We start from the raw sequence: 53,965 nt of genomic DNA on the forward strand, positions 1-53,965 counted from the left end.
GATTTGATCTTAGCGGCGCAAGCCCCGGGCGACAGTGCCCTAAGTCATGACACCGGGGCGCGCCCCTTGCCATCGCACGGCGCCGTGGGCACCATGGGTGTCTTGCCGCAACGCACGGCGCCCAGGAGACACACCATGACCCATACCGCCGCCGCCCCGCTCGCCACCAGCGATCGCAAGATCGACCGCCTGCTCGCCCACTACGAGGAGAGCCACCGTCATCCGACCAACGAGCTGATCCACTTCGTGGCGATCCCCGCGATCATGCTGAGCATCGTCGGGCTGCTGTTCGCGATCCATCCGTGGGTGGCCTACGCCTTCGTGGCGGCCAGCCTCGTGTACTACGCCCTGCTGCGCTCGCCGGCCTTCCTCGTCACCATGCTGGCGCTCACGGTGCTGGCGCTGGTGGCGGTGCATGCGATGGGCACCGCGGTGCTGCCGGTGTCGGCGGCGATCTTCGTGGTGGCGTGGATCTTCCAGTTCGTCGGCCACAAGATGGAAGGCAAGAAGCCTTCGTTCTTCGAAGACATCCAGTACCTCTGGGTCGGTCCGCTGTTCGTGCTGTCGAAGTTGTTCGTGAAACTCGGCATCCGCTGGTAGCTGGCGGCCGCGCAGCGTCCGTGCGCGAGGGTTCATTCAAGGCGATACGAGCGGCTCGGCCTCATAGGCCCGATGCAGCAAGTCCACGAAAGCCGGCGCTGGCGGCAACCTCACCTCGCCGATGCGATGCACCGCCACGCCCGGTGTCCAGGAGTTCATGACCACCGCGCCAGCCAGCGCGGGCAGATCGGCCACCCGCAGCGCCTGACTGCGCTGCGGAACGCCGAGGCGATCGAGCTGCCGGCGCACGATGCCCATCGTGGTGCCGACCAGGATGTCGGCCTCGGGCCACACCACCGCCTCGCCGTCCCAGAAGGCCAGGCTCCAGATCGACGCCTCGCCGAGCCGGCCGTGCCGGTCGAGAAAGGCCGCGTCGTCGAAGCCCTGGGCGGCGGCCTGGCGCAGCAGTTGGGTCTTGGCGCCCTCGCCAACGTGCTTCATGGACGGCAGGAAGCGCTCATGTTCGATCGCGGCCAGGGTCAGCGGACCCGCAGGGCCATTGGCGGGCGGGCCGGTGCGGATCAGCACGTCAGGCTCCGCGTCGGCCACGACGAACTCGCCGGCCGGGGAGTAGACGGTGGCCGTCAGCGACAGGTCCCCCTGGCCGGCCGTGAGCGCGCTCCGCAGGTGAGCGCGCACTGCGTCGTCGGGCAGTGCCCGGCCGAACAGGGTCTGCGAGGCGAAGCGCAGCCGCGCCAGATGGAGATCGAGACCCCGCACCTGGCCACCGCGCACCTGCATGGCCGTGAAATGGGCGTGGCCGGCGAAGGCGAGCGACGCCAGGGTCTCGGCGGTGGCAGGCTGGCCGTTGCGCTGCACGACGAAGGAAGAAACGAAAGGGGCGCTGGCGGACATGATTTCGTTGCTCCTGGAAACGGGTCGTTGCGGGAAGATCATCAAGTTCCTGAACTATCCCGCGTTGACTTCATTAAAAGAAATGAATAGTTTTTGGAAAATCATCAAAAATCATTTGAAGATCAATGCATCCCAAACTGCTGCCCGGCACCCGAGCCCTGCGCACCTTCGAGGCCGCCGGTCGGCACCTGAACTTCACGCGGGCTGCTGAAGAAGTGGGCCTGACGCCAGCGGCCGTGAGCCACCAGATCAAGGAGATCGAGGACCAGCTGGGCGTGGTGCTGTTCACGCGCACCAGCCGCAGCATCCGCCTCACGCCGGCCGGCGCCGTGTGGTTCGAGGCCACCGCCGACGCGCTCGACACCCTGCGCCGCGCCGCCGGCCGCGCCCGGCGCATGGCGCGCGGGGCGGCGACGCTGCGCCTGTCGACCAGCGCCCGCTTCGCGACCAACTGGCTGCTGCCCCGGCTGCCGCAGTTCAGGGCCGCGAATCCGGGACTGGAGCTGGGCTTCGACATTTCCGACGCGCTGCGGGATTTCGACGCCGACGACATCGACGTGGCGATCCGGTTCGGCACCGGGCGCGACGCGGGTACCCGCTCGCAGCGCCTGTTCGACACCCTGATCGTGCCGGTCTGCAGTCCGAAACTGCTCGCCAGCGGCCCCCGGCCGGCAACGCCGCGCGACCTGCTCCAGCACACGCTGTGCTACGTCGACTGGAAAACCGAGGGCATGGTCTGGCCGAACTGGCCGATGTGGATGGCCGCGGCAGGCATCGAAGACTTCGACGACAGCCGCTGCATCGGATTCGCCGATTCGAGCGACGTGGTACGCGCCGTGACCGAAAGCGGCATGGTCGGCCTGGCCGACCTGGACATGATCGCCGCCGACCTCGCCCAAGGCCGGCTGGTGCGGCTGTTCGACATCGGCGTGCCCATGACGGCAGGCTACGCCTACCACCTGGTCTACCCCGAGGGCAGCGCCCAGGACCCGCGCATCCAGGCGTTCCAGGGCTGGCTGCTCGGTCAGGCGGCACAGGCCCGGGAAGCGCCCGGAACTTGAAAAATGCCAAACGGCATACAAATATCCAACAAATCGCGACAAAAGCTATCGCAACGATAGAAACCCAAGGGAACCCTTGGCTTAGCACTCCCTCTAACCGAGTGCTAATATGGCCAACACAAAGGAGTTTCCCCTGATGACAACGCTGTCTGGAGTCTCTGCCAACCAGCTGGCCGTCGCCAATCCATGGTCGATGGTTCCCCCGCTGGGCAACCTGGATGCCTACATTTCGGCCGCCAACCGCCTGCCGCTGCTCACGCTCGAGGAAGAGCAGGGCTTCGCACGCAAGTTGCGCGACCAGAACGATCTCGAAGCCGCCGGTGCGCTCGTCCTGTCGCACCTGCGCCTCGTCGTTTCCATTTCCCGCCAGTACCTGGGCTACGGGCTGCCGCACGGCGACCTGATCCAGGAAGGCAACGTCGGCCTCATGAAGGCCGTGAAGCGTTTCGACCCCGACCAGGGCGTGCGGCTGGTGAGCTACGCCATGCACTGGATCAAGGCCGAGATCCACGAGTACATCCTGAAGAACTGGCGCATGGTCAAGGTCGCGACGACCAAGGCCCAGCGCAAGCTGTTCTTCAACCTGCGGTCCATGAAGCAGGGTTTCAAGGCCGACTCGGCCGCGGCCGACAACGGCACGCACCGCGAAACGCTGAGTCCCGACGAGGTCTCGCAGATGGCCACGCGCCTGAACGTGAAGCCCGAGGAAGTGCTCGAGATGGAAACCCGCCTGTCGGGCGGCGACGTGCTGCTCGATCCGGGTCCGTCCGATGACGGCGACGAAGGCTTCGGCCCGATCGCCTACCTGGCCGACGCCACGCAGGAACCGACCGCACTGCTCGAATCGCAGCAGCGCGACCGCCTGTCGAGCGACGGCATCGCCACCGCCCTTGAGGCGCTGGACGACCGCAGCCGCCGCATCGTCGAAGAGCGCTGGCTCAAGGTGAACGACGACGGCTCGGGCGGTATGACGCTGCACGACCTGGCCGCGGTGTACGGCGTGAGCGCCGAGCGCATCCGCCAGATCGAAGTGGCCGCGATGAAGAAGATGAAGAAGGCGCTGGCCGAATACGCGTAAGCGCAGCCACCGCCCTCCCCTCGAAAAGAAGCCCGGTCATGCCGGGCTTTTTTTCATTCAGGGGGTCGATTTGGCCAGCGTACGCAGCGCCCGCTTCGCGATGTAGCGGGTCTCGGCAACCGGCGATTCGGCCACCCAGCGCGTGCACAGCGTCTCGACCCATTCGGGCTGTGTCTTGCTTGCGTCGTTGAGCCAGTTGGCCACCGAGTTCTGCACATAGCGATGGCCGTCGGCGCGCAGCGGCTCCAGCAGCGGCAGCGCGAGCCAGGGCTCGGTTTTCAGCGCCTCGATCTGCGCGCACCACACACCGCGCGGGCGCGTCAGCTCGCTGGCGAAGCGACGCACGTTCGGGTCGGCATCGGACACCCAGGGCTGCAGCAGCGCCAGCGCTTCGTCGAGCGAGCCGATGACGCTGTCGCGCACCGCCATCCACGCGAACTCGCGCACGCCGAAGTGCGGGTCGGCCGCGAAGCGGCGCACGGCGTCGAGCTGGTCGGCGAGCGGCAGGCCCGACAGCGTGATCCACTGCACCGCCCAGCAACGCGCGACGTCGCTGGCGTGCGTGGCCAGCCGGTGCGCCACGGCATCGCGCTCGGCGTGTTCCGCCGTCATGTCGTACAGCGCCCGCGCGATGTGGCTGTGGCGCTGCATGGGCTTGAAGGCCGCCAGCATGGCGAGGGTGTCGTCGAGCCGTTCGTGCGCCGCGTCGAGGCCGACATGGCCCGCCACGCTGCGCGCAAGCAGCGGCAGCTCGAGCGCGAGGAATTCGTTGAGATTGACCGTCTCGATCAGCCCGCCGTTCAGCGCGCCCAGCACCTCCGGCGGAATGAGCGCGATGCGGAACGCGCCCTTGCGCGACTTCAGGTGCTCCACCGATGCCATGGCCCGGACGCCCGGTTCAGGAGGCGAGCAGCGTCTTCAGGTCCGACACCATGGCCGGCACGCCCGCGCCGTAGCGCGCGTACAGCCGCAGCCGGCCCTGCGGGTCGTAGATGTAGCTGGCGGCCGAGTGGTCCATGGCATAGCTGGTCGGCGTCTTGCCCTCGACCTTCTTGTAATAGACCTTGAAGTCCTTCGCGATGGCGGCCAGCTGCTCGGGCGTGGGGATGAGCGCCACGAAGCTCGGGTCGAACGCGCCCATGTAGGCCTTGAGCACTTCGGGCGTGTCGCGCGCCGGGTCGACCGTGACGAACAGCACCTGCAGCTTGCTGCCGTCGGCGCCGAGCTGCTGCTTGACCTGCGCCATCTCGGTCATGGTGGTCGGGCAGACGTCGGGGCACTGCACGTAACCGAAGAACAGCACGACCGCCTTGCCCTTGAAGTCGGCCAGCGTGCGCACCTTGCCGTCCGCGTCGGTGAGCGAGAAATCCTTGGCATAGTCGGCGCCCGTGATGTCGACCGCCTGGAAGCTCTGCTTGGCCTGCTCGCTGCAGGCCGACAGACCCAGCCCCAGCGTGGCCGAGGCGGCCACCCAGCCAGCCGTGGCGGCGATCGATTTCAGGGCATTGCGCTTGTTCATGGGCAGGCAGTCCGGTCAGCGGAGGTAATGGTCGACAAGCAGTGCCGCGAACAGCACGCTCAGGTGGATGAGCGAAAACCGGAAGGTCTTGCGCGCCAACGTGTCGGAGTAGTTGCGCCACAGCGCGAAGGCATAGCCGGTGAAGCCGATGCTCACGCCGATGGCGACCACGAGGTAGAGCCAGCCGCTCATGCCGTAGATGAAGGGCATCAGGCAGGCCGCGAACAGGATGAAGGTGTACAGCAGCACCTGCAGTCGCGTGAACTCGTTGCCATGGGTCACGGGCAGCATCGGCAGGCCGGCCTTGCGGTAGTCCTCGACGCGGTACAGCGCCAGCGCCCAGAAGTGCGGCGGCGTCCACAGGAAGATGATGAGGAACAGGATCAGCGCCTCGGGACCGACGTCACCCGTCATGGCAGCCCAGCCCAGCACCGGCGGCATGGCGCCCGAGGCGCCGCCGATCACGATGTTCTGTGGCGTCAGGGGCTTCAGGATGACGGTGTAGATCACCGCGTAGCCGACAAAGGTGGCGAAGGTGAGCCACATGGTGAGCGGGTTGACCGTGAACCACAGCAGCGCCGAACCGGCGGCGCACAGCAGCGTGGAAAAGCCCAGCGCCTGCCAGTCGCTCAGTTCACCGCGCGCCGTGGGGCGCCAGGCGGTGCGTTTCATCTTGGCGTCGATGCCCTTCTCGACCAAGCAGTTGAACGCCGCGGCCGCGCCGGCCACCAGCCAGATGCCCAGGCAGGCCAGCACGCCGCGCTGCACGTCGGCCCACGACGGCAAGCCGGGCACGGCGAGCACCATGCCGATCAGCGCGCAGAACACGATCAGCTGCACCACGCGCGGCTTGGTGAGCGCGTAGAACTGGCGCAGCACGCTGACGGTGCTGGCTTGCTGAACAGGGATCGGGGTGCTCACGCGGTGGCTTTCTTCGGGTTGGGGGTGCCGCGCGCATTGTCGACGGCGCGCGAAATCGGCGCAGCGGCGGCGCTTTCGCGGCGGCTCTCGCACAGCGCCCAGGTCAGGACCACCGCCAGCGCCGCGGCGCCACCGGTGTGGAGCACGGCGGCGGCCAGCGGCCAGCCGAGCAGCACGTTGCCCAGGCCGGTGGCCAGTTGCAACAGTGCCAGCCCGAGGAGCCAGCGGGCCTGCGGACGCAGTGCCTCGAGGCGGCGCAGGCGCCAGGCCAGCAGGCCGAGCGCGACGAACACGACATACGCCATGAGGCGGTGTGCGTAGTGGATGGCGGTGAGCGCGGAAAAATCGAGCGGCTGGCCTTCGCCGGTCACACCGAGGTGACGCCAGATCTCGAAGCCCTGCACGAAGTTCATCGGCGGCCACCAGCTGTCCTGGCAGGTCGGGAACTGCGTGCATGCCAGCACCGCGTAGTTGGTGCTGACCCAGCCGCCGAGCGCGATCTGCAGCACCAGCAGCACCGCCGTGACGATCAGCCCGTTGCGCAAGGCGGGCGACACGGCCGTGGGCAGGCGCTGCGCCGCCACCTGCCGGTAGCGCACGGCCTGGATGCACAGCAGCGCGAGCAGCACGATGGCGCCCATGAGGTGCATCGTGACGATGGCCGGGAACAGCTTCCAGGTGACGGTCATGGCGCCGAACGCGCCCTGCAGGCAGACCCAGACCAACGTGGCCGCGGGCCACCAGGCGCTGAGCACGACGTGATGATGGGCGCTGTCGGTCGGCGGCGCAGGCTGGCGCCGCTGGCGGCGGCGCACGATCCAGGTGGCGCCCGCGAGCGTGAGGATCAGCACCCCGACGCCGGTCGCGAGGTAGCGGTGGACCATTTCGATCCAGGCCTTGCTGTGCGTCACCGGGCCGGTCGGCTGGGCTGCCTGCGCCATCGCGATCTCGTGGCGCGCGCCGGCCGGGCTGGCGTTGCCGTAGCAGCCGGGCCAGTCGGGACAGCCCAGGCCCGAATCGGTGAGCCGCGTGAAGGCGCCGAACAGCGTGAGGTCGAAGGTGAGGAAGAGCGTGAGCACGGTCAGCGCATGCAGCCGCCGCGCGGGGCCGGAGCCGGCATTGCGGCGCCACACCCAGACCAACGGGCCGAGCGCGAGCAGCACGCCGGCGCCCATCATCCAGACGATCGGCGTGAGGTCGTAGAGGGAGCTCGTGTCCATGGGGCAGTCGTTCGGGCGGGGCTCAGCGGCCCGCTTCGTCCCAAGAGGACGAGGCGCGCAGCAGGCGATCGATGTCGCGCTTGGCGCGGCTCGCGCCGGCGGCGTCCATGCGGGCCGGGAAACGCATCATCCAGTTGCCCATCGGATCGACCACGTAGAGGTGCTCGGGCAGCGTGTGCCCTTGCACGGGCGCAAGCCAGCGGGCCAGTTGCTCGGCCGGCACGCGCAGCACGGTCGCGCCGTGCAGGCCGTTGGTCAGGCGCTCGGGCACGGGCGCCGCGTCGCTCACGAGCCAGACGCGGTCCAAGCGGTCTTTCTCGCGGCCCAGGCTCTCTCGCAGCTGGCGCTGAAGATACAGCTGCTGCTCGCACAGCGCATCGCAGGCCGCGTCGGCCACTGCCACCAGCAGCCACTGGCCTTTGAGCGTGGTCAGCTCGACCGGTGCGCCGTTGCGGTCGGTTGCGGTCAGGCGGGGCATCTCACGTTGCGGATCGATCAGCTCGCCGTACACGCTGCGGCCCTCGGGGCGGATCACGTAGTAGGTGAAGTAGGAGGCAATCACGGGCGCCGCGCACATCAGCAGCACGGCGATCATCTTCCAGCGCCCATGGACGGTGCGGCGGTTCTCGGCCTCCTCGAGCGCCTGGCCCGGCGACGGCATCGAGTGCACGGTCAGGCCCAGCGGCTCGTCAGAGGCCGCGGCCATCGCGTGCGCGGCGCCGCGCGCGCCGGAAGGGGGAGATGAATTGGAACCAGACATAGAGGATGACAACGAGGGCCGACAGGCCGAACCACTGGAATGCGTAACCGTAGTGCCTCTCCAGCCCCAACGCCGGGGCCGGCCAGTCGCGCTGCAGGCCCTCGGACGCCGGCCCGCTCTGCTGCAGCGACACGTCGGTGCGCAGCGGCAGCTGGGTCTCGGCACGGAATGCCTCCAGGTCGAGATTTTGCCGGATGGGGGAAGACCCCTGAATGCCCGGTGCCGGGGCGATGCCTGATGCCACCGGGGCCGAGGCCGCGCCTGAGGCCGTCTGGGCCGGCACGGCAGCCGATGCAGCAGGCGCCGGCGCGGCCTTCGACCCCAGCTCGAACAGATGGCTCGGCGGCGGCTCGATCAGCGCCGTGAGTTCGACGATGCCGGCCGGCGTCTCGACCGCGCCCAGCTGCGTGCGGTCGACGAAATTGCGCTGCACCCAGCCACGCTGGACCATCACGGTCTGCTCGCTGCCCTCGAGCGCGAACGGCGTCAGCACATAGAAGCCCGGCGTGCCGTGCATCTGGCGGTTATCCAGGTAGACGGTCTGCGCCGTGAGCCACAAGCCGCGCAGGTGCACCGGGCGGTGCAACTCGCCGACCGCTTCGCCCAGCGCCAGGAACTCGGCCTGCGACAGCGGCGCTTTCTGCTTCTGCGCGTCGATGCGGGCCTGTAGCGCTTCTTTCTGCGCAGCGCGCGACAGCTGCCAACGGCCCAGCGAGACGGTGGCCGCCAGCGCCAGCACAGCCGCCAGCGTGACGACCAAGAAACGACCCCGACCTGCGCGGCGGCGCGGTGCGGCTGAGGGAGAAAGGGGCTCGGGGGTCACTGGAGCGGACGGGGCGTGCGGCCGATAATGCGGATCATGAAATACTTCGTCGCCCTGATCTTTCTGGGCATCTTCGCGAGCCTCGGCTTCGCGCTCTACTTCATGCTGAAAGACGGTCGCGACGGCCGGGCGAAGCGCGGAGGCATGGCCCGCGCGCTGACCTTTCGGATCGGCCTGTCGGTGTTTTTGTTCCTCTGCATGCTGCTGGCCTGGAAGCTCGGCTACATCCAGCCCACCGGACTCCCACTCGGGAAGTAGCAGATGGTGCTCGTTCCACGAGAACCATGAAAAAGGCGCCTTACGGCGCCTTTTTTCTGGAATGCCGTGAGTGTCTTCGCTCAAAGCCAATAGACCAGCACGTACAGGCCCAGCCAGACCACGTCCACGAAGTGCCAGTACCAGGCGGCGCCTTCGAAACCGAAGTGACGTTCGGCCGTGAAGTGGCCCTTCTGCAGGCGCAGCGTGATGAACAGCAGCATCAGCATGCCGATGAACACGTGCAGGCCGTGGAAGCCGGTCAGCATGAAGAAGGTCGAACCGTAGGTGCCCGAGCTGAGCTTGAGGTTCAGTTCGGTGTACAGGTGGAAGTACTCGTAGCCCTGCACGCCCAGGAAGATCACACCCAGCAGCACGGTGAGCCACATGAAGCGGATGCACTGTGCGCGGTGGTCGGCACGCAGCGCGTGATGGGCGATGGTCAGCGTCACGCCCGAGCTCAACAGCAGCGCGGTGTTGATGGTCGGCAGCCAGAACGGGCCGACGGTCTGGAAGGGCTCGACGATGCCGGCCGGCGAACCGGTGGCACCGGCCGCGACGCTGGGCCACACGGCCTTGAAGTCGGGCCATAGCATGGCGTTGTCCAGGCTGCCGAGTGCCGGCAGTGCGTGGGTGCGTGCCCACCACAGCGCCGTGAAGAACGCACCGAAGAACATCACTTCCGAGAAGATGAACCAGCTCATGCTCCAGCGGTACGAGAGGTCGATCTTGTGGCCGTACTGGCCGCTCTCGCTCTCGCCGACGGCGGCACGGAACCAGACGAAGAGCGTGCCGAGCCAGATCAGCATGCCCAGCAGCAGGGACCACGCGCCCCACTGGTGACCGTTGATCCATTGCGCCGCACCGAGGATCACGAAGAACAAGCCGATCGCGGACACGACCGGATAGGACGACGGTCCGGGCACGAAGTAGTAGGGCGTGGTGCCGTGGGTGGTTGAACTCATATCAGCTCCTGGCTTTCTTTCTTCTCTCGATTCAATGATTCTGGAGATCGTGGTTTTTATCTTCGGCTCAGCAAGCACCGCTCAGGCGGACGCGACCACATGCCGCACCAGCAGCACCAGCCCGACCACGAAGACGATCACCGCGGCAAACGCCACCGCGATGACGTGCAGCGGATTGAGCTTGCCCAAGTCTTCCTTGTAGGCGCTGTTGCGACGCACCCCGAAGAACGACCAGCCCACCGCCTTCATCGTGTCCCACAGCGTGGGTTTGCGGCGCGGGGCTTCGGGTGGTGGCGAGCTCACGAGCGCGGCTCATTGGCGACATTCGAAACGGCGGCCACCGGGGCCGGTGGCGTCTTGCCGCCCACCTCGAAGAAGGTGTACGACAGCGTGATGGTCTTGACGTCCTTCGAGATCTTCGGATCGATCACGAAGGCGACCGGCCACTGCTTCTTCTCGCCCGCATCGAGCGTGTACTGGTTGAAGCAGAAGCATTCGAGCTTGTTGAAGTGTGCCGCGGCCTGCTGTGGCGCATAGCTCGGGATGGCCTGCGCGGCCATGCGGCGGTTCTGCGTGTTCTGGAACTCATACATCACCGTGTTCAGCTGACCCGGATGCACTTCGATGAAGCGCTCGGCCGGCTTGAAGTCCCAGAGACCGCCGCGCACGTTGGAGTCGAACTCGACCTTGATCGTGCGGGTCATGTCGACCTGCGTGTTGTCGGGCACGCGCACGTTCTTGGCGCCGCTGGCACCGCCCGGCACCTGGAGCTCGGAGAGTGCGAGGATGTTGATGCCGGTCATTTCGCAGATCGCGCGGTACATCGGCACCAGCGCATAGCCGAAGGCGAACATGCCGCAGGTCACGACGGCCAGCTTGCCGACCATGCGGACGTTGGCGCGGCGGATGCGTTGGCCGAGGCTCATGCTGTTGCTTTCGTTCGGGGGTGCGATGCGACGCGGTCAGCGCCCGCTGAACCAGACCATGCGGACGATGAAGCCGATGAAGAAGATCACCGCGATGGAGGCCAGCGTGAGCCCCATGCGTCGGTTGTTCTTGCGTTGTTCGGGCGTCATCGTGGCCATGGGGTCGCTGCGGTGTGGACGGATGTCGTGGCTCGCGCGGGTGATCAGCCGATCACCTTGGTGGCGGTCACGTCGAGCTTGGGCGGGTTCTCGAAGGTATGGAACGGTGCCGGCGACGGCACTTCCCACTCGAGGCCTTCGGCCGCTTCCCAGGGCTTCTGTGCCGCTGCTTCACCCTTGCCGCGCATCGAAGGCAGCACGATGAACAGGAAGAAGTACACCTGGGCGAAGCCGAAGAAGAACGCACCCACCGAAGCGATGGCGTTGAAGTCGGCGAACTGCATGGGGTAGTCGGCGTAGCGACGTGGCATGCCGGCCAGACCCAGGAAGTGCATCGGGAAGAAGGTGACGTTGAACGAGATCAGCGACCACCAGAAGTGGACCTTGCCGCGCGTTTCGTTGTACATCACGCCGGTCCACTTGGGCGCCCAGTAGTAGAAGCCCGAGAACATGGCGAACAGCGAGCCGGCCACCAGCACGTAGTGGAAGTGGGCCACCACGTAGTACGTATCCTGCAGCTGCGTGTCGATCGGCGCCACGGCCAGGATCAGGCCGGTGAAGCCGCCCATCGTGAACACGAAGATGAAGCCGACCGCGAACAGCATGGGCGTCTCGAAGGTCATCGAGCCCTGCCACATCGTGGCGATCCAATTGAAGATCTTCACGGCCGTGGGCACCGCGATCAGCATGGTCGCGTACATGAAGAACAGCTGGCCCGTGAGCGGCATGCCGGTCGTGAACATGTGGTGGGCCCACACGATGAACGACAGGATGGCGATCGACGAGGTGGCGTACACCATCGAGGCGTAGCCGAAGAGCTTCTTGCGCGCGAAGGCGGGCACGACCTGGCTGATGATGCCGAAGGCCGGCAAGATCATGATGTAGACCTCGGGGTGGCCGAAGAACCAGAAGATGTGCTGGTACATCACCGGGTCACCGCCGCCGGCGGGATTGAAGAAGCTGGTGCCGAAGTGGCGGTCGGTCAGCGTCATGGTGATGGCGCCGGCGAGCACGGGCATCACGGCGATCAGCAGGTAGGCGGTGATGAGCCAGGTCCAGCAGAACATCGGCATCTTCATCAGCGTCATGCCGGGGGCGCGCATGTTGAGGATGGTGACGATGATGTTGATCGAACCCATGATCGACGAGGCGCCCATGATGTGCATCGCGAAGATGCCGGCGTCCATCGAGGGGCCCATCTGCAGCGTGAGCGGTGCGTACAGCGTCCAGCCGGCCGCGGGTGCGCCGCCGGGCATGAAGAACGAACCCGCCAGCATGATGGCTGCCGGGATCAGCAGCCAGAAGCTGAAGTTGTTCATGCGCGCGAACGCCATGTCGGATGCGCCGATCTGCAGCGGGATCATCCAGTTCGCGAAGCCCACGAAGGCCGGCATGATCGCGCCGAACACCATGATCAGGCCATGCATGGTGGTGAACTGGTTGAACAGCTCGGGGTTCACCATCTGCAGACCGGGCTGAAACAGCTCGGCACGGATCAGCAGCGCGAGCACGCCGCCGATCATCAGCATCGTGAAGCTGAACAGCAGGTAGAGCGTGCCGATGTCCTTGTGGTTGGTCGCGAACACCCAGCGGCGCCAGCCGGTGGGCGCGTGGTGGTCGTGATGATCGTCGTGTGCGTGGCCGCCTGGGGCGTGACCATGGGGGTCGAGGACTGCGCTCATGTCGTTGTTCCTTGCAATTTCTTCTTCGCGGGGCGCCGTCGGATCACTTGCCGCGCAGGGCCAGCACTTCGGCCGGTTGCACCAGCTGGCCCGTCTTGTTCGACCAGCTGTTCTTGGTGTACGTGGCCACGGCCGCGAGGTCGGTGTCGCTCAGCTGCTTCCAGGCAGGCATCGCACCGTTGTTCTGACCATTGAGCAGCACCAGCAGCTGCACCTTGTGGTCGGAATCGGTCACCTTGGCTGCGCCGTCGAGCGGCTTGATCGGGCCCGCTCCCTTGCCGTTGGCCTGGTGGCAGGCCGCGCAATTGGAGGCATAGACCTTCTCGCCGCGTGCCAGCATGTCGGGCAGCGTCCAGACCTTGGTCGGGTCGTCGAGCTTGGCTGCAGCTTCCTTGCGCTTGGCGGCGACCCAGGCGGTGTAGTCGGCAGACGACAGCACCTTCACGTGGATCGGCATGTAGGCGTGTTCCTTGCCGCACAGCTCCTGGCACTGGCCGTAGTAGTCGCCCACGGTCTCGGCACGGAACCAGGTGTCGCGCACGAAGCCGGGGATGGCGTCCTGCTTGAGGCCCAGCTGCGGCACGGCGAAGGCGTGGATCACGTCGTTCGCGGTGGTGATGATGCGAACCTTCTTCTGCACCGGCACGACCATCGGGTTGTCGACCTTGAGCAGGTAGTCGTCGGGCATGGCGCCCTTGGCACCGGCGTCGGACATGGCGCGCTGCGAGCTGTCGAGCGTCGAGATGAAGGCCAGGCCCTCGCCCTCGCCGTTCAGGTAGTCGTAGCCCCACTTCCACTGGTAGCCCGTGGTCTTGATCGTGAGGTCGGCGTTCGTGGTGTCCTTCTGGGCCACGAGCACCTTGGTGGCGGGCAGCGCCATCACGATCACGATGAGGAAGGGCACGATGGTCCAGATGACCTCGACCACCACCGATTCATGGAAGTTGGCGGCCTTGTGGCCCACCGACTTGCGGTGCTTCCAGATCGAATAGAACATGACCGCGAACACGGCGACGAAGATGACCGTGCAGATGATCATCATGATCGTGTGGAGCAGATGCTGCTCCTGCGCGATCTTGGTCACGCCGACCGGAAGATTCAACTGGCGAACCGCAGGGCCGCCGGGCAGATCGTTGACTGCGTGCGCCGCGTTGCTGAACGCCGCGCCGGCCGCCAGCAACAGATTCGCCGGCCTGTACTTATTGCGCCAAATGCTCTTCATCGTGTCCACGTTTCTTCAATTTTTCGACAAACCCAACCGTGCAGCACTGCGCGAGCCCCCTCAGGCGCCACGCAACGCCATGCGAATCTCGCGCGCCAGTGCGGCTCGCAACTCCGGGCGTACATAGCGCCCCACCCTGACCGATCGACCCTGCCCCGAGACCTCGATCAGCGAACGATCGCCGGTCTGCGGTTCGATCCGCACCTGGTGCGGAAGAAATTCCGTGCGTTCGTAGTGCCCACCGTTCTCGAGCTCCACGACGAGGCGTCCGCCTTGCAGCGCGATCCGCTCGCCGTCGGTGGCATGCCGCGCGTACATCATGAACGCAAAGCCCACCGCGGCCAGTTCGAGCCAGGCGAATGGCAGCACCAGCGGCGCACCGTGCAGCCAGAACACCATGCCCGTGCCCAGAGATACCACGCACAGCGAGGCGTAGAGCCAGCCCAGCTGGCTCGGCGTCACCGAGCAATTGCGTTTCAGGAACCAGTGGATGTTCTGGCCTGAGACGGTGGCAAAACGAAACACGGAATTCGACACGGGCGAGTTCTGCAAATCGGTGCGGCGATGGTGGCCAAACCCCTCGTACGACAAGGATCTGACAGCCCTCGATCGCGGGACAATACCCGCGAGTTTCACGCAACGGCGGATTGTAGCGGGTAGAGCGCGCGCCCCGCGCACCGAATGAGGGCTGCCGCGTCGCTCAGGCGCCAGGGCGGCCGCGCTGGAGCATCGATCGCATCTCGCGCAGCGAGACCGCGCTCTCGGACGACAGCGCGACGCGCGGCGTCGGCTTGAAGGCGTGGCCGTAGATGACCTCGAAGGTCAGCGCGATGCGGCCCTCGCCTTCCGCGGCCGGTGCCAGCTCGGGCAGGGCCTGTTTGAGCGACCGGTGCCAGGCCTTGCCGCGCAGCGCCGCAAAGCGCGCCGGATGCAGGTTGCGCCCCAGGGTCCGCAGCTCCGCCAGGGCGGCCTCGGGGGTGGCCCAGGTGAGCACGATGCGCTCCATGTCCATCACGGGCTCGGCGAAACCGGCGTGCACGAGCATGTCGCCCCAGTCGTGCATGTCCGTGTATTCGTGGCCGGCGGCGGGCCAGCCGAGCCGGGCGTGCAAGGCCCGCAGCTCGCGCACGGTGTCCGGGCCCAGGCACGAGAACATCAGGAAACCGTTGGTCGCCACCAGGCGGTGCCACTGCGCGATGAGCGCCTCGGGGTCGGCCGCCATGTGCAGCGACATGTTGGCCCAGAGCAGGTCGACGCCGTCTTCGGGCGGCGCATCGAAGCGGGCCTTGCCGCCCTGCCAGCGGCGCGCGCTCCACCAGGGGGCGGTCAGCGCCTCGCCGGTCCGGTCGGCCAGCGCGGGTTCGGGTTCGATGACGAAGGCTTCGGCGTCGCGGTAGCGGCGGGCCAGCAGCGCGTGCGCCTCGAGGCCGCCGCGCAGCGGCGACCAGTCGGCCCAGGTGCGGGGCTGGGCCTTGATCCATTGCAGCCGATCTTCCATCCGGCGGCCGATCTCCTCGTGCAGCCAGGGGGAGCCCTCGGCGGGCGCGAGCCGGCGCCAGCGTGCGGCCGCCGTGGGATCGATGGTCGGCGGTCGTCTTGCGGGGTCGGTGGCCATGGGGCCGTGAGTATATTGAGGCCATGCACAGCCGCCGGGCCCTGAGGCCTTTCACCTCGCTGCTCGCGCGGCTGCCCAGCCAGTGCGAGGTCTGCCGCGCCTGGCCCGCCCAGCGCGTGTGCGACGCCTGCGTGGCGCGCTTCGCGCCGCCGACCGCCCGCTGCGGGGGCTGCGCCCTGCCGATGCCCGAGGGTGTGGCCCGCTGCGGCGAGTGCATCCGGCACCCGCCGCCGCTCGACGCCTGCATTGCAGCCTGCACCTATGCCTGGCCCTGGCCCGATTGCATCGCTCAATTCAAGTTTCGCGGCGAGGCGGGCTGGGCCGGCCCGCTGGCCACCCTGCTGCGCAGCGCGCCCTGGGTGGAGCCGGCGCTGGAGCAGTGCGACCTCGTGCTGCCGATGCCGCTGGCGCCTGGCCGCCTGGGCGAGCGCGGCTTCAACCAGGCGCACGAACTCGCCCGCCGGCTGGCACCGGCCAAGACCGATGCCACCTTGCTGCTGCGCACACGCGACACCCCCGCGCAGAGCGGCCTGGCGCGCGCCGAGCGGTTGCGGAACCTGCGCGGCGCCTTCGCCGTGGAGCCGCTGCGCGCCGCCAGCCTGCACGGACGGCGCGTGGTGCTGGTCGACGACGTGATGACCAGTGGCGCCTCGCTGTTCGCCGCGGCTGCCACGTTGCGACTGGCGGGCGCGGCACACATCACCGGCGTGGTACTGGCGCGAACCGACCCGCCGCGCTGACCCCACCGGCGGCGCCCGCGACAATCGGCGCATGTTCCATATCGTCCTGGTCCACCCCGAAATTCCGCCGAACACCGGCAACGTGATCCGGCTTGCGGCCAATACCGGCTGCACGTTGCACCTGGTGGAGCCGCTCGGCTTTTCGATGGACGACCGCCTGCTGCGCCGCGCCGGGCTCGACTACCACGAGTACGCCGAAGTCAAGCGTCACGCCGACTGGGCCGCGCTGCTGGCCAAGGAACAACCGCCGGCCGACCGCATGTTCGCGCTGACCACGCGCGGCACCCGCGCCGTGCACGATGTGCGCTTCCAGCCCGGCGACTGGCTGGTGTTCGGCTCGGAAACCGCCGGCCTGCCGCCCCCGATCCGCGACGGCTTTGCAGAGCCGCAGCGCCTGCGCCTGCCGATGCGCGCCGGCCAGCGCAGCCTGAATCTGTCGAACGCGGTGGCGGTCACGGTGTTCGAGGCCTGGCGACAAAACGGCTTCGGCTGACGACGCTTCGGCCCTTCGCACAGCAGGGGTACATCCGGATGGCATTGCGCGGCGTATGAGAAGACATGTCGGTGATTCGCACCGGCATCCGTCCCCTCAACGTCCACGCCAAGGAGCCATGCCATGCACACGCTGCGTTTGATCACTCTCGCCGCCCTCGCCTTCGGTGGCGGCGCCCATGCCTTCCAGGGCGAGCAGAACCCGCTGCCGCCCGCGCCCTTCCAGTCGTCGCTGTCGCGCGCCCAGGTCCAGGCGCAGGCCATGCAGCCGCTGCAGATCAGCAACGGCGGCACGGGCGTGGCCCGGCCCACCGCGGGCAATGTCGACCGCGCCGCAGTGCGCGCGAGCGCCGTCGGCATCACGCGCCAGGGCGCGGCCACCTACGGCGAGGTCACCGATCGCCGGATGTAAAGAGAAAAGAGAAGAAAAAAACCGCTCAGGGAAAACGGCGCACCACCGACTCGGCGACGCACGCCGGCTTGGCGGCGCCTTCGAGTTCGATGGTGGTTTCCCAGGTCATCTGCAGGCCGTTGTTGGGAATCGGCTCGGCGCTCAACAGCTTCATGCGCGCGCGCAGACGCTGGCCCACCGGCACCGGTGACATGAAGCGCACGCGGTTCAGGCCGTAGTTCACGCCCATGCGCGACTCGACCACGTCGATGGCCGTCTCGAAGAACTTCGGCAGCAGCGACAGCGTGAGAAAACCATGGGCGATCGGCGCGCCGAAGGGACCCGACTTGGCCCGCTCGACATCGACGTGGATCCACTGGTGGTCGCCGGTCGCCTCGGCGAACTGGTTCACCTGCTGCTGCGTCACGCTGATCCAGTCGCTCACGGCGACTTCCTGGCCGACGCAGGCGGCGAGATCCTGAAGGGTCTGGAATGTCTTTTTGGTCATGCGGGGCATTCTGGTGCCAAGGGGACAAAGCCGGCTGTCGGAATCGCGACAACCGCGAATCGGGGAAATCCGGGGGGTCAGGCGTCGAGCCATTCGCAGATCGGCGCCCACTGCTCCAGGTCGCGCTGCACGCGTCCGGGCGCGATGTCGAACAGCGTGAGCCCGCGCGCCGCCAGCTGCACGTAGTTCTGCGTGTCGCGCAGCTCGCCCAGCACCGGCACGCCGAGGCCGGCGATGAACTCGTGCAGCCGGTCGGCCGCCAGCGTGCGTGCGTTCACGCGCATGCCGACGAGGCCGATGCGGGTCTTCTCGGCGCGGCGGCTTTCCAGCAGGCGGTCGAGGAAATCGCGCGTGGCGTAGATGTCGAAGATGCTCGGCTGCAGCGGCACGATCACGCGGTCGGCCAGCGCCAGCACTTCCTTGAAGCGCCAGCCGTGCAGGCCGGCCGGCGTGTCGAGCACCGCGTGCGTGGTGCCGCGCGGCGGGCGCACCACGGTGCTGTCGCCGGTGGCTTCCCAGGTGGCGATGGGGCGGGCTTGCGGCGGGCGCAGGCCGAGCCACAGCCGCGAGGACTGCTGGCGGTCCACGTCGCCCAGCATCACGGCATGGCCGCGGCTCGCGAAATAGCCCGCGATGTTCGTCGCGAGCGTCGACTTGCCCACACCCCCCTTGGGATTGGCGACCAGAACCACCGGCATGAGGATCTCCTCCAGAACTGGGACAGGGCTGGATGGTAGTCGCCCCGGGTTTCGCGTCGGCGACGGCGGGCCGTCTGCGTTATGTTCGCGACATGACGACAACAACATCCACGGAGAACCCCGCCGGCATCTATGTGCTGGCGGCCCACCCCCACTGGCGCGACTCGCGCGTGAACCGCCGGCTGTTTGCCGCGGCGCAGCGCGCACCGGGCGTCGACGCGAACGACCTGTACGGCAGCTACCCCGATTTCGCCATCGACGTCGAGGTCGAACGCGAGCGGCTGGCGCGCGCGAACCTGGTGGTGCTGCTGCATCCGATCCAGTGGTACTCGATGCCGGCGCTGCAGAAGCTCTGGGTCGACGACGTGCTCGGCTACGGCTGGGCCTACGGCCCCGGCGGCACGGCCCTGCAGGGCAAGGACTGCTGGCTGGTCGCCACCACCGGCGGCCCGGAGCCGAGCTACCACCCGCAAAGCTACAACCGCTATTTCTTCGACGCCTTCCTGCCGCCGTACGAACAGACCGCAGCCCTGTGCGGCATGCGTTTCCTGCCGCCGCTGCTGCTGCACGGCGCGCACCGCGCCAGCGAGGCCGAGGTGGCCGCGCATGTCGAGGTGTTCGCGCAGCGCCTGGGCAGCTACCCGGCCTGGCCGGAAATGGACGAACTCGATGTCTGCATCGCCTGCCCGGTGCCCGAGACCGACCGCCCGGCCGAATCGGACGACGTGAGCAAGGTGGTGGCCGGCGCCTTCCACACCGCCATGACGCATGGCCTGGCGGTTGCCAACGGCAGCAGCAGCAACAACAAGGCGGCCTGAGCATGGAACACGCACCCGCCTGGCTGACCAACAGCCTGATCTACCTGAGCGCCGCCGTCCTGGTGGTGCCGCTGTCCAAGGCCCTGGGCCTGGGTTCGATCATCGGCTACCTCGTGGCCGGCATCGCCATCGGCCCCTGGGGGCTGGGCCTCGTGTCCAGCGTGGAAGACGTGCTGCATTTCGCCGAGTTCGGCGTGGTGCTGATGCTGTTTCTCGTAGGCCTCGAGCTTGAGCCCAAGCGACTGTGGAGCCTGCGTCGTCCGATCTTCGGCTGGGGCTCGGCACAGGTGCTCAGCTGCGCGGCGGTGCTGTTCGCCGTCGGCTGCGCCGTGGGCGCGCCGTGGCGCGTGTCGCTGGTGGCCGCGCTCGGGCTGGCGCTGTCGTCCACCGCCATCGCGCTGCAGGTGTTCGGTGAACGCAACCTGCTGAAGACACCCAGCGGCCAGGCCGGCTTCTCCATCCTGCTGTTCCAGGACGTGGCCGCGATCCCGATCCTTGCGCTGCTGCCGCTGCTGGCCGGTGCCACGGCGGCCGAGCAGGCCGTGAGCGGGCTGGATCGCGCGCTCGAGGCGCTGAAGATCGTCGGCGTGATCGCCGGCATCATCCTCGGCGGCCGGCTGCTGCTGCGCCCGATCCTGCGCTGGATCGCGCGCAGCGACACGCCCGAGATCTTCACCGCTGCCGCGCTGCTGCTGGTGGTGGCCATCGCGGCGCTGATGCAGTTCGTCGGCCTGTCGATGGCGCTGGGCGCCTTCCTCGCGGGCGTGCTGCTGGCCGAGAGCGAATACCGTCGCGAGCTCGAAACCGACATCGAGCCCTTCAAGGGCCTGCTGCTGGGTCTCTTCTTCATTGCGGTGGGCATGTCGATCAACTTCGGCGTACTGGTGGCCAACCCATGGGTCATGGCGATGCTGGTCGTGAGCTTCCTGGCGATCAAGCTGGTCGTGATCTACGCGCTGGCCAAGGCCATGGGCCTGGCCTACCAGGAGCGGCCGGTGTTCACCTTGCTGCTCGCGCAGGGCGGCGAGTTCGCCTTCGTGGTGTTCCAGGCCGCCGGGCCCGACGTGCTGCCGCCGCAGACCACGTCGCTGCTGATCGGCGCGGTGGCGCTGTCGATGCTGCTGTCGCCGCTGCTGCTGGTGCTGCTCGACAAGTTCGTGCTGCCGCGCTACAGCCACGCGGGCGGGCCGCGGCTGGAGGAAATTTCGGAGCAGCAGGACGCCAAGGTGCTGATCTGCGGCTTCGGGCGCTACGGTCAGATCGTCGGGCGCATGCTGATGTCGCAGGGCCTGCAGGTGACGGTGCTCGACCACGACGCCGACACCGTCGAAGGCCTGCGCCAGTTCGGCTTTCGCGTGTTCTACGGCGACGCCACGCGGCTCGACCTGCTGCGCACCGCGGGCGCGGGCACGGCGCGCGCCATCGTGGTGGCGGTGGACGACATCGAGCAGTCGCTGGACATCGTCGACCTGGTGCGTGAGAACTTCCCGCAGGCGCGCATCGTGGCCCGCGCGCGCAACGTGACGCACCTGTTCCAGCTGCGCGACCGCGGCGTGCAGGACATCGAGCGCGAAGTGTTCGAGTCGTCCTTGCGCAGCGCCCGCTCGACGCTGGAAGCGCTGGGCTGGCCGGCGGCCGAGGCGCGCGAGGCGTCGATGCGTTTCCGCCAGCGAAACCTCAAGCTCACCGACGAGATCTACCCGCACTACAAGGACCGCGCCAAGCTGATCGCGGCCAACAAGGCAGGCCGCCAGCAGTTCGAGGAGCAGATGGCGCGCGAACGCGAGGAGCGCAAGCGGCGTTCAGGGCAGGACTGGGACCGGTTGGACGAAGACGAGCCGGTCGACGCGAAGGCGACCTGAGGCTCGCCTGGCGCGATCAGACCGGCACGGTCAAGTACACGCCCTCGCGGCCGATCACCGGCTCGCGGGTCGGCATGAAGATCGTGCAACCGTCGCAGGGCGAACGGATCTCGCGCCCTGCCTGCACCGCGATCAATTCGCCGGCGTCGAAGGTCTCGAAACCGAGCACGGGCCGCACGAAGGCGAAGTCGTCCGAGGTCACCATGTGGACCTCGAGCAGCCGGAAGCGGCGCGCCGCCACCGCCGCGCGCGGCACCGGATCGATGAGCCCGAGGTGCGCCAGGAAACGCAGCGACACGTCGGTCGCCAGCTCCGCCGCCGACCGCGCGAAATGCTGGCCGCACTCGACCACCACCGCCCCGCCGTCGATGCCCGGCTCGCCGTGGCGCCCGTACGCCGTCACACCCGTGCCGGGCGCGGCGCCCACGGGCATCACGAGGTGCACCGGCGGACCGCCCACGGCCTGCGCCAGGCCCGCGTTGCGCTCGAACTCCGGGTAGACCCAGAAAGGCTGCACGGGCGCGCGCGTGGAATGAATGTCCAGCACGTAGTCGGCCGCGTCGAGCACCGGCCGCAGTTCGCGCGCGCGGCACAGCTCGGGGCTTTGCGCATCGCCGTCGAGCAGTTCAGGCGACCAGATGCGGTTCAGGTTGTGCACCAGCTGGCGGTTGTCGTAGGGCCGGCCGATGTGGAAGGCCTCGTAGGCCTGGACGTTCGCGAAGCTCACGGTGAGCGTGCCGATCTTCGGGCGCACACCGGTGTCGAGCAGGTGCGTGGCTGCGACCATGCCGCAGATCTCGTTGCCGTGCGTCAGCGCATTGATGAGCACGTGCGGACCGGGCTTGCCGGAGGCGAAGCGGTGCACGTAGTCGATGCCGGTGTTGCCCTGCCGGTAGGCGGAGATGTCGCGCGGCAGCACCTCGAGCGGTGCGGTGTCCGGTGCGAAATCGGGCACGATGACAGGCGGTGTCTGCGTCATGGAACCGGGCGTCCGCTCACTCGCCGCGGATGCCGGCGCGCTTGACCATCTCGCCGTACAGCGCGAGCCGCTCCGACATCATGGCCGTGAACTGCGCGGGCGACTGCGCCTCGGGCGCGAGCGAGCCGCGCGCCAGCAGCGCCTCGACCATCGTCGGCTGATCGGCCACCGTGCGCACCGCCTTGTGCAGCGCAGTGATGACTTCGGGCGGCGTCTTCGCGGGGGCGGCCAGGCCGATCCACGACGTGGTGTTCAGCACCGGGTAGCCCAGTTCGGTGAAGGTCGGTACGTCGGGCAGTGCAGCGACGCGGGTGGGCGATGCCACGGCCAGCGCGCGCAGCTTGCCGGCCTGGATGTGCGGCAGGAAGGGCGCGAGATTGTCCAGGCCGAACTGCACTTCGTTCGAGATCAGCGCGGTCACCAGCGGGCCGCCGCCGCGGTACGGCACGTGCGTGGCATTGAGCTGCAACTGCGACTTCATCAGCTCGACGTTGAGCTGGCCCATGCTGCCCGGCCCGGCGCTGCAGAAATTGAGTTCGCCCGGGCGCGACTTCACCAGCGCCACGAACTCCTTGAAGGTCTTGGCGGGCACGGCCGGGTTCACCAGCAGCACGTTGATGGAACGCGCGAGCTGGCTGATCGAGATGAAGTCCTTGATCGGGTCGTAGCCGGGGTTGGCCTGCGTCAGCGGGTTGGCCAGGTGCGAGCTCTGCGACGACACGACGAGCGTGTAGCCATCGGGCTTGGCGCGCGCCACCTGTGCGCTGGCGATCGAGCCGCCGGCGCCGGCGCGGTTGTCGATGACCACCGGCGTGCCCAGCGCCTTTGACAGCGGCTCGGCGTACAGCCGCGCGATCAGGTCGACCGAGCCGCCGGCCGGGAACGGCACCACCAGCGTGACCGGGCGGGCCGGAAAGGCCTGCGCGCGTACAGACAGGGGCAGCAGCGCCGCAGTCAGGCCGGCGCCGAGGATCTCGCGCCGGCGGAGGGCGGGCACTGCGGGGGTGGTGGAACGCATGGGAATGTCTTTCTGCAGAAGGAGGCGGTCAGCCGGGCGGACAGGGCCGGCCGGAATCGTGCATTCATTTTTGCAAGGAGACCTTATTTTTGCAATACTCATTGCAAATATGAGGTTTCTCCGATGCCGCACGCAGACACCACCGCCGCTCCCAGCCTGAACCAGCGCATCTCGGGCTATGGCAAGAAGCTCACGAAGAGCGAGCGACGCCTCATCGAGGAGCTGCAGGCGCACCACCCGCAGGGGTTGCTCGAATCTGCAACGAGCCTTGCAAGAAAGGTGGGCACCAGCGCCTCGACCGTGGTGCGGCTGCTCGCCAAGCTGGGCTACGCGAGCTATGCGCAGGCGCAGATGGAAGCGCGCGCCGAAGTCACCGCCCTGCTCGCCTCGCCCGCCACGCGCGCCGACGCCGTCATCGGCGACGACACCTCCGTGCGCAGCTGCCTGGACAACGCGCTGCTGCACGACCAGCACAACCTGGCCGCCACCTTCGCGGCGCTCGACGTGGACGCTTTCGAGGCGTCAGTGAAGTTGCTCACGCAGCGCAAGGTGCGGGTGCATGTGCTCGGCCAGCGGCACGGCGTGCCGCTGGCCAGCCACCTGGCGCTGCACCTGAACCTGTGCCTGCCCGACGTGCGGCTGCTGGGTGGCGCGGGCCCGCTGCCGCTCGAAGACCAGCTGCTGCGCATCGACGAAAACGACCTGCTGCTCACGCCCACCTTCCGCCGCCATTCGCTCGCGATCGCGCGCACGGCCGCGTACTTCCGCGAGCGGGGAGCGAAGGTCGTCATGGTCACCGACAGCCCGACGGCGCCTGCGGCGGCCTCGGCCAATCACCTGCTGCTGGTGCGCACCTCCAGCGCGTCGCCGTTCGATTCGTACACGGCGGCGTTGTCGGTCTGCAATGCGCTGATCACCGCCGTGGCGCAACGCCGCAAAAAAGAGCTGGCCGCCGCGTTCGAGCGCGGCGCGCCGCTGTGGGAGCCGCACTGGAACGATGCGGCACGCCCTTCCGAAACCTCAGGCCGCTGAGGTTTCGAGCCCCAGCAGCCGAACCGCGTTGTCCTTGAGGATGCCGGGCATCACCTCGGGCTTGAAACCGGCCGCTTCGAAGTCGCGCATCCAGCGGTCGGGCGTGATCAGCGGGTAGTCGCTGCCGAACAGCACGCGGTCCTTCAGCAGCGTGTTGGCGTACTGCACCAGCTGCTTCGGAAAGTACTTGGGGCTCCAGCCCGACAGGTCGATCCACACATTCGGCTTGTGCGTGGCCACGCTCAGCGCCTCGTCCTGCCAGGGGAAGCTGGGGTGGGCCATGACGATCTGCATGTCGGGGAAGTCGATGGCCACGTCGTCCAGGTGCATCGGGTTGCTGTACTCCAGCCGCAGGCCGCCGCCGCAGCGCATGCCCGAGCCGATGCCGCTGTGGCCGGTGTGGAAGATGGCCGGCAGCTTGTATTCGGCGATCACCTCGTAGATCGGCCAGGCCATGCGGTCGTAGGGATGAAAGCCTTGCACCGTCGGATGGAACTTGAAGCCCTTCACGCCGTGCTCCTCGATGAGTCGGCGTGCCTCGCGCGCACCCATCTTTCCCTTGTGCGGATCGATGCTGCCGAAGGCAATCATGATGTCGCTGTTCTCCTGTGCGGCCTGCGCGATCTCCTCGTTGGGGATGCGGCGGCGGCCCATGTTCGACTCCGCGTCGACCATGAACATCACCAGCCCGATCTTCCTTTCACGGTAATACGCCACGCTCTCGGCGATGGTGGGGCGCCCGCTCGAGCCGAAGTACTTGTCGGCGGCGCGGTCGTACTCCTCGCCGTAGTTGTCGAAAGGGTTCCAGCAACTCACTTCGGCGTGGGTGTGGATGTCGATCGCGATCAGGTTCCGTGGGTCCATGTCGTTGTCTCCGGTTCGGGTAAGTCCCTAGGGTTCGGGAGGCTCCAATGCCTTGAATTGATTATTTCTCATAACCATAATCCAACGCAACCCCGCACACCATCATGACCAATCCAGACCTTCACCTCGACATCCGCGACGACGTCGCCATCGTCCGTCTCACGCGCGGCGCCAAGCGCAACGCGCTGTCCGACGGCCTGATCCTCGCGCTGCGCGACACCTTCGAGACGCTGCCCGCCACCGTGCGCGCTGCCGTGCTCGACGGCGAGGGCCCGCACTTCTGCGCCGGCCTGGACCTGAGCGAACTCAAGGAGCGCGACGCCGGCCAGGGCATGCAGCACTCGCGCCTGTGGCACAGCGCGCTCGACCTGATCCAGCACGGCCCCGTGCCGGTGGTCGCGGCGCTGCACGGCGCGGTGGTCGGCGGCGGGCTCGAACTGGCCAGCGCCTGCCACATCCGCGTGGCCGACCGCAGCACCTTCTACGCGCTGCCCGAAGGCTCGCGCGGCATCTTCGTGGGCGGCGGCGGCTCGGTGCGCATCCCCAAGCTCATCGGCGTGGCCCGCATGACCGACATGATGATGACCGGCCGCGTCTACAACGCCGAAGACGGCGAGCGCGCCAACTTCGCGCAGTATCTGGTCGACGAAGGCACCGCCTTCGACAAGGCCTTCGAGCTTGCGAAGCGCATCGCCACCAATGCACCGCTCACCAACTACGCGCTGATGCACGCCCTGCCGCGCATCTCCGAGCAGTCGGCCGACCACGGTTTCTTCACCGAAGCGCTGATGTCGGGCATCGTTCAGGCCGCACCTGAAGCCAAGCAACGTGTGCGCGACTTCCTCGAAGGGCGTGGCGCGAAGGTGAGCAAGGGATGACTGCCGTCCGCTACCGCCCGCTGGCTTTTGGCGTGACGCGCGCGGTGATGCGCGACGGCGCGCCGGGCACGCGCTACCTCACGGCCGAGACGCCGCTGCAGGCTTACCGCGAACGCATGACCGACCGGCTCGCGCACTGGGCGCAGGTCGCGCCCGAGCGCACCTTCATCGCCCGCCGCGAGCGCCTGAGCGACGGCCGCACCGGCGACTGGCTGCGCGTGAGCTACGCGCAAGCGCTGGAAGAAGCACGCGGTATCGGACAAGCCCTGCTCGACCGCGGCCTGAGCGCCGAGCGCCCGGTCGCGATCCTCAGCGAGAACGGCATCGAGCATGCACTGCTCGCGCTGGGCTGCCTCTACGCCGGCGTGCCCTACTGCCCGGTGTCGCCGCCCTACTCCATCGTGAGCCAGGACTTCGACAAGCTGCACCACGTCTTCGACACACTGACGCCCGGCCTGGTGTTTGCCGCCGATGCCGCACGCTTCGCGAAAGCCATCGAGGCGACCGTGCCCGCTGGCACCGAGGTCGTGCTCGCCGAAGGCACGCTCGCGGGCCACGCCACCACGCGCTTCGACGTGCTCGCCGCCACGCCGGCCACGCCCGCCATCGACGCGGCGATGCAGGCCACCGGCCCCGACACCATCACCAAGTTCCTCTTCACCTCGGGCTCGACCAAGATGCCCAAGGCGGTGATCAACACGCACCGCATGTGGTGCGCCAACCAGCAGCAGCTGCGCCAGTCGATTCCCGCGCTGGGCGACGAGCCGCCGGTGCTGGTCGACTGGCTGCCCTGGAACCACACCTTCGGCGGCAACCACAACGTGGGCATCGTGCTGGACAACGGCGGCACGCTGTACATCGACGACGGCAAGCCCACGCCCACCGGCATGGCCGAGACGCTGCGCAACCTGCGCGAGATCGCGCCCACCATCTACTTCAACGTGCCCACCGGCTTCGAGGCGATCGCCAACGCGATGGAAAGCGACGCCGTGCTGCGCCGCAACCTGCTGTCGCGCGTGAAGATGTTCTTCTACTCGGGCGCCGCGCTCGCGCAGCCCGTGTGGGACAGCCTGCACCGCACGCAGGAAGCCGAAGTCGGCGAGCGCATCGTGATGGGCACCGGCCTGGGCATGACCGAGTCGGGGCCCTTCGCGCTGTACGTGACCGGCCCCGACGTGAAGTCGGGCGATGTGGGCCTGCCCGCGCCGGGCATCGAGCTCAAGCTGATCGAGGTCGACGGCAAGACCGAGGTGCGCTACCGCGGCCCCAACATCACGCCCGGCTACTGGCGCGCGCCCGAAGCCACGGCCGAGGCCTTCGACGACGAGGGCTTCTTCTCCACCGGCGACGCGGTGAAGTGGATTGCCGACGACGACATCCACCGCGGCCTGCGCTTCGACGGTCGCATCGCCGAAGACTTCAAGCTCGCCACCGGCACCTTCGTGAGCGTGGGCCCGCTGCGCGCGAAGATCATCGCGGCCGGCTCGCCCTATGTGCAGGACGCGGTGCTCACCGGCATCAACCTGAAGGAAGTCGGCGCGCTGATCTTCCCGACGCAGAAGGTGCGGCAGCTCGCCGGTCTGAATGCCGACGCCACGATGCAGCAGGTGCTAGAGAGTGCACCCGTGCAGGCGCACTTCCAGCAGGTGGTGGACACGCTCGCCGCCGGCGCCACCGGCAGCGCCAACCGCATCGCGCGGCTGCACCTGATGGCCGAGCCGCCGTCCATCGACAAGGGCGAAGTGACCGACAAGGGCTCCATCAACCAGCGCGCCGTGCTCAAGCACCGTGCCGCGCTGGCGGACGCGCTGCACGACGGCACGCTGCCTTTCACGCTCACGCCCCGCTAACCCCATTCAGGAGACACACCCATGAAGATCGAAGGACAAGCCGCGCTCGTCACCGGCGGCGCCTCGGGCCTCGGCGAGGCCACCGCGCGCGAACTGGCCCGCCTGGGCGCCAGGGTCGCCGTGCTCGACCGCAACGCCGCGCTCGCCGAGAAGGTCGCGGCGGAGATCGGCGGCGTCGCCTGCGTCTGCGACATCACCGACACCGACAGCGTGAACGCCGCGCTCGACAAGGCCGAAGCGGCGCACGGCCCCGCGCGCATCCTGATGAACGTGGCCGGTATCGGCAGCGCCAAGCGCATCGTCGGCAAGGACGGCAACCCCGCGCCGCTCGAAGACTTCGTGCGCGTGGTCAACATCAACCTGATCGGCGGCTACAACATGGCGCGCCTGTTCGCCGCGCGCTGCGCGAAGTTGGACGCACTCGAGAACGGCGAGAAGGGTGTGATGCTCTTCACCGCGTCCGTCGCCGCCTTCGACGGCCAAGTGGGCCAGCAGGCCTACAGCGCATCGAAGGGCGGCCTCGTCGGCATGACGCTGCCGATGGCGCGCGACCTCGCGCAGCACGCCATCCGCGTGTGCACCGTGGCGCCCGGCCTCTTCGCGACGCCGCTGCTGCTGGAACTGCCCGAGCCGGTGCAGCACTCGCTGGCCGCGTCGATCCCCTTCCCGCCGCGCCTGGGCAAGCCGTCGGAGTTCGCCGAGCTGGCCTGCCACATCGTCACCAACGGCCATCTCAATGGCGAAGTGATTCGCCTAGACGGCGCCCTCCGAATGGCGCCGCGCTGATTTCAGCCCCCGAAAAACACCAGGAGACAAGACCATGACCAACCGACGTCAGTTCGTGACGGCGCTCGGCGGCACCGCCGCGCTCGCTTCCATGCATCCCCTTGCTGCACTCGCCCAGGCGGTGCAGCAGCAGGTGAAGATCTACTACGGATTCCCGGCCGGCAGTGCCGGCGACAGCGTGGCGCGTCGCGTGGCCGACAAGCTGGGCAACACGCCCTTCACCGGCACCAACCCCGTGGTCGAGAACAAGCCCGGCGCGGGCGGTCGCATCGCGCTCGACACGCTGAAGACTTCGCCGGCGGACGGCTCGGTGCTGTGTCTCGCGCAGGCCTCGGCGCTGTCGATCTACCCGCACATCTACACCAAGCTCAGCTACGCCATCCCCGACTTCGCGACCATTTCCATCGGCGCCGTGATGACGCACGGCCTGGCCGTCGGTCCGATGGTGCCGGCCAGCGTGAAGACGCTGAAGGACTACATCGCGTGGGCCAAGGCCAATCCCGGCCAGGCCAGCTACGGCTCGCCGGGCGCCGGCTCCACGCCGCACTTCCTGGGCGCGCTGCTGGGCCTGAGCACCGGCACCGACCTGCGCCACGTGCCGTACCGCGGCTCGCTGCCCGGCATCAACGACGTGGTGGGCGGACAGATCGCCTCGTGCCTGACACCCGCCGGCGACTGCCTGCCCTTCGCCAAGGCCGGCAAGCTGCGCGTGCTCGCCACCTCGGGCTCGCAGCGCCCGGCCTACCTGCCCGATGTACCCACCTTCACCGAGCAGGGCTTCCCCGAGATCGTGGCCGACGAGTGGTTCGGCTTCTTCGCACCGGCCAGAACGCCGGCCGCGACCATCGCCGTCGCGAGTACCGCGATCCAGGCGGCGCTGAAGGACAAGGCCGTCGCCGACGGCTTGCTGTCGGTCGGCCTGATCGCGCACGGCTCCTCGCCCGAGGAGATGAAGAAGTCGCTGCAGGCCGAGTACGAGCGCTGGGGCCCGCTGGTCAAGAAGATCGGTTTCACCGCCGAGTCCTGAACCCGATGCACTACCAGCCCCGCCCCGAAGACGTCCGCTTCCTCTTGAACGCGGTGCTCGATGCGCCCACGCGCCTGCGTGCACTCGCGCCCTTCTCGGAGGTCGACGATGCACTGCAGTCGCAGGTGCTCGAAGAAGCCGCACGCTTCGTCGGTGAGGTGATCGCACCGCTGAATCGCGAAGGCGACGAAGTCGGATGCCGCTTCGACGGCGGCGAAGTGGTCACGCCTCCTGGCTTTCGCGAGGCGTACCAGGCCTTCGTGGACGGCGGCTGGCCTGCGCTCTCGGCCGCGACCGAAGACGGCGGTCAGGGTCTGCCCACGGTGCTCGAAGCCATCCTCTACGAATGGCTCAGCGCCGCGAACCACGGCTTCACCATGGCGCCGGGGCTGCTGCACGGCGCGTACGCCTGTCTCAAGCACCACGGCAGCGACGAGCTGAAGGACCGCTATCTGCAGAAGATCGCGACCGGTGAATGGCTTGCGACCATGTGCCTGACCGAAGCCCACGCCGGCAGCGACCTGGGCCAGGTGCGCACGCGCGCCACGGCGCAGGCCGACGGCAGCGTGCGCGTGAGCGGCGGCAAGATCTTCATTTCGGGCGGCGAGCACGACCTCACGCCGAACATCGTGCACCTCGTGCTGTGCCGCCTGCCCGATGCACCGGCGGGCCCCAAGGGCCTGTCGCTGGCGCTCGTGCCGAAGGTGCTGCCCGACGGTGCGCGCAATGCGGTGCACTGCGAGCGCATCGAAGAGAAGATGGGCCTGCACGGCAGCCCCACCTGCACGATGCGCTTCGACGACGCCACCGGCTGGTTGGTCGGCGAACCCGGTCGCGGACTCGCTGCGATGTTCGTGATGATGAATGCGGCACGCCTGCACGTGGCGCTGCAAGGCATCGGCCTGCTCGACGCCGCGTGGCAGAAGGCCGACGCCTACGCCGCCGAGCGCCGCCAGATGCGCGCGCCCGGCCCCGTGCCCGCAAGCCGCGGCAGCGAAGCGGCCGACCTGATCGCCGAGCACCCGGCCGTGCGCCGCATCCTCGACACGCAACGCGCCTGGATCGACGGCTCGCGCGCGCTGGCCTACCGCAGCGCGCTGATGCTCGACATCGCCACGCACGACGCCGACGCCAAGGCCCGCGAGCGCGCGCAGCGCTGGTGCTCGCTCGTCACGCCGGTGCTCAAGGCCGCCTGCACGCACCAGGCCTTCCACGGCGCCAGCGAATGCCTGCAGGTGTTCGGCGGCCACGGCTACGTGCGCGAGTGGGGCGTGGAACAGGTGGTGCGCGACGCCCGCGTGACCATGATCTACGAGGGCACCAACGAGATCCAGGCCATCGACCTGCTGGTGCGCAAGGTGCTGCCCGACGGCGGCGCGGCCCTGTCGGCCGTGCTGCTGGAGCTGCGCGACACGCTCGACGCCTCGCGCGAAGCCGATGCCGACGTGCAGCGCCGGCTGGCGCAGTTGCGCTATCTCGGCACCACGGTGGCGATGGCCGCACACGCCAACCCCGTGCTGCCCTACGAAGTGGCGGACGACTTCCTGCGCGTGATGACGCTCACGCTGATGGCGTGGGCCTGGGCGCGCATCGAGGTCGCAGCACCCGCCGATGCTGGACGCACGCACGCCGCAGCCGCCTTCCGCCGCTGGGTGCTGCCCGAGTTCGAGATGCGGCTGGGCATCGTCAAGCGCGCGTGCGAAGGCGTCGCACTGGCACATGCCGCACAGGCCCCACAAGAGGCGTCACGCTAGTTGTTGGACACAGCAGCACGCGGTTACGCTCGCCGCATGCCTCCTCCCACGAAAAAAACGCCCGCAACGACCGAAGCCCCCGCCGCGCCGTCCGCCCGGGCGGAGCGGCTCGACGCCCGCGTGCTCGAGGGGCTGGTCGGCTACAACGCGCGCCGCGCATGGCTCATCGTGAGCACCGTCTTCGCCGACCGCATGGCGCCCTACGGTCTCAAGCAGATCGACTTCTCGGTGCTGTCGCTGCTGGCGCACAACCCCGGCGCGACCTCGCGGCAGCTGTGCAACACGCTGGACATCCTGCCGCCCAATCTGGTGAACCTCGTGGCGGCGCTCGACAGCCGGGGGCTCATCGAGCGGCGGCCGCATCCGCATGACGGCCGCGCCGTCGGCCTGCATCTCACGCCGGCCGGCGAGACGCTGATCCGCGAAGCCGAGCAGGCCGTGGTGCAGCTGGAAACCGAAGCCAGCAGCCGCCTGAGCACGCGAGAGCGCGAGACGCTCATCAAGCTGCTGCAGAAGATTTACCTCTGACCGTTGACCGCGGCAACTACAGGCCGCGCTCCACCATGTCGATCAGCCGCTGCCCCAGCGCATGCGTGGCCGCCGCCTCGAGCCCGCGCAGCGGGCCGTCGATGATGAGCAACGCCAGCCCGTGCACCGCCGACCACGCGAGGTATTCGGCACCGGGGCGCTGCGCCGCATCGAGCAGGCCCGCATCCACCAGCCGGTCGATGGCCGCACCCAGCAGCTGGAACGGGCCCAGCCCGCTGGCGCCCGTGCCTTCGGCACCGATATCGCCCTCGCCATCTTTCGACACCACGAAGGCCGTGCGGAACAACCCCGGCTCCGCCTGCGCAAAGCGCAGGTAGGCGGTGCCGATGGCGCGCACCTGGGCGCGCGCGAAATCGGCGGGCGGCTGGTCGCAGGGCAACACGGCGAGCTCGCCTTCCATCGCCTTGGCCGCCTCTGAAAGCGCCGCGGCGCGCACCGCCAGCAGCAGATCGTGCCGGCTGGCGAAGTGGCGGTAGGCCGCATTCGGCACCACGCCCACGCGACGCGTGGCCTCGCGCAGCACCACCGCGTCCGGGCCGCCGTCCCGCGCCAGTTCGATGCCGGCATCCAGCAGCGCACGGCGCAGATCGCCGTGGCGGTAGGTGCTGCGTGCGGGCGGCAGGCTTTCGGGCAGGTTGTTGAGCTTCATCTCTTTTCCATGTGGACACTGTCCATTATCCCTGTTATTCTTTGTGGACGGTGTACACAAAGTAATCCCATTGTTTTCGAGCCACCGTGTGCCCAGCCCAACTCACCCGAAAGGAAACGCCATGAAAGTCCAGTCTTACCTGTCCTTCGAAGGTCGTTGCGACGAAGCGATCGCCTTCTACAAGAAGGCGCTCGGCGCCGAAGTCGTGCAGCTCATGCGCTACAACGAGGCCCCCACCGACGGCGCGCCCGGCAACCCTGAAGCCGGTTGCGCGGGCGGCATGCCCCAGGCCGACAAGGTCATGCACTCGGTGTTGCGCATCGGCCAGACCGAGCTCATGCTGTCCGACGGACGCTGCTCCGGCCAGGCCGAGTTCAAGGGAATCATGTTGTCGCTGTCGGCCGGCAGCGACGCCGATGCCCGCAAGTGGTTCGACGCACTGGCCGATGGCGGCCAGGTGATGCAGCCGCTGATCCCGACCTTCTTCACGACCAGCTTCGGCATGCTCAGCGACCGCTTCGGCGTGGGCTGGCTGCTGGTGGCGGACCCGGCCGCCGCGTGACGCGGGGCTCTCCTCTTTCCTTCATCGATCTGTTCATCATGCTCAAGACCATCGTCCTCGCCGTCCTCGCGCTGATTGCCGCGCTGCTCGTCTACGGCGCCACGCGGCCCGACAGCTTCCGCGTCGAGCGCACCACGCGCATCGAGGCACCGGCCGAAAAGATCTTTCCGCTGATCGCCGACTTCCACCGCTGGAGCGCATGGTCGCCCTACGAAAAGCTCGACCCGGCCATGAAGCGCACCTTCGGCGCCACCGCCAGCGGCAAGGGCGCGACCTACGCCTGGGAAGGCAACAGCAAGGCCGGCGCGGGAACGATGGAAATCATCGAGTCGCAACCGTCGTCCAAGGTCGCGATCAAGCTCGACTTCATCAAGCCTTTCGAAGGCCACAACACGGCCGAGTTCACGCTGCAGCCGCAAGGCAACGCCACGCAGGTCACCTGGGCCATGTACGGCCCGAGCCCCTACATGGCCAAGCTCATGGGCATCTTCTTCAACATGGACCAGATGATCGGCAAGGACTTCGAGACGGGCCTGGCCAATCTGAAGAGCGCCACCGAGAAGTAACTGCTTCGTTTCCTCATCGACTCACCTCCAACTCCCAAGGAACTCTCATGTCCCCCATCAACGCCTACCTCACGTTCGACGGCAACGCAGCCGAGGCCATGCGCTTCTACGAGAAGACGCTGCGCGGCACCATGCAGATGATGATGACCGTCGGCGAAGCGCCCGACACCGAGCAGATGCCGGCCGACGCCAAGAGCCGGATCATGCATGCGTCGCTCGCCTACGGCGACGGCATTCTCATGGCCTCCGACACCATGCCCGGCCAGCCCTTCGAAGGCATGAAGGGCTTCGGCGTGGCGCTCACGCTCGACACCGTGGCCGAGGCGCGGCGCATCTTCGACGCCTTCGCCGAAGGCGGCTCGGTCGGCATGCCCTTCGAGAAGACCTTCTGGGTCGAAGGCTTCGGCATGGTGACCGACCGCTTCGGCACACCCTGGCTCATCAACGGCGGGAAGAGTCTGGTCTAACGACCCCCCAGGCTTCGCCAACCCCCTTGCAGGGGGCCACGCCTGCGGCCCGGCACAACCGGTTCCGCGGCGTTCCACGTACAGCAATACATCCTTGCTTCTTCCAGGAAATCTTCCATGACCGAAACCCTCGACAACCGAAAGCGCTGGCTCGCCCTGATGGTGCTGTGCCTGGGCGTGCTGATGATCGTGCTCGACACCACGATCGTGAACGTGGCGCTGCCCTCGATCCGCACCGACCTCGGCTTTTCCGAGACCTCGCTGGTCTGGGTGGTGAACGCCTACATGCTGACCTTCGGCGGCTTCCTGCTGCTAGGCGGGCGGCTGGGCGACCTGTACGGCCATCGCCGCGTGTTCCTCGCGGGCCTGGTGCTGTTCACGCTGGCCTCGCTGGCCTGCGGGGTCTCGACCTCGCAGGGTCTGCTGGTGGCGGCGCGCGCGGTGCAGGGCCTGGGCGGCGCGGTGGTGTCGGCCGTGGCGCTCTCGCTGATCATGAACCTGTTCACCGAACCGGCCGACCGCGCCAAGGCGATGGGCGTGTACGGCTTCGTGTGCGCGGGCGGCGGCAGCATCGGCGTGCTGCTGGGCGGCCTGCTCACGAGCACGCTGAGCTGGCACTGGATCTTCCTGGTCAACCTGCCGATCGGCGTCGCGGTGTACGCGCTGTGCGTGGCGCTGCTGCCGAACGCGCGCGGCCATGCGCACGGCGAGAAGCTCGACGTGGCCGGGGCCATCACCGTCACCGCGTCGCTGATGCTCGCGGTGTACGGCGTGGTCAACGGCAATGAAGCGGGCTGGAGCTCTCCGCAGACGCTGGGCCTGCTCGGCGCGGCCATGGTGCTGCTGGCCGCCTTCATCACCATCGAGTCGCGCGTGAAGCATCCGCTGATGCCGCTGGGCCTGTTCAGGCTGCGCAGCGTGTCCGTGGCCAACGTGGTCGGCGTGCTGTGGGCCGCGGCCATGTTCGCGTGGTTCTTCATCTCGGCGCTGTACATGCAGCTGGTGCTGCAGTACACGCCGATGCAGATCGGGCTGGCCTTCCTGCCGGCCAACGTGATCATGGCCGTGTTCTCGCTCGGCCTGTCCGCGAAGATCGTGATGCGCTTCGGCATCCGCAAGCCGCTGGCGGCCGGGCTCTGGCTCGCAGCCATCGGGCTGGCGCTGTTCGCGCGCGCGCCGGTCAACGGCAGCTTCGTGCTCGACGTGCTGCCCGGCATGGTGCTGCTCGGCCTGGGCGCGGGCATGGCCTTCAACCCGGTGCTGCTGGCGGCCATGAGCGAGGTCGACCCGGCCGACTCGGGCCTGGCCTCCGGCGTGGTCAACACCGCCTTCATGATGGGCGGCGCCCTGGGCCTGGCCGTGCTGGCCAGCGCCGCGGCGGCACGCACCGCCGCCATGGACGCCGCCGGCGCTCAGATGCCGCTGGCGCTCACCGGCGGCTACAACCTGGCATTCCTTGTCGGCGCCGTGTTCGCGGCGGCGGCGGGTCTGATCGGGGTCCTGCTACTTCGCCCGGCATCGCCGGGGCACACCCACCACAACAACAACGAAGCAGCGCGGGCTCCGGGCGCGGCGGGCGAGACGGCGTCGTCGTGAACGCGACGGCGCCATGCAGCCCCCGCTTTTCTTTCTACAACGGTTCTACACACTCTTCAGGAGAACAGACATGGCTCGTTATGTGGACGGATTCATCGTCGCCATTCCCACCAAGAACGTCGAGGCCTACCGCAAGCTCTCGCGCAAGTCAGGAAAGATCTGGATGGAGCACGGCGCGCTCGAGTACGTGGAGTGCATCGCCGACGACGTGAAGCCCGGCAAGCTCACCTCGTTCCCGCAAAGCGTGAAGCTCAAGGCCGACGAGACCGTGGCCTTCTCGTGGATCACCTACAAGTCGCGCAAGCACCGCGACGCCGTGAACAAGAAGGTCTTCGCAGACCCGCGCCTGGACGCGATGATGGACCTGAAGAACCTGCCGTTCGACGGCAAGCGGATGATCTTCGGCGGCTTCAAATCCATCGTGGAGTTCTGACCCTTCGCGGAACACCGCGGAACCGGCTTTGCCGGGCCGCTGGTGTTGCCCCCTGCAAGGGGGGTGGCACAGCGACACGCAGTGCGCGAAGCCTGGGGGTTAGCCAATAAATCCGTCGTAGACGAGCTTGACGCCAGTGAGGAACATGCCCAGATAGACAAAGCGATAGAACCACGTCGCATCGATGCGGCGTGCAATGCGGATGCCGATCCACACGCCCAGCGGCGCCAGCGGCATCAGCACCAGCGAGGTCGCGAAGTTGCGCATGTCCAGCAGGCCGAGCCACGCGTAGGGAATCCACTTGCTGAGATTCACCACGAAGAAAAAGTAAGCCATCGTCGCCGTGAACACCACCGGCTTGAGCCGCAGCGGAATCACGTAGGCATTGATCGGCGGGCCGCCCGCGTGCGCGATGAAGCTGGTGAAGCCCGACATCGCCGTGAGCACCGCGCCCACCCAGCGCGAAGGCAGCGGATCGTCCGGCTTGGGCGGAAACACCAGGCGCTGCGCGAGGAACACCAGCGTGAACACCCCCACGATGCCCGCCACCGTGTGGGCCGAGAGCACGCGAAACAGCAGCGTGCCGATGACCGTACCCACGAGCCCGAAGGGAATCAGGAACTTGAGCAGCGAGCGGTCGAAGTCGCGCCGAAACGCGGCCAGACCGAGCAGGTCCATCAGCAGCAGCAGCGGCATCAGGATGGCCGCCGCCTGCGGCACGGTGACAGCCAGCGCCATCATCGGCACGGCCAGCGAGCCGAAGCCCGCGCCGAAGCCGCTCTTGCTGATGCCCAGCAGCAGCACGGCGGGAACGGCGACCGCGTAGAACGAGGGGTCGGTGATGAGAGGAAAGACCATGGGGAAACCAGCTGCGCAGAAAAAAGCCCGCCAGGTGCCGGCGGGCCGTGCGGGAGCGTAGCAGGAAGCCCGACTTCCTGCCGGCGGCTCCATCCGACCAGGGCCTCGCGGGACAACCCGCTTGACAGTGTTTTTGAGATTTATGACATTTATGATCATAAATAACCGAAACACAGATGCCCCCAACCCAACCCAAGCCCTCGCTCACGCGCGACAAGCGCGTGAAGCGTTCCGACCAGGTGGTCGACAACATCAAGCGCTGGGTCGTGCAGACCCAACAGCAGGTCGGCAACAAGCTGCCGCAGGAAAAGGAACTGATCGAGCAGCTCGGCGTGTCGCGCGGCACAGTGCGCGAGGCCTTGGCCGCGCTGCAGGTGCAGGGGCTGGTGGCGATCAGCACCGGCCCCAACGGCGGCGCCACGCTCACGCAGGCCTCGTACGAGCAGTGCCTGCAGGCGGTGTCGAACTTCCTGTACTTCCAACCGGTCGACATCGCCATGCTGTACGCGCTGCGCCGCGTGGTCGAGCCCGAACTGGCTGCCAACGTGGCCACGCGCCTGAGCGAAGACGACCTGGCTGCGCTGCAGGCGCTGATCGGCCACAGCCACCCGGCGCACGGCGGCAGCGCCGACTGGAACGAACGCCGCGAGGCCGACCTGCTGTTCCATGACCGTCTGGCCGAAGCCTGCAGCAGCCCCTTTCTCGCCCTGGTCTGCCGCCTGCTCAACGACGTGATCCGCCGCGTGATCATCGTGCGCAACGCGCTCACCGAGTTCGATCAGTTCGACGAGGAAATCGTGGACAGCCACACCGAACTGCTCGACGCACTGCGCGCCCGCGACCCCGTGCGCGCACGCGAAGTCATGCGCGTGCACATGGAGCACGCCGAAGCCCTGGCCCTGGAGGCCGAAGCCCGCGTCGACCGCGGCAGCCTGCTCATGAAGAAACCGACCGGCTGACGCCCGCGCGGCGCGCGCCGATCCACGCGCCGCGACCGCCCCTTTCTCCAGCTCTTCTTTGCCTTCACCCCGGTTGCGCCGGGGTGCGGGGTCTGCTTTGCCCGAACTTCCTTGAAACCGCCCATGACCTCATCCCCCGCCTCATCCCCCGCGCTCTGGCAGCGCAGCGCTGCCGACATCGCCGCCGCCGTGCGCCGCCGCGAGGTGTCCTGCCGCGAAGTGACGGCCAGCGTGCTCGCGCGCATCGCCGAACTCAATCCGCGCATCAATGCCCTGGCCGAGGTGCTGGCCGACGAGGCAATGGCCAGTGCCGACGCCGCCGACGCACGCACGCTGCGCGGCGAAGCGCTCGGGCCGCTGCACGGTGTGCCGGTCAGCATCAAGGTCAACGTGGACCAGGCCGGCCACGCCACCACCAACGGCGTGATTCCGCTGAAAGACCACATCGCCCGCGAAGACGCGCCGGTGGTGGCGCACTGGCGCAGTGCTGGCGCCGTCATCGTGGGGCGCAGCAACACGGCGACGTATTCATCGCGCTGGTTCACCGACAACGGCGTGCACGGCCGCACGCTGAACCCGTGGGACGCGGCCGTCACCCCCGGCGGCTCCAGCGGCGGCGCGGCAGCGGCCGTGGCCGGCGGCATGGGTGCGCTGGCGCACGGCAACGACATCGGCGGCTCGATCCGCTACCCCGCCTATGCCTGCGGCGTGGCCGGCCTGCGCCCCACGGCCGGCCGGGTGCCGGCCTTCAACCCGAGCGCGACGAGCGAGCGCGGCATCACGCCGCAGCTCATGTCGGTGCAAGGGCCGCTGGCGCGCAGCATTGCAGACCTGCGCCTGGGCTACGAGGCCATGGCCCGTCCCGACGCACGCGACCCGAATTGGGTGCCCATGCCGCACGAACTGCCGCGCCCCACCGGCCCGATCCGCGTGGCGCTGTTCAAGCGCACGCCGGGCATTCCGGTGGACCCGGCCGTCACGCAGGCCCTGGACGCCGCCGCGCGCTGGCTGCAGCAGGCGGGCTACGAGGTCGACGAAGCAGAGCTGCCCTTCTTCAACGAAGCCGCAGCCCTGTGGCGCACCCTGACCGTGGACGACAGCCGCCGCAACATCATCGCGGGCGTCGAGCAGCACGGCGACGACATCATGCGGCGCAGCCAGCGCTACATGCTCGAAGGCCTGGCCGAGACCGACCGCGACGGCTTTCTCGATGCACTCGCGCGTCGCCAGGCGCTGCTGCGCAGCTGGTCGGTCTTCATGCAGACCCACCCACTGGTGCTGATGCCCGTGTCGTGGCAGCGCCCTTGTCCGCAGGACGAGGACATTGCGAGCCTGGCGCGCGCCCGCGCACTCATCGATGCGCAGAGCCCGCTGCTCGCGACCGCCGCGCTGGGCATGCCCGGCCTCGCGGTGCCAACGGGCGTGGCCGGCGGTGCGCCCATCGGCGTGCAACTGCTCGCCTGGCGCTTCCGCGAAGACCTGTTGCTGGAAGCCGGCCAGGTGCTCGAAGACGCGGCCTGCTTCACGCCACTCGTCGCGCGGTGATCTCTCTTTCCCTGTTCCCACAACTTCAACCATCCGGAGACTTTCGATGACCCCTTCCTCCCGCCTCCCCATCAGCCCAACGCTCTCGCGGCGCCACCTCATGCTCGCCGCGGCAGCCGCAGGCGTGGGCAGCCTGCTGCCGCACGGTACGAATGCGCAGGCCGTCACGCGGCTGATCGTGCCCTTCCCGCCCGGTGGCCCAGCCGACTTCATGGGCCGGCTGCTGTCGGAAAAACTCAAGGACCTGCTGGGACGCACCCTCGTGGTCGACAACCGCCCGGGCGCCGGCACGCGCCTGGCCGCCGAGGTGCTGAAGAACGCCCCCGCCGACGGCACCAGCATGCTGCTCGCACCGGTCGATCCGATGTTCATCGGCCCCGCGATCTACGCCAACATGCGCTTCAACCCGGCGACCGACTTCAAGCCCGTGACCGACGTGAGCGGCATCCAGTTCGGCCTGGCCGTGAGCGCCGCCTCGCCGGTGAAGACGCTGGCCCAGTTCGTCCAGGCCGCCAAGGCGAACCCCGACCAGGGCTCCATCGGCATCACCACCGTGGGCTCGCTGCTGCACTTCCTGGCCATGGACTTCGTGGCCCTGTCGCGCAGCGGTGCCACCCTGGTGCCCTACCGCGGCGGCGCCGCCATGGTCACCGAGCTGATCGGTGGTCAGGTGGCCTCGGGCATGGACGCCACCACCACGCTCACCGAGTACCACCGTGCGGGCAAGCTGCGCGTGCTGGCCGTGGCCGGCGACAAGCGCGCCGACGGCCTGCCCGATGTGCCGACCTTTGCCGAGTCGGGCTACCCGACGCTGGTGGCCTCTTCGCGCTACGTGCTCTACGCCCACGCCAGCACCGCCCCCGCCACCATCGCACAGTGGAACCAGGCAATGCGCAAGGTGCTGGCCATGCCGGATGTGCGCGAGAAGCTGGGTCGCGTGGGCTACGACCTGCTGCCCGGCGCGTCGAGCGAAGAGGTCGTGCGCTACACCGACGGGCTGGCCGCGCGCTGGCTCCCGGTGATCAGGGCCTCGGGCTACAAGGGCGACTGAAGCCGGGAGGCGAACCCAACCGCCGAAAAGTGTGCGTAAACGCACCGACCGCCCCCGCCCGGGTCCGCACACTGCGATGGCAACCGCCGCAATCCGCGGCGGCCCTCCTTTCTTTCCTCTCAAGGATCCGCCATGAACACCCGGGCTGCCCCCATCGCCTCCGCCGCTTCGGCGTCTTCCTCTTCGTCGTTCCTTGCCACGCCGGCCGCCCGCGACGACGCCGGCAAGCTGGTGCTGCGCGTGTCCGTGGGCGTGCTGATGCTGCTGCACGGCATCTTCAAGCTCTCGGCCGGTGTCGGCTTCATCGGCGGCATGCTGGCCAAGGCCGGACTGCCGGGCGGGTTGGCCTACCTCGTGTTCGTGGGCGAGATCGTCGCGCCGCTGCTGATGATCGCGGGCGTCTGGACCCGCGCCGCAGCCGCCGTGGTCGTGATCAACATGCTCGTGGCCCTCGGCCTCGTGCACATGGCCGACCTGTTCGCGCTGACCAAGCAGGGTGGCTGGGCGCTGGAGCTGCAGGGCCTGTACCTGTTCGGCGCGCTGAGCGTGGCGCTGATGGGTGCCGGTCGCCTCAGCGTCGCCGGCCCGAACGGCCGCTGGAACTGATCGGCCAGCCGGATTAGGGCCTGTTCACACTATTTCTGGCGTCGCGTTGGCCGGCAAAGGGGCTGGCTGCAAGGCGCCTGTGCGCAGCAAGGCTGATGCCTTGCAAGCGCGGGCAACGCCGCAGACGGCCCCTTTACCGGCCAACCCGAAGGGAAGGTCTGCCAGAAATAGTGTGAACAGGCCCTAGTCGCCGCGCACCTGCGACACCATCTGCGCCAGCCGCTCGGCGTCGGCCACGACCAGCGCCTTGCCGTCCTTGCGCAGCACGCCGCCGCGCACCAGCGTGTTGAGTTCGCGGGTCACCTGCTCGCGGTTGGTGCTGATCTGGCTGGCCAGCGCCGCGTGCTTGGGCGCGGGCTCCAGGCGGGCTTCGTTGCCGTCGATGCCCGCCGCGCGCGCCAGGCGCAGCAGCTCGGCATGCAGGCGGTTCTGCACGCCGAGGGTGCTCAGGTCGATCACGCGCTCCGACAGTTGCCGCACCAGCGCGGCCAGTTGCTGCATCACCCGCTCGGCGACCAGCGGCTCCTCGCGCAGCAGCGCCAGGAAAGCGGCGCGGTCCAGGCTGGCGACCACGCAGGGTTCGAGCGTGACCACGTCGGCCGAGCGCGGCCCGCCGTCGAGGGCGGCGATGTCGCCGAAATGCGCGCCGGCCTCGGAATCGCGGAAGGTCACCTGCCGGCCGTTGGCCGCGTAGGTCGTCACCCGCACGCGTCCGGAGACCAGCAGGAACACCTCGCCCTGCAGGTCGGCGCGCAGCATCAGCGGCTTGCCGGCCGCCACGCTGTGCCACAGGCACTGGCGGGCCAGGCCGTCGAAACGGTCGTCGGACAGCCCCTCCAGCAGCGCGATGCGGCGCAGCGCAAGGCTGGAGCGGGGGGTGGGTTCGGGTAGGGCCATGCCGGTGGTCATTGGGGCGCGCGCATTATGCTCGGGTGCCGCTTCGAACCCGTTCATGGACAGACGTTCCCGCCATCTCCCGTTTTTGACGAGGACGCCCACGCGGCGCAACCTGCGCTGGACGAGCGGATTGGTGCTGATGGCCTATATCACGGCGCACCTGTTGAACCATTCGCTGGGCATCGTTTCGTTCGCCACGGCCGAGACCGTGCTGCGCGGCGTGCAGAAGTTCTGGCACAGCCTGCCGGGCACGCTGCTGCTGTACGGCGCCGCCGCCACGCACCTGGTGCTGGCCGTGGCCGCGCTGTGGGAGCGCCGCACGCTGCGCATGCCACCGCTCGAAGCCCTGCGCGTGCTGCTGGGCTTCGCCCTGCCGCTGATGCTGGCCACCCACCTGACCGCGATGCGTGGCGCCTGGCTGGCCTACGGCATCGAGGGCTCGTACGTGCGCGTGGTCTGGGGCCTCTGGGACCTGGCCGGCGCAAGCGCGCAGCTTGGCATGATGCTCGCTGCCTGGGCCCACGGCTGCCTGGGCCTGCACTTCGCGCTGCGCATGCAGCCCCTCTACCGGCGGCTCGCCGCGCCGCTGCTGGCCGTGGCCGTGCTGCTGCCGGTGACGGCCGCGATGGGCTTCGTCTCGATGGGGCGCGAGTTCCAGTGGACCGGCGTGCCGCCCACCACGCTGCCGACGCCCGAGCAGGGCCGCGCACTCAACGCCGCCGAATCCGACCTCAAGCTCTACTACGCGCTGGCGCTGCTGGCCCTGCTTGTGGCCTACGCGGCGCGCAGCTGGTGGGCTCGACGCGCGCGAGGCGATCTCGTCTCGCTGCGTTATCCCGACCGCACCGTGCACGTGCCGCCCGGCTGGAGCGTGCTCGAGGCCAGCCGCTCGCATGGCATCGCGCACGTGTCGATCTGCGGCGGACGTGCGCGCTGCTCCACCTGCCGCGTGCGCGTGGCCGGCGCGGCCGAACACATCGGCACGCCGGGCCGCGACGAGCAGCGCACGCTCGAACGCGTGCGCGCCCCGCACGACGTGCGGCTGGCCTGCCAGTTGCGTCCGCGCGGCAACATCGAAGTGACACCGCTGTTCGCGCCGCTGTCGCGCGAGGGTCGACCTCCGCCGGTCGGCCGCTTCGGGCACGAGCGCGACGTGGCGATCCTGTTCGTCGACCTGCGGCGCTGGTCGGGCCTCTCGGAGCGGCAGTGGCCCTTCGACCTCGCCTACGTGCTCGACCGCTACTTCGCCATCGTGGGCGCCGCCGTGCGCGAAAGCGGCGGCGTGCCCAACCAGTTCATCGGGGACAGCGTGATGGCCATCTTCGGCCTCGAGACCGACCTGCCCACCGCCTGCAAGCAAGCGCTGCGCGCCACCGAACTCATCGGCGAGCGCATGGACGCGTGGAACGTCGACTTCCAGGCCCAGTTCGGCCAGCACCTGGACTTCGGCATGGGCCTTCACGCCGGGCGCGCGGCCGTGGGCGAGGTCGGCTATCTCGAGACCACCACCTTCACCGCCATCGGCGAGGTGGTCAACACTGCGAGCCGCCTGCAGGACCATTCCAAGACCGCCTCGGCGCGGCTGGTGGTCTCGCAGTTCGCGGCGCAGCAAGCCGGTGCCGAAGAAGCACTGGGGCCGGTCGACACGCTGAACGTGCGCGGGCGCTCCGAGCCGCTGCCCGTGATGTATTCACGCGCTGCACAAGCAGCCTGAACGGCCTGAGCACCATCTGCCGGATTCGGTGCGCAAACGCACAGCGCCTTCCGTCATGCGGTTTCACACTGCAGCCTGTGGCAACGACGACTGTCCGCCGCCCACAGCCTCAAGGGAAATTCCGTCATGAACAGCAAGCAACTCCTCGCCATTTCCGCCGCCGCCTTCGCCCTGCTGGGCACCGCCGGTGCGGCCCACGCCGAAACCTATGAAGGCGTGCACGCCATCACCTCGGCCGCCAGCCGCGCCGACGTGCGCACCGAAGCCGTCGCCGCTGCCCGCGCCGGCAACGAATACAGCGACGCCGTGTCGGCCAGCGTGGCCCCCGTACTGGCCTCGTCGGTGGACCGCGCCACCGTGCGCAGCCAGGCCGTGGCAACGGCCCACGCGCCGGGCCAGAACCTGAAGCGCGAAGCCTTCGTCGGCAGCGTGATTCCCACGCAAGCCCGCGAATTCACGCGCCAGGCCGGCCTGTAATCACAACGCCACCTGCACCCGCGCCGCGCGCGGGCCTGCAGCTTCGGTGATCGTGAAGCGCACCGGCAGGAAGCGCTCGATGACCGCGCAGTTCGTGCGCGTGTGCGGCGTCACTTCGCTGCAGGTGAACGCGCCCGACTGCCCCGGTTGCCGGAACACCGCCAGCGCCAGCAGCAGCGCGAGCTGGTCGGCCAGATGCGGCCCCACCGCGGCGTCTTCGTGCTTCTGGAACGCGCGCACCTCCTTCACGAGGCCGTGCGCCACCTGCTCCGCGCTCAGCGTCTTCTCGCCGAAGGCCGTGAACACCTCGGTGAGGTGCGCGTAGGCCAGCGTCACCAGCAGCGCGTTGCCTGGGCCCTCGTTCTGACGCGCCGGCAACGTGCGCAGCTGCTCGGCGTGTGCCGACCAGCCCATCGCCGCGCCCACCGTCTCGAGTTCGCGCGCCGCCACATGGCGCGGCAGGCCGGGCGCCAGGCACTCCGCATGGCCGTCGCGCAGTTCGCCACGCGACAGCAGGTCGAAGGCCTGCAGCTGCGAGCCTTCCGCCGCCGGCACGATCGTCGCGTCGACCTCGCCACCGCCGGCCGGATAGAAGCCGCAGCGGCGCAGCGTGAGCTGCAGGTCGCCGCCAAGACGACGCACCAGCGGCGCGAACGCACGCTCCAGGAAATGGAACGGCGGCGCCATCGGGTTGTGCGTGCCGCCGCTCAGCCGCAGCCGGCTCACTTGGCCCGCGGGTTGCAGCAACAGCGGCGGCAGCACGGTCTGCAGCACCAGCATGCAGCTGCCAGCACCGGCAATCGCGAAACGGTAGTCGCCCGCGCGCACCGGCCCCGGCACGAAACGCAGCGATTGCGAGCCCAGCTCGGCACCGTCGACCTGCGCACCGCTGATCTCGGCAGCCGCATGCACGCACGCCAGGTGCTGGCGCATCAAGCCCGGCTTGGCGCGACCCGCGCGGATCTTCGCGATGGTCAGCGGGCGACCGGTGATCATCGACAGTGCGAGGCCGGTGCGCAGGATCTGGCCGCCGCCTTCGCCTTGGGAGCCGTCGAGTTCGACAGCTCCTTGTTCTCGTTGTTCTCGTTGTTCTTGTTGTGCTTCCGTCATCGGGACGCGTCTTTCTTTTTTCAGTCGTTTGTTGTTGACGTCGTTCGTGTTCGCGGCGTTCCAAGCCGGCAAGCGCGACAGCGCACCGCCGTGCCGTGGATGCTGCCGAGCGCCACCTCGTACCACCACTTCTGCTGCTTGGCCGTCCACACCTCTTGCGCGCCGCAGTCGCGGCAGGTGAACGCCTTGTCGACGTAGAAAGTGGGCAGCGGGCCGTAGGTGTTGTTGTGCGCGGCGAGCAAAGCCGTGTCGGCCACGACCATGCCGTCAGCGCGCAGCAGGCCGGCATCGACTTGTTGCCGCTGCAGCAAAGCCACGGCGCGCGCGGCACGTTCGAGGCGATGCGCCTTGATCTCGGCGCGGCGTTGCTTGTTGCTTTTCATCTTCTGCCTCCTTCAAACCAGGCATACCCAGCAGAATTTCATCTCCAGACCGCGCCGTCTACTGAAGCCTTCGCTCCCTCACACGTTCAAAGACTTGAAGAAGTAGCGATTCGTACGCTACGAGCAGGCTGCGCATGGCTGATAGTTGCAGACGATTTGCAGAGAACGCTTCGATATGCCGAAGCGGCGGCCGATCACCAAAACCATATGAGACACCCGGTCGCAGGGTCACAGTGCGAACCACATAGGGAACTATTCCCCTTTCAAAGTGCGGCGCAATGCTGTGACTCGATACATTTCTGTAGTCCATCGAATCTTGACGATATGCGTCGTCGTCAATGCACTCCAGCAAGTTCAATACCCCCTCCGCCTCCGGCCATCTCTGTACGAAATCGATTGCTTGTTTGGTTTGCCGATCGCGAGAAAGATACCTACTACGCGGCACTTTACCTGCCGAGAGAAGGGCTCGATCTGCTTTATCGCTGCCCAGAGAATCCAGATAGCCGGTATTCACGCTCATGCTGGCGTGATGCAACGCAAAGTTCAAAGCCCGAAGCACGCGATCGCGCATCGCACTCGGCTCCAACATGCAGCCGCGAGCAACGGAATCGACAAACTCAATGCGCAAGTCCCATTGCTCCTCGGGACCGTACTCTCGGAGCACTCGATTCCATGCACACCACTTCTTTAGCTCTCCAACCCATCGATTCTGGCAATTGATGAGCTCTCTCAGGTCGCTCCTGATCTGGCGATCAATGAATGGCACTTTGAACTCGACAGAGTCGCCATCCTCGCAAAGATCGTATGCGTGATACCCCTCTATCTGCGGGCCATGCGTGACCCTGGAGTAGCGATCCTCAATCATGAACTGATACGCCTGCACCAAAGCTTCGCTTTCCATACTCACCCCTTCACACACACCACCTGCTTGAGCGTGTAAACCACCTCCACCAGGTCCTTCTGCGCCTCCATCACCGCGTCGATGTCCTTGTAGGCCATCGGGATTTCGTCGATCACGTCGGCGTCCTTGCGGCACTCGACACCTTCGGTCGCGGCGATCTGGTCGGCGATGGTGAAGAGCTTTTTCGCCTTCGTCCGGCTCATCTTTCGACCGGCGCCGTGGCTGCAGCTCATGAAGCTCTCGGAGTTGCCCTTGCCGCGCACGATGTAGCTCTTGGCGCCCATGCTGCCGGGGATGATCCCCAGCTCGCCGGCCTTCGCGCTCACCGCGCCCTTGCGGGTCACGAGCACGTCTTCGCCGAAGTGCGTCTCGCGGCTCACGTAGTTGTGGTGGCAGTTCACCGCTTCCACATGCGCCTCGAACGGCTTGGCGATGACCTTGCGCGCGGCCGCGACCACGCGCTGCATCATCACTTCGCGGTTCGCACGTGCGAACTTCTGGGCCCAGCCCACCGCGCGCACGTAGTCGCCGAAGTACTTGGCGCCTTCCTCGAAGTACGCCAGGTCCTGGTCGGGCAGGTTGCGCTGGTGCAGCTGCGCGTCCTTCTTCGCGAGTTCGATGAAGTGCGTGCCGATGGCATTTCCCACGCCACGCGAACCCGAGTGCAGCATGAACCACACGGCGCCCGCTTCGTCCAGGCACACCTCGATGAAGTGGTTGCCGGTACCCAGCGTTCCCAGGTGCTTGTGGTTGTTCGTGTTCTTGATGCGCGGGTAGTCCTCGCAGATCAGTTCGAACTCGTCCACCAGCTTGGCCCAGGCCGCGTCGGTTTCGTCGGGCGGGGTTTCCCACGATCCCTTGTCGCGGCCCATGCGCTTGGGGTTCGAGCCGTGCGGCACGGCCTTCTCGATCGCCGAGCGCAGCGGGCCCAGGTTGTCGGGCAGGTCGCGCGCGTTGAGCGTGGTCTTGCAGGCCATCATTCCGCAGCCGATGTCCACGCCGACGGCGGCAGGGATGATGGCCTTGAAGGTCGGGATCACCGAGCCCACGGTCGCGCCGATGCCGTAGTGCACGTCGGGCATGGCCGCGATGTGCTTGAACACGATCGGCAGGCGCGCGGCGTTCTCGAGCTGCTTCTGCGCCTCGTCTTCCACGGGGACGCCGTTCGTCCACATCTTCACGGGGACGCCGTTGGCGACTTCATGCAGTTTGTAGTTCGTCATTTTTCGTTCCTCTCTCTTTCTCTCTTCGTCTGTCTATTCTTCACGCGCATTTGGTGGACACGGCGGGATTCGAACCCGCATCAATACGGCGACCATGGTGCTTGAGTCCGATGGCCCAGTCGACGATTGGAAACGCGCGCCAGTGACAGACCCGTCATCGGAGCCAGCACCTGCATCCTCAACCTTGCTCGTCAACCGACTTGCCCGCCGTACCTGGTCTTACCCAGGCTGCCGGCAATTTCAAACATTTTTGGCAGTGGCGCTCCCTTCTGTGCCTGCGTGCCCGTGTCTCTCTTGTCTCTTCTGTCCATCTATCGCTCAGGAACCGTTCGGCCGCAGCGTCACGAGTCCGTTGAGCACCTGGTCCAGGCCGCCGACCACCGAGATCTTGTCGATGCGCTCGGCCACGCGTTCCAGCGTCTCGAGTTCCTTCATGCGCAAGGCGACGGGGTTGCCCTCCATCACCTTCGCGGTGTTCAGCAGCGAGCGCGTGGCCGCGGTTTCCTCGCGGCGGCGGATCACGTTGGCCTGGGCCGACTTCTCGGCCTCCACCACCTGCGCGAGGATGGTCTTCATCTCGCCCGGCAGGATGATGTCCTTCACGCCCACGCTCTCCAGCACCACGCCCGACCCTTCGAGCCGCTCACGCACCTGCGCCAGCACCGTCTGGTCGATGGCCGACTTGTTCTCCAGCAGTGCGTCGAGCGTCTGCTCGCCCACCGCCGCGCGCAGGCCGAACTGCAACTCGCGGTACACATGCTCGGCCGGCTTGGGCATCTGCGCCAGGGCCTGCCGCACATCGGAGAAGCGCCACACCGCCGACAGGTTCAGCCGCAGCCCCACCTTGTCGCGGGTCAGGATCTCCTGGCCGCTCACTTCGGCGATCTGCGAACGCAGATCCACGCTGGTCACCGCCACCTGCCGGTTGAAGCGCCAGAAGCCGTGGTTGCCCGGCGGCAGCAGCGCCTGCATCTGGCCTTCGAGGGTCAGCACGCCGGCATGGAACTCGGGCACCTGCACCAGCAGCGCGCCTTCGAGCCCCTGCACCGCGCGCGGACGCAGCGCCACGCTCTGCAGCTTGGCCAGCAGCTCGGCCGGCAGGCGTGCATCGGCGGCCACGTCGATCACGTCGACGCGCTGCTCGCGCAGGCCGCGCCAGTAGAGCTTGCGGGTGGCGGGCGGCAGGATCTGCACCAGCACGCCGTCTTCATGGCGCAGGCCGACCTCGGTCTCGCCCAGCGACACCTGCACGAACTCGCGCTGCACCAGCTCCGGCTCGCGCGCCAGGAAGTAGTCGGCCAGTTCGTGGTCGAAGGCCGGCTCCGCCAGCGAGAAGCGTTCGAGCTGCACGGTGTCGAAGCCGGTGAACACGCGGTGCTTGCCGGCGGCATACAGCCCGTCGAAATCGCCGTTGCGCAGCAGCAGCACGCGTTCGTTCTTCTTCACGGTGAATTGGTTGAATCCCAGCATTTTTCTTCCTCTCTTTTCTTCTTCGTTTCGGTTGTCGTTCGTTGTTTGTCTGCGTTGCGTCACTGCGTATAGGGGCCCACGAAGGGCAGACGGCGGGCACCGTGGCTTGCAAGGTCAGCCCTGCAGCGGTCGACGGAGCCGGTGCGATGGCGCCGCCGCTCGGGCTGCGCCATCGCCTCCTTCCGCGTCGATGGCTGCATGCGGTTCCTTGCAGAACACGCGATGCGCAAGCCGCCTGCACTGGCACGGTGTCGCTCGGCCGGGCCCTGCCCTGCGCCTCGCTCCGGTGTGCCGGGGCGGTGGGGCTTTCGCCCCCATCAAAGCGACGGTGCGAACACCGCCGATGGTTGTTTGCGGGAATCGAACCCGCCACGCCGTGTGTGAGCACGGTGCTCGACCATGAGCAGACTGGAACAAGTCCAGTGACCAAAGCAGCTCACCAGCGGCATACCGCGGACCCAAGAACAGGTCTGGCCTGCGGCACCGGGCCGCTGTGATGCGGCACCTGGGAGCGGATGAACTGCATCCGGACACTTTCTCTATTGCAGCGAGCGTGCCAACTTGCTGGCAGCCCGGCAGAAAACCTGGAGACGGCGATGCAAGTCATTGACCAGAAAGGGAAATTTCTTCTTCTCTGCATGTGACACGGCGACCATCCCTTGCTAGCATTCAGATAATTTCTAGAAATTCAGCTAGCCTTTTATCCATGAAGCCCATCGTCGTCATCGGTTTCCTCGGCACCCAGCTCGACGCCGGCCAGGGCGCGGGCCGCTGGAACAAGTGGCGCCCCACCGTCTCGCTCGCGCAGCACGACGACATGGTGGTCGCGCGCATCGAGCTGCTGCACACGCGCAAGCACACGGCGCTGGCCGAGGTGGTGAAGGCCGACATCGCCGCGGTGTCGCCCGAAACCACCGTCAACCTCGTGCCCTTCGATCTCGAAGACCCCTGGGACTTCGGCGAGGTCTACACGCGCCTGTACGACTGGGCGCGCGCCTACCCTTTCCAGCCCGAGCGCGAGCAGTACTGGACGCACATCACCACCGGCACGCACGTCGCGCAGATCTGCATGTTCCTGCTGTCGGAGTCGCGCGTGGTGCCGGGCGTGCTGGCCCAGACCTCGCCGCCGCGCAAGCAGCGCCAGGGCGACGCGGGCAAGGTCGCGCTGATCGACCTCGACCTGTCGCGCTACGACCCGATCGCGCGCCGCTTCGACGCCGACCAGCGCGACGCGGTGGCGTTCCTGAAGAGCGGCATCGCCACGCGCAATGCGCGCTTCAACGCGCTCATCGACGAGATCGAGCGCGTGGCGGTGCGCTCGCGCGCGCCGATCCTGCTGGTGGGGCCGACAGGCGCGGGCAAGTCTTTCCTCGCGCGCCGCATGTTCGAACTGAAGCAGGCGCGCCACCAGGTGACGGGGCCGTTCGTCGAAGTGAACTGCGCCACGCTGCGCGGCGACGGCGCGGCCTCCACGCTGTTCGGGCACAAGAAGGGCTCGTTCACCGGGGCGGCGAGCGACCGTGCGGGACTGCTGCGCGCCGCGCACCAGGGCGCGCTGTTCCTCGACGAGATCGGCGAACTCGGCCTCGATGAGCAGGCGATGCTGCTCAAGGCCATCGAGGAAAAGCGCTTCTTCCCTGTCGGCGCCGACAAGGAAGTGGAGAGCGACTTCCAACTGATCGCCGGCACGAACCGCGACCTGCGACGCGACGTGGCGCAGGGGCGCTTTCGCGAAGACCTGTTCGCGCGCATCAACCTCTGGACCTACGACCTGCCCGGCCTCGCGCAACGGCCCGAGGACATAGAGCCCAACCTTGACCACCTGCTGGCCCTGCACGCCGCCGAGAACCACCGCGTGGTGCGCTTCAACGCCGAAGCGCGCACGACCTACCTGCGCTTTGCGCAAAGCAGCGAGGCGATCTGGCGCGGCAACTTCCGCGACCTCTCGGCGAGCGTGACACGGCTCGCGACGCTGGCTGACGGCGGGCGCATCGCCGTCGCGCTGGTCGAAGCGGAGATCGCGCGGCTGCGCTGGCTGTGGAAGCACGAGGGCACGGGCACTGCAGCTGCAACAGGCGACGACGTCGACCTGGAGGCCCTGCTCGGCGAAGAGAAGTTCGCCGGGCTCGACCTCTTCGATCGCCTGCAGCTCGAAGCGGTGGTGCGCGTGTGCCGCCAGTCGCGCACCCTGTCGGACGCGGGGCGGCAGTTGTTCCAGGCCTCGCGGACGCAGCGCAGCGTGGTGAACGATGCGGACCGGCTGCGCAAGTACCTGGGCAAGATGGGGCTGGACTGGGCACGCGTTTCGACCGATGTGCGCCCTTGAAGGCGTGGGCTATCCTCCGCCCGATGCCCATCTCCGCCTTCGCCGTGAAGGTCCCCGCGGCCGAAGCCATCGCCGCAGACCTTCGCCGCCGTTTCGATCCCACCGTGGCACTCGGCGTGCCCGCGCACATCACGCTGCTCGTGCCCTTCATGGACCCCGCGCGGATCACCGATGACGTGCTCGCCCGCGCGCAGCGCGTGCTGCAACGCACGGCGTCGTTCTCCTTCTCGCTCGGCAAGGTCGGGCGCTTTCCCGAGACCGCCTACCTGGCGCCGGAGCCCGCCGCGCCGTTCATCGAGATGACGCGTGCGCTGGTGAAGGAGTTTCCCGAGTTCCCTCCGTACGACGGCGCGCATGACGACATCATTCCGCATCTGTCGGTGGCGCACGGCAATGCATTGCATGCCGAAGAAGCTGCCATCGAGCTGCAAGCCCGCCTGCTCGCAGCGGGGCCTGTGCAGGCACGCTGCACGGAAGTGACGCTCATCGAGAACGCGTCGGGGCGATGGGTGGACATGGATGTCTTTCCGTTGCCTGCCGCCTCCGGCATGTGATGAGCCTGCACATGACCCGCAACACCGTCTCAACCCGCCCGTGGTGGAAGTTCCCACTGCTCGCCCTCCCCCTCTTCCTGCTCGGCGGCTGCGTCCAGTCGATGTTCTATTACCCTGACCGCGTGCGCTACGAGACGCCCGACGCGCTGGGCCTGCGCTACGAGAGCGTGCGTTTCACCAGCGCCGACGGCACGCGGCTGAACGGTTGGTTCATTCCCGCCGCAGGCCGGCCGGACCCGAAGGTGGCCAAGGGCACCGTGGTGCATTTCCACGGCAACGCGCAGAACATGAGCAGCCACTGGCGCTTCGTGGCGTGGCTGCCCAGGCAGGACTACAACGTCTTCGTGTTCGACTACCGCGGCTATGGCGAATCGGAAGGCAAGCCCGAACCGAAGGGCGTGTTCGAGGATTCGAACGCCGCGCTCGACCACGTGCGCGCCCGCGCGGATGTCGATGCGTCACGGCTGTTCGTCTTCGGGCAGAGCCTGGGCGGCACGAATGCGATCGCCGCTGTCGGGTCGGGCAATCGGACCGGGGTGAAGGCGGTGGCGATCGAGTCGACCTTCTACTCGTACAGCGCGATCGCCAACGACAAGCTGCCCGGCGCCGGCCTGCTGGTGGGCAACGACTATGCAGCTTCGAAGTATGTGGCGGCCATCGCGCCGATTCCGCTGCTGCTGATCCACGGCACGGCCGATGCGGTGATTCCCCACGGCCACTCGCAGCGCCTGCTGGCCGAGGCGAAGGAACCCAAGCAGCTGATCGAGGTGCCGGGCGCCGGCCACCTCGAGCCGATGTCCGCGCCGCGCTTCGGCACCATCTATCAGCAGACCCTCACCCGCTTCTTCGAGAGCGCATCGACGCTCCCCTCCCGCCCATGAAACACTTCGACGAAGCCGCCACCGGCGCACCCCTGAGCTTCGAGCGGCTCGTGCCCGCACTGCGCGCCGCCTTCGCGGCCGAGGCGCAGGTGCCGCCGCGCCATGTGCACAGCATCGAGACCGGCGGCGACGCGGCCACGCGCGGCACGGTGCTGATCATGCCGGCGTGGAGCGATGCCGGCTTTCTCGGCATCAAGACGATCAACATCTTCCCGGGCAACGGCGCGCGCGGCCTGCCCGGGCTGCACGCGACCTACGTGCTGTACAACGCGCGCACCGGCGTGCCGCTGGCGATGATGGACGGCAACGAGATCACTGCGCGACGCACGGCGGCCGCGGCGGCGCTGGGCGCTTCATTTCTGGCGCGCACCGGTGCGCGCAAGCTGCTGGTGCTGGGCACCGGCCGTATCGCGCGCATGCTGCCCGCCGCGCACGCCACCGTGCGCCCCATCGACGAGGTGTGGGTGTGGAACCACCGGCCCGAAGGCGCCGAGGCGCTGGCCGCGCAGTGGCGCGCCGACGGATGGAATGCGCAGGCGGCCGGCACCGACCTCGAAGCGGCCGTGCGCAACGCCGACATCGTGAGTTGCGCCACGCTGGCGACCGCGCCGCTGGTGCGCGGCGAATGGCTCGCGCCGGGCGCGCACCTGGACCTGATCGGCAGTTTCACGCCGGCGATGCGCGAGGCCGATGTTCAGTGCTTCGCGAACGCACGCACCTTCATCGACACGCCCGAGGCCTTGCAAAAGGCCGGCGATCTGCTCGATGCGATCGCGGCCGGCACGTTACGCGCCGACGCGGTGCAGGGCACGCTCGCCGAGCTGTGCCGT

59 protein-coding genes (1 of these 59 cut by a window edge) are annotated in these 53,965 nt (G+C 67.9%); 31 read left to right on the forward strand and 28 right to left on the reverse strand.

The window, feature by feature from the left end; translation table 11 throughout:
- The first annotated feature begins 135 nt into the window (after positions 1–135).
- A complete protein-coding gene (locus tag D3H34_RS23810) occupies positions 136–600 on the forward strand; it encodes an Mpo1 family 2-hydroxy fatty acid dioxygenase (protein WP_119556713.1) in 465 nt (154 codons plus the stop codon).
- Positions 601–636: 36 nt separating this feature from the next.
- On the opposite strand, the gene D3H34_RS23815 is transcribed toward D3H34_RS23810, so the two are convergent.
- On the reverse strand, positions 637–1,455 hold the full coding sequence (locus tag D3H34_RS23815) for an aminotransferase class IV family protein (RefSeq protein WP_119556714.1): 819 nt from the start codon (positions 1,453–1,455) through the stop codon (positions 637–639).
- 125 nt (positions 1,456–1,580) lie between these two features.
- Here D3H34_RS23815 and D3H34_RS23820 point away from each other — a divergent pair, with 125 nt between their 5' ends.
- On the forward strand, positions 1,581–2,516 hold the full coding sequence (locus tag D3H34_RS23820; RefSeq protein WP_119556715.1) for a LysR substrate-binding domain-containing protein: 936 nt from the start codon (positions 1,581–1,583) through the stop codon (positions 2,514–2,516).
- A gap of 136 nt (positions 2,517–2,652) precedes the next feature.
- Positions 2,653–3,594, forward strand: a complete 942-nt coding sequence (rpoH, locus tag D3H34_RS23825) for an RNA polymerase sigma factor RpoH (RefSeq protein WP_119556716.1) — start codon at positions 2,653–2,655, stop codon at positions 3,592–3,594.
- 57 nt (positions 3,595–3,651) lie between these two features.
- On the opposite strand, the gene D3H34_RS23830 is transcribed toward rpoH, so the two are convergent.
- From D3H34_RS23830 to D3H34_RS23855, 6 genes are read right to left on the reverse strand one after another with little or no spacing between them, the layout of a single operon-like run.
- On the reverse strand, positions 3,652–4,476 hold the full coding sequence (locus tag D3H34_RS23830; RefSeq protein WP_119556717.1) for a DNA alkylation repair protein: 825 nt from the start codon (positions 4,474–4,476) through the stop codon (positions 3,652–3,654).
- A gap of 16 nt (positions 4,477–4,492) precedes the next feature.
- A complete protein-coding gene (locus tag D3H34_RS23835) occupies positions 4,493–5,113 on the reverse strand; it encodes an SCO family protein (RefSeq protein ID WP_119556718.1) in 621 nt (206 codons plus the stop codon).
- 15 nt (positions 5,114–5,128) lie between these two features.
- Positions 5,129–6,034, reverse strand: coding sequence for a heme o synthase (gene cyoE, locus D3H34_RS23840; RefSeq protein WP_119556719.1), 906 nt, complete (start codon positions 6,032–6,034; stop codon positions 5,129–5,131).
- On the reverse strand, positions 6,031–7,254 hold the full coding sequence (locus D3H34_RS23845) for a COX15/CtaA family protein (RefSeq protein WP_119556720.1): 1,224 nt from the start codon (positions 7,252–7,254) through the stop codon (positions 6,031–6,033). The genes cyoE and D3H34_RS23845 overlap by 4 nt, the downstream gene beginning before the upstream one ends.
- Positions 7,255–7,276: 22 nt before the next feature.
- Positions 7,277–7,960, reverse strand: a complete 684-nt coding sequence (locus tag D3H34_RS23850; protein WP_119556721.1) for a redox-active disulfide-containing membrane protein — start codon at positions 7,958–7,960, stop codon at positions 7,277–7,279.
- On the reverse strand, positions 7,944–8,837 hold the full coding sequence (locus D3H34_RS23855) for an SURF1 family protein (RefSeq protein WP_119556722.1): 894 nt from the start codon (positions 8,835–8,837) through the stop codon (positions 7,944–7,946). Before D3H34_RS23855 ends, D3H34_RS23850 begins: the two co-directional genes overlap by 17 nt.
- Before the next feature lie 27 nt (positions 8,838–8,864).
- Here D3H34_RS23855 and D3H34_RS23860 point away from each other — a divergent pair, with 27 nt between their 5' ends.
- Entirely contained in the window at positions 8,865–9,095 is a 231-nt protein-coding gene (locus tag D3H34_RS23860) for a twin transmembrane helix small protein (protein WP_119556723.1), read from the forward strand.
- A gap of 80 nt (positions 9,096–9,175) precedes the next feature.
- Here the strand turns inward: D3H34_RS23860 and D3H34_RS23865 are convergent, their stop codons facing one another.
- The 8 genes from D3H34_RS23865 to D3H34_RS23895 form a co-directional block, all read right to left on the reverse strand.
- Positions 9,176–10,057, reverse strand: a complete 882-nt coding sequence (locus D3H34_RS23865) for a cytochrome c oxidase subunit 3 (protein ID WP_119556724.1) — start codon at positions 10,055–10,057, stop codon at positions 9,176–9,178.
- Between the two features lie 81 nt (positions 10,058–10,138).
- On the reverse strand, positions 10,139–10,306 hold the full coding sequence (locus D3H34_RS23870; RefSeq protein ID WP_119556767.1) for a DUF2970 domain-containing protein: 168 nt from the start codon (positions 10,304–10,306) through the stop codon (positions 10,139–10,141).
- A gap of 50 nt (positions 10,307–10,356) precedes the next feature.
- A complete protein-coding gene (locus D3H34_RS23875; RefSeq protein WP_119556725.1) occupies positions 10,357–10,983 on the reverse strand; it encodes a cytochrome c oxidase assembly protein in 627 nt (208 codons plus the stop codon).
- A 36-nt stretch (positions 10,984–11,019) separates the two neighbouring features.
- A complete protein-coding gene (locus D3H34_RS34740; protein ID WP_286186172.1) occupies positions 11,020–11,133 on the reverse strand; it encodes a cytochrome oxidase small assembly protein in 114 nt (37 codons plus the stop codon).
- 53 nt (positions 11,134–11,186) lie between these two features.
- Positions 11,187–12,824 (reverse strand): cytochrome c oxidase subunit I, encoded by a 1,638-nt coding sequence (gene ctaD, locus D3H34_RS23880; protein WP_062481356.1) that lies wholly within the window; start codon positions 12,822–12,824, stop codon positions 11,187–11,189.
- A gap of 43 nt (positions 12,825–12,867) precedes the next feature.
- Positions 12,868–14,046, reverse strand: coding sequence for a cytochrome c oxidase subunit II (gene coxB / locus D3H34_RS23885; RefSeq protein WP_119556768.1), 1,179 nt, complete (start codon positions 14,044–14,046; stop codon positions 12,868–12,870).
- A 60-nt stretch (positions 14,047–14,106) separates the two neighbouring features.
- Positions 14,107–14,583, reverse strand: coding sequence for a DUF2244 domain-containing protein (locus tag D3H34_RS23890; RefSeq protein ID WP_056578078.1), 477 nt, complete (start codon positions 14,581–14,583; stop codon positions 14,107–14,109).
- Positions 14,584–14,746: 163 nt separating this feature from the next.
- A complete protein-coding gene (locus D3H34_RS23895; protein ID WP_119556726.1) occupies positions 14,747–15,661 on the reverse strand; it encodes a class I SAM-dependent methyltransferase in 915 nt (304 codons plus the stop codon).
- A 23-nt stretch (positions 15,662–15,684) separates the two neighbouring features.
- Between D3H34_RS23895 and D3H34_RS23900 the strand changes: the two genes are divergently transcribed.
- The 3 genes from D3H34_RS23900 to D3H34_RS23910 all read left to right on the forward strand — a co-directional run bounded on the left by D3H34_RS23900 (position 15,685) and on the right by D3H34_RS23910 (position 17,305).
- Positions 15,685–16,401, forward strand: coding sequence for a ComF family protein (locus D3H34_RS23900; protein WP_119556727.1), 717 nt, complete (start codon positions 15,685–15,687; stop codon positions 16,399–16,401).
- 31 nt (positions 16,402–16,432) lie between these two features.
- Positions 16,433–16,894 carry a tRNA (uridine(34)/cytosine(34)/5-carboxymethylaminomethyluridine(34)-2'-O)-methyltransferase TrmL gene (gene trmL / locus D3H34_RS23905; protein WP_119556728.1) on the forward strand — a complete coding sequence of 154 codons (462 nt, stop codon included), beginning with the start codon at positions 16,433–16,435 and terminating at the stop codon, positions 16,892–16,894.
- 123 nt (positions 16,895–17,017) lie between these two features.
- Positions 17,018–17,305: a DUF4148 domain-containing protein gene (locus D3H34_RS23910; RefSeq protein ID WP_119556729.1), complete on the forward strand. Its 288-nt coding sequence runs from the start codon at positions 17,018–17,020 to the stop codon at positions 17,303–17,305.
- Positions 17,306–17,330: 25 nt separating this feature from the next.
- On the opposite strand, the gene D3H34_RS23915 is transcribed toward D3H34_RS23910, so the two are convergent.
- Positions 17,331–17,801 carry a MaoC family dehydratase gene (locus D3H34_RS23915; RefSeq protein WP_062479484.1) on the reverse strand — a complete coding sequence of 157 codons (471 nt, stop codon included), beginning with the start codon at positions 17,799–17,801 and terminating at the stop codon, positions 17,331–17,333.
- 68 nt (positions 17,802–17,869) lie between these two features.
- A complete protein-coding gene (locus D3H34_RS23920; RefSeq protein WP_119556730.1) occupies positions 17,870–18,490 on the reverse strand; it encodes a ParA family protein in 621 nt (206 codons plus the stop codon).
- A gap of 92 nt (positions 18,491–18,582) precedes the next feature.
- Between D3H34_RS23920 and kefF the strand changes: the two genes are divergently transcribed.
- Together kefF and kefC are read left to right on the forward strand one after the other, a co-directional pair.
- Complete coding sequence (gene kefF / locus D3H34_RS23925) at positions 18,583–19,308, forward strand: glutathione-regulated potassium-efflux system oxidoreductase KefF (RefSeq protein ID WP_119556731.1); 726 nt, start codon at positions 18,583–18,585, stop codon at positions 19,306–19,308.
- 2 nt (positions 19,309–19,310) lie between these two features.
- Positions 19,311–21,170, forward strand: a complete 1,860-nt coding sequence (gene kefC / locus D3H34_RS23930) for a glutathione-regulated potassium-efflux system protein KefC (protein ID WP_119556732.1) — start codon at positions 19,311–19,313, stop codon at positions 21,168–21,170.
- Positions 21,171–21,186: 16 nt separating this feature from the next.
- Here kefC and D3H34_RS23935 read toward each other — a convergent pair whose 3' ends face one another.
- Positions 21,187–22,149: a M14 family metallopeptidase gene (locus D3H34_RS23935; RefSeq protein ID WP_119556733.1), complete on the reverse strand. Its 963-nt coding sequence runs from the start codon at positions 22,147–22,149 to the stop codon at positions 21,187–21,189.
- Positions 22,150–22,165: 16 nt separating this feature from the next.
- On the reverse strand, positions 22,166–23,167 hold the full coding sequence (locus tag D3H34_RS23940) for a Bug family tripartite tricarboxylate transporter substrate binding protein (protein ID WP_119556734.1): 1,002 nt from the start codon (positions 23,165–23,167) through the stop codon (positions 22,166–22,168).
- Positions 23,168–23,290: 123 nt separating this feature from the next.
- Between D3H34_RS23940 and D3H34_RS23945 the strand changes: the two genes are divergently transcribed.
- Positions 23,291–24,199, forward strand: a complete 909-nt coding sequence (locus D3H34_RS23945) for a MurR/RpiR family transcriptional regulator (protein ID WP_119556735.1) — start codon at positions 23,291–23,293, stop codon at positions 24,197–24,199.
- Here D3H34_RS23945 and D3H34_RS23950 read toward each other — a convergent pair.
- Positions 24,188–25,063: an amidohydrolase family protein gene (locus D3H34_RS23950; protein WP_119556736.1), complete on the reverse strand. Its 876-nt coding sequence runs from the start codon at positions 25,061–25,063 to the stop codon at positions 24,188–24,190. The two genes, D3H34_RS23945 and D3H34_RS23950, sit on opposite strands and share 12 nt — an antisense overlap.
- A 104-nt stretch (positions 25,064–25,167) precedes the next feature.
- On the opposite strand from D3H34_RS23950, the gene D3H34_RS23955 reads away from it, so the two are divergent.
- Genes D3H34_RS23955 through D3H34_RS23980 form a run of 6 tightly spaced genes read left to right on the forward strand, consistent with a single transcriptional unit; the run spans position 25,168 to position 31,886 of the window.
- Entirely contained in the window at positions 25,168–25,941 is a 774-nt protein-coding gene (locus D3H34_RS23955) for a crotonase/enoyl-CoA hydratase family protein (RefSeq protein ID WP_119556737.1), read from the forward strand.
- The gene (locus tag D3H34_RS23960; RefSeq protein ID WP_119556738.1) at positions 25,938–27,791 is read left to right on the forward strand and encodes a feruloyl-CoA synthase; all 1,854 of its coding nucleotides are present in this window, start codon (positions 25,938–25,940) and stop codon (positions 27,789–27,791) included. Before D3H34_RS23955 ends, D3H34_RS23960 begins: the two co-directional genes overlap by 4 nt.
- Positions 27,792–27,812: 21 nt before the next feature.
- Positions 27,813–28,577: an SDR family NAD(P)-dependent oxidoreductase gene (locus tag D3H34_RS23965; protein WP_119556739.1), complete on the forward strand. Its 765-nt coding sequence runs from the start codon at positions 27,813–27,815 to the stop codon at positions 28,575–28,577.
- A 34-nt stretch (positions 28,578–28,611) separates the two neighbouring features.
- A complete protein-coding gene (locus D3H34_RS23970; protein WP_119556740.1) occupies positions 28,612–29,604 on the forward strand; it encodes a Bug family tripartite tricarboxylate transporter substrate binding protein in 993 nt (330 codons plus the stop codon).
- Positions 29,605–29,609: 5 nt separating this feature from the next.
- A complete protein-coding gene (locus D3H34_RS23975) occupies positions 29,610–31,358 on the forward strand; it encodes an acyl-CoA dehydrogenase family protein (protein WP_119556741.1) in 1,749 nt (582 codons plus the stop codon).
- Positions 31,359–31,394: 36 nt separating this feature from the next.
- On the forward strand, positions 31,395–31,886 hold the full coding sequence (locus D3H34_RS23980) for a MarR family winged helix-turn-helix transcriptional regulator (RefSeq protein ID WP_119556742.1): 492 nt from the start codon (positions 31,395–31,397) through the stop codon (positions 31,884–31,886).
- A 16-nt stretch (positions 31,887–31,902) separates the two neighbouring features.
- Here the strand turns inward: D3H34_RS23980 and D3H34_RS23985 are convergent, their stop codons facing one another.
- Positions 31,903–32,556 carry a TetR/AcrR family transcriptional regulator gene (locus D3H34_RS23985; RefSeq protein ID WP_119556743.1) on the reverse strand — a complete coding sequence of 218 codons (654 nt, stop codon included), beginning with the start codon at positions 32,554–32,556 and terminating at the stop codon, positions 31,903–31,905.
- Between the two features lie 121 nt (positions 32,557–32,677).
- Here D3H34_RS23985 and D3H34_RS23990 point away from each other — a divergent pair, with 121 nt between their 5' ends.
- The 5 genes from D3H34_RS23990 to D3H34_RS24010 all read left to right on the forward strand — a co-directional run bounded on the left by D3H34_RS23990 (position 32,678) and on the right by D3H34_RS24010 (position 36,180).
- Positions 32,678–33,118: a VOC family protein gene (locus D3H34_RS23990; RefSeq protein WP_119556744.1), complete on the forward strand. Its 441-nt coding sequence runs from the start codon at positions 32,678–32,680 to the stop codon at positions 33,116–33,118.
- 38 nt (positions 33,119–33,156) lie between these two features.
- Positions 33,157–33,684, forward strand: coding sequence for an SRPBCC family protein (locus D3H34_RS23995; RefSeq protein WP_119556745.1), 528 nt, complete (start codon positions 33,157–33,159; stop codon positions 33,682–33,684).
- Between the two features lie 47 nt (positions 33,685–33,731).
- Positions 33,732–34,151 (forward strand): VOC family protein, encoded by a 420-nt coding sequence (locus D3H34_RS24000; RefSeq protein ID WP_119556746.1) that lies wholly within the window; start codon positions 33,732–33,734, stop codon positions 34,149–34,151.
- Between the two features lie 117 nt (positions 34,152–34,268).
- A complete protein-coding gene (locus tag D3H34_RS24005; protein WP_119556747.1) occupies positions 34,269–35,747 on the forward strand; it encodes a DHA2 family efflux MFS transporter permease subunit in 1,479 nt (492 codons plus the stop codon).
- A 70-nt stretch (positions 35,748–35,817) separates the two neighbouring features.
- Complete coding sequence (locus D3H34_RS24010) at positions 35,818–36,180, forward strand: DUF1428 domain-containing protein (protein ID WP_119556748.1); 363 nt, start codon at positions 35,818–35,820, stop codon at positions 36,178–36,180.
- Positions 36,181–36,279: 99 nt separating this feature from the next.
- On the opposite strand, the gene D3H34_RS24015 is transcribed toward D3H34_RS24010, so the two are convergent.
- On the reverse strand, positions 36,280–37,038 hold the full coding sequence (locus tag D3H34_RS24015; protein WP_119556749.1) for a sulfite exporter TauE/SafE family protein: 759 nt from the start codon (positions 37,036–37,038) through the stop codon (positions 36,280–36,282).
- Between the two features lie 176 nt (positions 37,039–37,214).
- Between D3H34_RS24015 and D3H34_RS24020 the strand changes: the two genes are divergently transcribed.
- The 4 genes from D3H34_RS24020 to D3H34_RS24035 all read left to right on the forward strand — a co-directional run bounded on the left by D3H34_RS24020 (position 37,215) and on the right by D3H34_RS24035 (position 41,199).
- Positions 37,215–37,997 (forward strand): FadR/GntR family transcriptional regulator, encoded by a 783-nt coding sequence (locus tag D3H34_RS24020; RefSeq protein ID WP_119556750.1) that lies wholly within the window; start codon positions 37,215–37,217, stop codon positions 37,995–37,997.
- 123 nt (positions 37,998–38,120) lie between these two features.
- Positions 38,121–39,542: an amidase family protein gene (locus D3H34_RS24025; RefSeq protein ID WP_119556751.1), complete on the forward strand. Its 1,422-nt coding sequence runs from the start codon at positions 38,121–38,123 to the stop codon at positions 39,540–39,542.
- A gap of 46 nt (positions 39,543–39,588) precedes the next feature.
- Positions 39,589–40,593 carry a Bug family tripartite tricarboxylate transporter substrate binding protein gene (locus D3H34_RS24030; protein WP_119556752.1) on the forward strand — a complete coding sequence of 335 codons (1,005 nt, stop codon included), beginning with the start codon at positions 39,589–39,591 and terminating at the stop codon, positions 40,591–40,593.
- A 132-nt stretch (positions 40,594–40,725) separates the two neighbouring features.
- Positions 40,726–41,199 (forward strand): DoxX family protein, encoded by a 474-nt coding sequence (locus tag D3H34_RS24035; RefSeq protein WP_119556753.1) that lies wholly within the window; start codon positions 40,726–40,728, stop codon positions 41,197–41,199.
- A 183-nt stretch (positions 41,200–41,382) separates the two neighbouring features.
- Here the strand turns inward: D3H34_RS24035 and D3H34_RS24040 are convergent, their stop codons facing one another.
- Positions 41,383–42,096 carry a Crp/Fnr family transcriptional regulator gene (locus tag D3H34_RS24040; RefSeq protein ID WP_286186168.1) on the reverse strand — a complete coding sequence of 238 codons (714 nt, stop codon included), beginning with the start codon at positions 42,094–42,096 and terminating at the stop codon, positions 41,383–41,385.
- 55 nt (positions 42,097–42,151) lie between these two features.
- On the opposite strand from D3H34_RS24040, the gene D3H34_RS24045 reads away from it, so the two are divergent.
- Together D3H34_RS24045 and D3H34_RS24050 are read left to right on the forward strand one after the other, a co-directional pair.
- Entirely contained in the window at positions 42,152–43,810 is a 1,659-nt protein-coding gene (locus tag D3H34_RS24045) for an adenylate/guanylate cyclase domain-containing protein (protein WP_119556755.1), read from the forward strand.
- A gap of 126 nt (positions 43,811–43,936) precedes the next feature.
- Entirely contained in the window at positions 43,937–44,287 is a 351-nt protein-coding gene (locus D3H34_RS24050) for an alpha/beta hydrolase (RefSeq protein ID WP_119556756.1), read from the forward strand.
- Here D3H34_RS24050 and rtcA read toward each other — a convergent pair whose 3' ends face one another.
- The 5 genes from rtcA to D3H34_RS24070 form a co-directional block, all read right to left on the reverse strand.
- Positions 44,288–45,397 (reverse strand): RNA 3'-terminal phosphate cyclase, encoded by a 1,110-nt coding sequence (gene rtcA / locus D3H34_RS24055; RefSeq protein ID WP_119556757.1) that lies wholly within the window; start codon positions 45,395–45,397, stop codon positions 44,288–44,290.
- Between the two features lie 20 nt (positions 45,398–45,417).
- Complete coding sequence (locus D3H34_RS24060) at positions 45,418–45,780, reverse strand: zinc-ribbon domain-containing protein (protein WP_119556758.1); 363 nt, start codon at positions 45,778–45,780, stop codon at positions 45,418–45,420.
- Between the two features lie 58 nt (positions 45,781–45,838).
- Positions 45,839–46,681, reverse strand: a complete 843-nt coding sequence (locus tag D3H34_RS34030; protein ID WP_147400480.1) for a hypothetical protein — start codon at positions 46,679–46,681, stop codon at positions 45,839–45,841.
- A gap of 2 nt (positions 46,682–46,683) precedes the next feature.
- Complete coding sequence (locus D3H34_RS24065; RefSeq protein ID WP_119556759.1) at positions 46,684–47,904, reverse strand: RtcB family protein; 1,221 nt, start codon at positions 47,902–47,904, stop codon at positions 46,684–46,686.
- A 318-nt stretch (positions 47,905–48,222) separates the two neighbouring features.
- Entirely contained in the window at positions 48,223–49,374 is a 1,152-nt protein-coding gene (locus tag D3H34_RS24070; RefSeq protein ID WP_119556760.1) for a slipin family protein, read from the reverse strand.
- A gap of 706 nt (positions 49,375–50,080) precedes the next feature.
- Between D3H34_RS24070 and rtcR the strand changes: the two genes are divergently transcribed.
- The 4 genes in view from rtcR to lhpI are tightly spaced (at most 23 nt apart) and all read left to right on the forward strand, a layout consistent with a single transcriptional unit that may run on beyond the window.
- Positions 50,081–51,700 carry an RNA repair transcriptional activator RtcR gene (rtcR, locus tag D3H34_RS24075; RefSeq protein ID WP_119556761.1) on the forward strand — a complete coding sequence of 540 codons (1,620 nt, stop codon included), beginning with the start codon at positions 50,081–50,083 and terminating at the stop codon, positions 51,698–51,700.
- Between the two features lie 23 nt (positions 51,701–51,723).
- Complete coding sequence (locus D3H34_RS24080) at positions 51,724–52,254, forward strand: 2'-5' RNA ligase family protein (protein ID WP_119556762.1); 531 nt, start codon at positions 51,724–51,726, stop codon at positions 52,252–52,254.
- 11 nt (positions 52,255–52,265) lie between these two features.
- Positions 52,266–53,135 carry an alpha/beta hydrolase gene (locus D3H34_RS24085; protein ID WP_119556769.1) on the forward strand — a complete coding sequence of 290 codons (870 nt, stop codon included), beginning with the start codon at positions 52,266–52,268 and terminating at the stop codon, positions 53,133–53,135.
- Positions 53,132–53,965: the 5' portion of a bifunctional Delta(1)-pyrroline-2-carboxylate/Delta(1)-piperideine-2-carboxylate reductase gene (lhpI, locus tag D3H34_RS24090; protein ID WP_119556763.1), read on the forward strand. 141 nt of this gene lie beyond the right edge of the window; the window shows 834 of its 975 coding nt (coding positions 1–834); its start codon is at positions 53,132–53,134; the stop codon falls past the right edge of the window. Before D3H34_RS24085 ends, lhpI begins: the two co-directional genes overlap by 4 nt.

This window comes from Acidovorax cavernicola, from assembly GCF_003581445.1.

What these genes read in the sequence shown, in the direction of transcription:
- D3H34_RS23845 (WP_119556720.1), bottom strand. Translation starts at nt 7,254, where the DNA reads ATGGACACGAGCTCCCTCTACGACCTCACGCCGATCGTCTGGATGATG.
- trmL (WP_119556728.1), top strand. Translation starts at nt 16,433, where the DNA reads ATGTTCCATATCGTCCTGGTCCACCCCGAAATTCCGCCGAACACCGGC.
- D3H34_RS23995 (WP_119556745.1), top strand. Translation starts at nt 33,157, where the DNA reads ATGCTCAAGACCATCGTCCTCGCCGTCCTCGCGCTGATTGCCGCGCTG.
- D3H34_RS23950 (WP_119556736.1), bottom strand. Translation starts at nt 25,063, where the DNA reads ATGGACCCACGGAACCTGATCGCGATCGACATCCACACCCACGCCGAA.
- D3H34_RS23875 (WP_119556725.1), bottom strand. Translation starts at nt 10,983, where the DNA reads ATGAGCCTCGGCCAACGCATCCGCCGCGCCAACGTCCGCATGGTCGGC.
- D3H34_RS23870 (WP_119556767.1), bottom strand. Translation starts at nt 10,306, where the DNA reads ATGAAGGCGGTGGGCTGGTCGTTCTTCGGGGTGCGTCGCAACAGCGCC.
- D3H34_RS23835 (WP_119556718.1), bottom strand. Translation starts at nt 5,113, where the DNA reads ATGAACAAGCGCAATGCCCTGAAATCGATCGCCGCCACGGCTGGCTGG.
- D3H34_RS24005 (WP_119556747.1), top strand. Translation starts at nt 34,269, where the DNA reads ATGACCGAAACCCTCGACAACCGAAAGCGCTGGCTCGCCCTGATGGTG.
- D3H34_RS24035 (WP_119556753.1), top strand. Translation starts at nt 40,726, where the DNA reads ATGAACACCCGGGCTGCCCCCATCGCCTCCGCCGCTTCGGCGTCTTCC.
- D3H34_RS24050 (WP_119556756.1), top strand. Translation starts at nt 43,937, where the DNA reads ATGAACAGCAAGCAACTCCTCGCCATTTCCGCCGCCGCCTTCGCCCTG.
- D3H34_RS24070 (WP_119556760.1), bottom strand. Translation starts at nt 49,374, where the DNA reads ATGCTGGGATTCAACCAATTCACCGTGAAGAAGAACGAACGCGTGCTG.
- D3H34_RS24020 (WP_119556750.1), top strand. Translation starts at nt 37,215, where the DNA reads ATGCCCCCAACCCAACCCAAGCCCTCGCTCACGCGCGACAAGCGCGTG.
- D3H34_RS23920 (WP_119556730.1), bottom strand. Translation starts at nt 18,490, where the DNA reads ATGCCGGTGGTTCTGGTCGCCAATCCCAAGGGGGGTGTGGGCAAGTCG.
- D3H34_RS23935 (WP_119556733.1), bottom strand. Translation starts at nt 22,149, where the DNA reads ATGACGCAGACACCGCCTGTCATCGTGCCCGATTTCGCACCGGACACC.
- D3H34_RS23945 (WP_119556735.1), top strand. Translation starts at nt 23,291, where the DNA reads ATGCCGCACGCAGACACCACCGCCGCTCCCAGCCTGAACCAGCGCATC.
- D3H34_RS24015 (WP_119556749.1), bottom strand. Translation starts at nt 37,038, where the DNA reads ATGGTCTTTCCTCTCATCACCGACCCCTCGTTCTACGCGGTCGCCGTT.
- D3H34_RS24010 (WP_119556748.1), top strand. Translation starts at nt 35,818, where the DNA reads ATGGCTCGTTATGTGGACGGATTCATCGTCGCCATTCCCACCAAGAAC.
- D3H34_RS23865 (WP_119556724.1), bottom strand. Translation starts at nt 10,057, where the DNA reads ATGAGTTCAACCACCCACGGCACCACGCCCTACTACTTCGTGCCCGGA.
- coxB (WP_119556768.1), bottom strand. Translation starts at nt 14,046, where the DNA reads ATGAAGAGCATTTGGCGCAATAAGTACAGGCCGGCGAATCTGTTGCTG.
- rtcA (WP_119556757.1), bottom strand. Translation starts at nt 45,397, where the DNA reads ATGACGGAAGCACAACAAGAACAACGAGAACAACGAGAACAAGGAGCT.
- D3H34_RS34030 (WP_147400480.1), bottom strand. Translation starts at nt 46,681, where the DNA reads ATGGAAAGCGAAGCTTTGGTGCAGGCGTATCAGTTCATGATTGAGGAT.
- ctaD (WP_062481356.1), bottom strand. Translation starts at nt 12,824, where the DNA reads ATGAGCGCAGTCCTCGACCCCCATGGTCACGCCCCAGGCGGCCACGCA.
- D3H34_RS23970 (WP_119556740.1), top strand. Translation starts at nt 28,612, where the DNA reads ATGACCAACCGACGTCAGTTCGTGACGGCGCTCGGCGGCACCGCCGCG.
- D3H34_RS23850 (WP_119556721.1), bottom strand. Translation starts at nt 7,960, where the DNA reads ATGGCCGCGGCCTCTGACGAGCCGCTGGGCCTGACCGTGCACTCGATG.
- rtcR (WP_119556761.1), top strand. Translation starts at nt 50,081, where the DNA reads ATGAAGCCCATCGTCGTCATCGGTTTCCTCGGCACCCAGCTCGACGCC.
- D3H34_RS23985 (WP_119556743.1), bottom strand. Translation starts at nt 32,556, where the DNA reads ATGAAGCTCAACAACCTGCCCGAAAGCCTGCCGCCCGCACGCAGCACC.
- D3H34_RS34740 (WP_286186172.1), bottom strand. Translation starts at nt 11,133, where the DNA reads ATGACGCCCGAACAACGCAAGAACAACCGACGCATGGGGCTCACGCTG.
- D3H34_RS24000 (WP_119556746.1), top strand. Translation starts at nt 33,732, where the DNA reads ATGTCCCCCATCAACGCCTACCTCACGTTCGACGGCAACGCAGCCGAG.
- D3H34_RS23900 (WP_119556727.1), top strand. Translation starts at nt 15,685, where the DNA reads ATGCACAGCCGCCGGGCCCTGAGGCCTTTCACCTCGCTGCTCGCGCGG.
- D3H34_RS23955 (WP_119556737.1), top strand. Translation starts at nt 25,168, where the DNA reads ATGACCAATCCAGACCTTCACCTCGACATCCGCGACGACGTCGCCATC.
- D3H34_RS23810 (WP_119556713.1), top strand. Translation starts at nt 136, where the DNA reads ATGACCCATACCGCCGCCGCCCCGCTCGCCACCAGCGATCGCAAGATC.
- D3H34_RS24045 (WP_119556755.1), top strand. Translation starts at nt 42,152, where the DNA reads ATGGACAGACGTTCCCGCCATCTCCCGTTTTTGACGAGGACGCCCACG.
- kefF (WP_119556731.1), top strand. Translation starts at nt 18,583, where the DNA reads ATGACGACAACAACATCCACGGAGAACCCCGCCGGCATCTATGTGCTG.
- D3H34_RS23990 (WP_119556744.1), top strand. Translation starts at nt 32,678, where the DNA reads ATGAAAGTCCAGTCTTACCTGTCCTTCGAAGGTCGTTGCGACGAAGCG.
- D3H34_RS23960 (WP_119556738.1), top strand. Translation starts at nt 25,938, where the DNA reads ATGACTGCCGTCCGCTACCGCCCGCTGGCTTTTGGCGTGACGCGCGCG.
- D3H34_RS23820 (WP_119556715.1), top strand. Translation starts at nt 1,581, where the DNA reads ATGCATCCCAAACTGCTGCCCGGCACCCGAGCCCTGCGCACCTTCGAG.
- D3H34_RS23980 (WP_119556742.1), top strand. Translation starts at nt 31,395, where the DNA reads ATGCCTCCTCCCACGAAAAAAACGCCCGCAACGACCGAAGCCCCCGCC.
- D3H34_RS24040 (WP_286186168.1), bottom strand. Translation starts at nt 42,096, where the DNA reads ATGGCCCTACCCGAACCCACCCCCCGCTCCAGCCTTGCGCTGCGCCGC.
- D3H34_RS23940 (WP_119556734.1), bottom strand. Translation starts at nt 23,167, where the DNA reads ATGCGTTCCACCACCCCCGCAGTGCCCGCCCTCCGCCGGCGCGAGATC.
- D3H34_RS23910 (WP_119556729.1), top strand. Translation starts at nt 17,018, where the DNA reads ATGCACACGCTGCGTTTGATCACTCTCGCCGCCCTCGCCTTCGGTGGC.
- D3H34_RS23815 (WP_119556714.1), bottom strand. Translation starts at nt 1,455, where the DNA reads ATGTCCGCCAGCGCCCCTTTCGTTTCTTCCTTCGTCGTGCAGCGCAAC.
- D3H34_RS24085 (WP_119556769.1), top strand. Translation starts at nt 52,266, where the DNA reads ATGACCCGCAACACCGTCTCAACCCGCCCGTGGTGGAAGTTCCCACTG.
- D3H34_RS23915 (WP_062479484.1), bottom strand. Translation starts at nt 17,801, where the DNA reads ATGCCCCGCATGACCAAAAAGACATTCCAGACCCTTCAGGATCTCGCC.
- kefC (WP_119556732.1), top strand. Translation starts at nt 19,311, where the DNA reads ATGGAACACGCACCCGCCTGGCTGACCAACAGCCTGATCTACCTGAGC.
- D3H34_RS23975 (WP_119556741.1), top strand. Translation starts at nt 29,610, where the DNA reads ATGCACTACCAGCCCCGCCCCGAAGACGTCCGCTTCCTCTTGAACGCG.
- D3H34_RS23895 (WP_119556726.1), bottom strand. Translation starts at nt 15,661, where the DNA reads ATGGCCACCGACCCCGCAAGACGACCGCCGACCATCGATCCCACGGCG.
- D3H34_RS23860 (WP_119556723.1), top strand. Translation starts at nt 8,865, where the DNA reads ATGCGGATCATGAAATACTTCGTCGCCCTGATCTTTCTGGGCATCTTC.
- D3H34_RS23965 (WP_119556739.1), top strand. Translation starts at nt 27,813, where the DNA reads ATGAAGATCGAAGGACAAGCCGCGCTCGTCACCGGCGGCGCCTCGGGC.
- D3H34_RS24080 (WP_119556762.1), top strand. Translation starts at nt 51,724, where the DNA reads ATGCCCATCTCCGCCTTCGCCGTGAAGGTCCCCGCGGCCGAAGCCATC.
- D3H34_RS24030 (WP_119556752.1), top strand. Translation starts at nt 39,589, where the DNA reads ATGACCCCTTCCTCCCGCCTCCCCATCAGCCCAACGCTCTCGCGGCGC.
- D3H34_RS24025 (WP_119556751.1), top strand. Translation starts at nt 38,121, where the DNA reads ATGACCTCATCCCCCGCCTCATCCCCCGCGCTCTGGCAGCGCAGCGCT.
- D3H34_RS23830 (WP_119556717.1), bottom strand. Translation starts at nt 4,476, where the DNA reads ATGGCATCGGTGGAGCACCTGAAGTCGCGCAAGGGCGCGTTCCGCATC.
- D3H34_RS24060 (WP_119556758.1), bottom strand. Translation starts at nt 45,780, where the DNA reads ATGAAAAGCAACAAGCAACGCCGCGCCGAGATCAAGGCGCATCGCCTC.
- rpoH (WP_119556716.1), top strand. Translation starts at nt 2,653, where the DNA reads ATGACAACGCTGTCTGGAGTCTCTGCCAACCAGCTGGCCGTCGCCAAT.
- D3H34_RS24065 (WP_119556759.1), bottom strand. Translation starts at nt 47,904, where the DNA reads ATGACGAACTACAAACTGCATGAAGTCGCCAACGGCGTCCCCGTGAAG.